Here is a 55888-nt window from a genome sequence, read left to right on the forward strand (position 1 = left end):
CCCACCCCACCGGGCCGGGACACCGTCCGTGGCGGTGACTCCCGTGGCAGAGTGGCGGCCATGAAGATCATCGGTTTGATTGGCGGCATGAGCTGGGAGTCGACCGCCCAGTACTACCGGCTCCTGAACGAGGGTGTCCGGGACCGGCTGGGCGGGCTGCACTCGGCCAGGTGCGTGGTGTACTCGGTCGACTTCGCGGAGATCGAACGGCTCCAGGTGGCCGGCCGCTGGGACGAGGCCGGAGCCGTCCTCGCGGAGGCGGCCCGCTCGCTGGCGGCGGCCGGCGCGGAGATCCTGCTGATCTGCACGAACACCATGCACAAGGTCGCCGACCAGGTGGCCGCGGCCGTGGACGTCCCCCTGCTGCACCTGGCCGACGCGACGGCGTCGGCCGTGCGGGAGGCCGGCCCGCGCCGGGTGGGCCTGCTCGGCACCGCGTTCACCATGGAGCAGGACTTCTACCGCGACCGGCTCGCCGCGCACGGACTCGACGTCCTCGTACCCGACGAGGACGACCGGGCGCTGGTCCACCGGGTGATCTACGACGAACTCTGCCTGGGAGTCATCCGGGAGGAGTCCCGCGCCGCCTACCGCGAGGTCATCGGCCGGCTGGTGGCCTCCGGGGCGCAGGGCGTGATCCTCGGGTGCACCGAGATCGAGCTGCTCATCGGCCCGGAACACAGCCCGGTGCCGGTCTTCGCCACCACCCGCCTGCACGCCGAGGCCGCGGTCGCCGCGGCCCTGGAGCCGGCGGGAGGGTGACGGGCCGACGCCCCCGTCCGGAGCGTAGGGGACGCTCCGGACGGGCAGAGCGTGATCATGACAGAGATGCCGCAGACCACCGCACCGCCCACCACCCGGGGCGGCTCGCCGCCGCGCAACCCCTTACGCCAGCTCCTCGCCGCCTCGGTCGGCAACGCGGTCGAGTGGTACGACTGGTACGCGTACACCTTCCTCGCCACCCACCTCGCCCGACAGGTCTTCCCGCCGGGCGCGGGCAACTCCCTCGTCCCGCTCCTGTCGACCTTCGCCGTCTTCGCCGTCGGCTTCTTCATGCGCCCGGTCGGCGGACTGCTCCTGGGCGCGATCGCCGACCGGCGCGGCCGGCGGACGGCGCTCACGGTGACCATCCTGCTGACGGGCGGCAGCAGCCTGCTCGTGGGCGTCACCCCGACCTACGCCGCCGCCGGTGTCCTGGCCCCGGTGGTCCTCGTCGCCGCCCGCCTCCTCCAAGGCCTCTCGGTGGGAGGGGAGTTCGCCGCCTCCACCACGTTCCTGGTGGAGTCCGCCCGACCCGGTCGGCGCGGCCTCTTCTCCTCCTTCCAGTACGTCTCCACCTCGATCGGCCAGCTCGCCGCCTCCGGCATGGCCGCGCTGCTCGTGGCGCTGCTCGCCGAGGACGACATGAACTCCTGGGGCTGGCGCGTACCGTTCCTGCTCGGCGCGGTTCTCAGTCTCGTCGGCTTCTGGATCCGACGCGGCGCCGAGGAGACCCGGACCGCGCACGCCACCCGGAGCTCCCGCCCCGGCCTCTTCGACGCGCTCCGCCACCACCCGAAGGCGTCCCTCCTGATCTGCGGCATCACGGCCGGCGGCACCCTCGCGTACTACACCTGGACCTCCTACCTGCCGACCTACGCCGAGCTCGAGACCGGCATCGCGAAGGCGGACGCGCTCCTCGCCGGGACCGTCTCCCTGGCGTTCTTCGCCGTGCTGCAGCCGATCGGAGGCGCGCTCTCCGACCGCTTCGGCCGCAAGCCGTCCCTCCTCTTCTTCGGCCTCGGCTTCGCCGTCCTCGTCGTCCCGCTCCTGCACGCGCTGGACGGCTCCTTCCGCTCGCTCCTCCTGGTCCAGTGCGCCGGCATGGTCCTGCTCACCGGCTTCACCTCGATCTCGGCCGCCGTGAACGCGGAGATCTTCCCCGCCCGGGTACGCGCCGCCGGCATCGGCTTCCCGTACTCGCTGACGGTCGCGCTCTTCGGCGGCACCGCCCCCTACCTGGGCACCCTGCTGAAGGACCTGGGGCGGCCGGGGCTGTTCCCCTGGTACGTGGCGGCGCTCTGCCTGGTCTCCTCGGCGGTGTACCTGCGGCTGCCGGAGAGGGCCCACGAACCCCTGGACCGCTGAGGGCGGCCGTCTACGCGGCGACGGGCTCCCCCAGGCGCTCGACGGCGGCCCGCCACGCCGCCGTCACCGCCGAGTGCGCCTGCGCGGTCCCCGTCGGCCCGTCGCCGCTCAGCCGCACCGGCGCCCCCACGTGCACATGGAGCCCGGGCCGCCGCAGGGGCGCGGTGACGATCCCCGCCACCTGCTTCGCCGTACCTCCAGACGAGACGCGTCGCGCCCCCGCCTGACCGATGGGCACGACGGGCGCCCCGGTGCGCCGCGCCAGGCGCGCGATCCCGCTGCGGAACGGTCCCGGCGGTTCCTCACCGGAGTCCTTGCGCCGCGGCAGACCGCCCTCGGCGTAGATGAGCACCAGTCGGCCCGCGGCCAGCGCCTCCGCGGCCCGGTCGAGCGCCTCCGCGGCGCGGGCCGTGCCGCGACGGACCGGGATGTGCCCCTCGGCGGCGAGCGCCCGGCCGAGCCACGGAACGCGCCACAGCCCCGCCGTGGCCGCGACCACCGGCTGCACACCGAGGCGGTGCAACGCGGCCAGCACGACGGCCGGATCGGCGAGCGAGGTGTGGTTGGCGACCATGATGCTGCCCGGGGCGAGCCGGGCCCGGGGGTCCGTGCTCACGGTGAGCCGCCCCACGGCCGGCACCAATGCTGCGGAGACGCTGCTGAGCACGTCGTCCCTCCCCGAAGTCGTCGACATCACGCCCTCCATGCTCGGCACCGCACGCCCCGACGCCCTGAGCGGCGCTACTCAACCTCCGGCTCACGCCGTACTCAGACGGACCGCCGGTCACACCCGCCGGCGGGCGGGAGCGGCCGTGGGCCGTCCGGCTCGGCCGATCGGAGGGATTGCGCACGGGGACCGGTGGTGGCGCCGCCGTACCGGGTAGGGCGGCGGCCATGAGCCGAATCGAACTCACCAGCACCGCGTTCGACGACCACGGTGTGATCCCGCTGCGGTACAGCGGCGAGGGCGAGAACATCTCCCCACCCCTGGCCTGGTCGGGCGTGCCGCAGGACGCCACGGAGCTGGTGCTCCTCTGCGAGGACCCGGACGCGCCGGGGTCGACGTTCGTGCACTGGCTGGTCACCGGGATCGACCCGGGGACCAGCGGGGTGGTGGAGGGGCAGAAGCCCCAGGGCGGCCTGCCGTGGCCCAACGGCTTCGGGCGCGTCGGCTGGGGCGGCCCGATGCCGCCGCCGGGCCACGGACCGCACCGCTACTTCTTCCGCCTGTACGCCCTGACCGCGCCCCTGCGCCTGCACGACCATCCGGGCGCCGAGGACGTGCACCGCGCGCTCAAGGGCCGGGAGCTGGCCTCCGGCGTCCTGGTCGGGACCTACGAGCGCTGATCACGCCGCACCCGGCCGGCGGGTGCTGTCAGGACGGGGTCCCGGCGTCCGCGTACCGCAGCAGCGCGCCCACCCGCTCGGGCAGCCGCAGCTCGCGCTCCGGTACGACGACCAGCTCGGCACCGGTGCCCACGAGCGCCCTGACCAGGGCCTCGTCGGCGGGCTCCTCCCGCGGGGCCCGTACGCCGAAGGAGACCAGCTCCGCCTCGGTCAGGGCGAGCTGGGTGGGCCGCTCGCCCACCCAGAGGCGGCGCGAGGCGTCCGGCGGGTGGTTCAGCAGCAGCGCCGCGACCTGGCCCCGCTGCAGCGCCGCGACGGAGGCGGCCAGGCCCTCCGCCACCGGGCCGCGCACGGCACGCCGGCCGACGAAGAGGTCCACGAGCTCGCGGTCGTGCACGGCCATGCGCCCGCGGAAGACGCCGTCGAGCTGCGGTTCGAGGAGGGCTCGCCCGGTCTCGGTCGGGGTGGGGCCGCCGACGCGTACCACGCTGTCGCGCAGGCCGCGGGGCAGCCGGCGGACCAGGACGTTGCACGCCCACTCGTCCCCGCCCACGACGGCGTCGGCGTGGACGTGCCGCGCCCGTTCGTCCAGGCGGTGGCCGATGCGGACGGCGGCGCGGTGCCAGGTCGCCACCGCGACCCTGCGGCGCAGCCGCTCACCCGGTGTGACGGTGGACGCGGGCCAGGCGCCGGTCTCCGCCTCCAGCGTGACCCAGCCGTGGGTCTCGGCGGTCGGCAGGCCGCCGTAGTGGACGACCACGGCCAGATACGGGATCTCCGGCACGTGCTGGCTGACCAGGGGCATCGCGTCCGGCAGGGTGCCGTAGCGGGCGGAGTCGCGCTCGGGCGGGTGCGGCAGCTCCCCGTCGAGGACGAGCGTGTCGTGCGCGGCGAACACGGCCTGCCCGTGCATCCCCGGCACCGCCGCGTCGGAGCCCACCACCTCTTCCAGCGCGTTCAGGAGCGTCCGGCCCGCGCCCTGCCGCGACAGGCTCGCGCGCAGGCGCCGCCAGCGCAGGTCGATCGCCCGCTCGGGCTGGTCGACGTCCCGGGAGGTGTCCAGATACACGGACACGTACGGCCCCGGCTCCGCGTAGAGGGGCTCAAGGAAGGAAAGCCGCATCGCCACTCCTCGTCGAAGGTCTCCCCACCTTCGATGATGCGCCCCCGGGCGTACGGTCCACCGGCTCGGCCGACGGGTGCGGCCGGCGGGTGCGGCCGGCGGGGTCGGCCGACGGGTGCGGCCGACGGACCGGGTCAGCGCGCTCGGTCAGCCCGCTCGGTCAGCGCGCCGGGGCCGTGCTCCCGCCGATCACCAGTTCCGGCCGCAGGAGGCGGGGCCGCGGGTCGAGGGTGGCGGGGGAGGTGATCGCGCCGAGGGCGACGTCCACCGCCTGGCGGGCCATCTCCCGTTTCGGCAGGACGACTCCGGTGAGCGGGGAGCGGGACAGCAGACCGGCGGGGGTCTCGTCGTGGGCCACCACCGAGAGGCCGTCGGGGACCGAGCGGCCCAGGGCCCGGGCGGCCTCGACGGCGGCGGCCGCGAGCAGGTCGTGGGTGGCGAAGAGGGCCGTCGTGCCGGGTGCCGCGCGGAGGGCTTCCGTGGCGGCGGCGAGCCCGCTCCGGAAGGTGGGTTCCGCGGCGAGGTGGACGGCGCTGTCGGCCACGGTGATGCCGTCCTCGGCGAACGCGCGCCGGAAGCCCGCGACGCGCACACCGTGGGCGGGGCTGGCGAGGACGGCCACGCGTTCGTGGCCGAGCGCGCGCAGGTGGCGGCCGGCGATATGGCCGCCGTACTCGTAATCGACCGTCACCACCGGGAAGCCGCCGGGAAGTTCGGCCTCCCAGGCGCAAAGGACGACGGGGAAGCGGGCGTCCGCGAGGAGCGGTAGATGGCCGGTCAGGCCTTGGTCGCCGGCGATGAGGAGGGCGTCCACGGAACGGCTGGTGAGCCCGGCCAGATGGCGCCGGGCGCGTTCCCCGTCCAGGCGGGTGGTGCACAGCAGCAGGCGGTAGCCGCGCTCTTCCAGCGCGTCCTCGACCTGCTCGACCACGTCCGCGTAGAAGGGCGTGGAGACCGTCGGCACGAAGAGGCCGACGGTCCGGGTGCTGCCGGTGGCGAGCGAACGGGCCACGAGGTTCGGTACGTAACCGAGCTCGGCGATCGCGGCACGCACCCGCGCCTCGGTGGCCGGACGCACCGCCACCCGGCCCGAGATGACGTTGGAGACCGTCTGCTTGGTGACGCCGGCCCGCTCCGCCACATCCTGCATGGTGACCATGGCGCCCCCGTCGTGCCGATCGCGATTGGCTGGCAACGTAACCGTGCTCCCTGGCCAGGTCAAGGCATGTCCCGGCCGATCGGAACGGGGAGGAGGGGAAGGAGGCGAGTCGGCACATCTCCCTTGCGGTGAACGGGATTTGCTTCATCACGGCCCTTGTTTTACCGGTCAAATTGGCCCTAGGGTCCGTGCCACCCCGGCTCTCCCCCCAGCCAAGGAGTCCTCGTGAACGCTTCTCGCGACAGACTGGTCGGCGCGCTCGCCGCGGCGGCCCTGGCCCTGGCGGCAGGCGGCTCCCTGGCCGCCCCCACAGCCACCGCCGCCCCTACCGCCGCCGCCGTCTCGCCGACCGCCACCTACACCGTCACCGTCGGCGCGAAGGGCTCGTGGACGAACCCGGACGACACCCCGGCCAGCCCGTACATCGACAAGGACGGCACCTTCTACTACCAGCAGGCGCACGCGCTCTACGGAGCAAACGACCCGCGCAAGTGGTCCTTCTACACCGGCACGAACTTCGACACCGCCACCCGGTCCGGCGCCATCAGCGACGCGGTCAACCCGAACAACGCCAACGACCGCAACAACGACACCACATGGCGCTGCAACAACAGCCCCACCGGCGTCCGGTCCACCCAGGCCCCCGCCGGCAGCGGGTACGCCCACCGGAACTACTGCGACCTCACCGGGATGTGGGTCGATCCGGACACCGGCGACTGGTACGGACTCGTCCACAACGAGTTCACCCCGCAGCCCTTCGGCGACGGCATCCACTACGACGGCATCGACTACGCGGTCTCCACCGACCAGGGCCGGACGTGGACCATCAAGGACCACGTCATCACGTCCCCGTACAGCACCGTGCGCGGCGACACCACGGCCTTCCCGCAGCAGACCTACCACTACGGCACCGGCGACCCGCGGCTGTTCGTCGACACCGCCTCCGGCTACTTCTACGCCTTCTACGGCTCCCGGATCGTGAACAAGGGCGGCGGCTGGGCCGCGTTCTACGGACACGTCGCCCGCGCCCCCATCTCCGGCAAGATGGCGCCCGGTTCGTGGAAGAAGTGGTACGACGGCACCTGGACCCAGCCCGGGGTCGGCGGCCGTGAGTCCACCATGGTCCCCGTCGGGGCGGCCGGAACCACCGGCTACGTGCCGACGAACAAGGAGTACGACCCCGCCAACCCCGGCACCGTCAGCCAGCAGGTGGCCAACGGTCTGACCCCGCCCACCTCCCCGCTGTTCGTCATGGACATCACGTACAACGCCCACCTCGGGCTCTACATCGGCGAGCCCCAGGCCGTGGACCAGAGCGGCAACGCGCCGCAGGAGCTGTACGCCACCGACGACCTGACCACCCAGAAGTGGTTCAAACTCGGCGACACCGGCAGCTACAAGAACGCCTCCTGGTATCGCTGGTTCCTCGACAGCGGCAACAGGACGGGCTCCGGGATCGTCGGTCGGAACTTCCGCTCGTACTGCTCCTTCGGCTGCTCCGGCAACGCGAGCAGCGAGTACGTCAACCTGACGATCGACACCAGCTCCCCGGCGGCCCCGGTGGCGAGCGGCACGAGCTACCGCATCACCAGCGCCGGCGGCCGGGTCCTCGCGCAGGTCGCGGGCGGCACCGCGACGACGTCCCTGGCCGCCGCGACCGGTTCGGCACTCGAAGCATGGACCTTCACCGCGAAGGGCGACGGCTCCTACCGCATCGCCAACGCCTCCACCGGGAACCTCCTCGGCGTCGACACCTCCGGTCCGGGGACCCGCGCCTGGGGGACCAGGCCCACGGTCACCCCGGCGACCGCCGGCACCGGGCAGGAGTGGTTCGTCATCCGCGGCGCGTCCCCGGCCGACAACAGCCCCACCGGTACCTACAAGCTGGTCAACCGCTACAGCGGCCTGGTCGTCGGACTCTCCGCCGACACCGGCAGGCCCGCCGAGACCACCCCGGTCCGCAGCTGGTCCGACACCACCGGCAACCCCGTCGGCGGGAGCCGCACCGCCGCCGAGCAGACCCTGACCCTGACGCCGACGGCCTCGGCCTCCCTCGACGGAGTCCACACCCTGACCGCGTCCGGCAAGGCCCTCGACAACCCGAACAGCAGCGGCGCCAACGGCACCCAGCTCGTCACCTGGACGCTCAACAGCGGCGCCAACCAGAAGTGGACCTTCACCCGGCAGGCGGACGGCGCCTACGAGCTCAGGAACGTTTCCTCCGGCAAGTGCGCCGACGTCGACGGCGGTTCCACCAGCGCCGGTGCCCGGGTGATCCAGTGGACCTGCCACGGCGGCCCCAACCAGCGCTGGAACGTCGTCCGGCAGGCATCCGGAAACTACGCGATCACCTCGGCGGCCAGTGGGCTGGCGCTGACCACGGCCTCCACCGCCAACGGCGCCCTGGTCACCCAGCAGCCCGACACCGGCTCCACGCTCCAGCGGTGGACCGTGAACTGACCGACGGCGGAAGAACTGACGGAAGGACTGACGGAAGGACTGCCGGAAGGACTGGACGTGCGGGGGTCCGGGCGGCGACGCCCGGGCCCCCGCACGCGGTTGCATGCGACGGGAAAGGGCTGAAACCAGAGGGGCTTGGGCGATCGGACTTCGAATCGGTACTGGAAGAAGTTGTTCGTCTGCTCTACTTTGCCCCCGTGTCCCGACCCCCCTCCCGCCCTCTGGTCAGCGCGCCCGCCGAGACCGCGGTCCTCGCGCCGCTCCTCGCGGAAGGACCGCTCAGCCGGGTGGAGCCGGTCCGGCGCACGAGAGTCTCCTCGACGGTCGTCACCAAGGCGGCCCGCCCGCTCGTCGACGCCGCCACGATCGGCGTCGGCTGACCGCCACCTACCCGGCTGACCGCCACCTACCCGGCCGACCGCCCGCAGCCACCCTCCGAGTGAGCCACGCGAACACCCGCACGGCAGGTGCCCGTCCCTCATCCGCAAGGAGCCCCTGTGACACCCCGTATCACCCTGCTCCGACGCGCGACCGCGGCGCTCGCCGCGACCTGCGCGCTGCTCCTCACCGCCCTCGGCCCCATGCCCGCCGCCGCGGCGGACACGGCGCCGCCGCCCCGGGTCCTCACGGGTGCCGAACTCGCCGCCTCGTGGACCGCCCCCCTGTCCACCCGTGGCCGGTACGTCGTCGACGCCGACGGCGACCGGTTCAAGCTCAAGTCGGGCAACTGGGCCGGCGCCCAGGGCACCTGGCAGGGCAGTGGCGACGTCGGCGACGTGGCGAACCACCAGGCGCGGCAGGACGCGCACAACATCCCGCTCGGGCTGGACCGCAAGCCGGTCGCCCAGATCCTGGCCGACTTCCACGCCATGGGCCTGAACAGCGTCCGGCTGCCCTTCGCCAACGCGCTGATCCACGACACGAGCGTCGTCCCGGACGCGGCGGTCGCCGCCAACCCGCAGCTCAAGGGCAGGACCCCGCTCCAGGTCTTCGACGCCGTCGTCGCGGCCCTGACCGCGGACGGCTTCGCCGTCATCCTCAACAACCACACCACCAGTTACCGCTTCTGCTGCGGTCTGGACGGCAACGAGCGCTGGAACAGCGGCCAGTCGACGCAGGCGTGGATCGACGACTGGGTGTTCCTGGCCAAGCGCTACCAGGACGACAAGCGGGTCGTCGGTGCCGACCTGCGCAACGAGGTCCGCCGCGACACCTGGAACGACCCCAACTGGGGCTGGGGCAACGAGCACGACCTCAACAAGGCCCTGGAAGCGGCCGGCAACAGGATCCTGGAGGCCGACCCCGACCTGCTGGTCATCATGGAGGGCATCAACTGGCAGGGCATACCGACCGACGTGACCAGCCACGGCCGCCCCACGCTCACCCCCGTCGCCACCCTCTCCAACACCCTGATCCGCTCCGACAAACTCGTCTACTCGGCCCACTTCTACGGCTACACCGGCCCGAACCACACCGGCGCCACCGGCACCGGCGAGACCCACGACCCGCGCTACGAGGAGTTCACCCCCGAGCAGCTCGCCCAGGTCGTCGACGACCAGGCCCTGTTCGTCACCCGGTCCGGCCAGCACTTCACCGCGCCCGTGTGGATCAGCGAGTTCGGCGCCGCCGGCCGGGGGGACGTCGACGCCGCGGAACGCGCCTGGTTCACCCACTTCACCGACATCCTCGTGCGCAACGACACCGACTTCGCCATCTGGCCGCTGGTCGGCTGGACGGACGGGAACGGTACGCCGCAGGACAACTGGGCCATGGTCAACTACGCCACGGACGGTACGCGGCTCGGCGTCATGGACGCCGGCGACTGGCGCGCGACCGACTGGAACAAGCTCGTCGACGCGCCCGGCAGGAGCGGACCGGTCGCGCCGACGCCCCGCTGGAACATGCTGAACCTGGACTACGCCGACTACGACGTGTCCGCCACCATGCTCGCCAGGCCGGACTGGTCGCCCGGCAACCGCAAGGGCAACTGCCCCGACACCCAGCGCCTGGTCGGCCTCGGCCGGGGCGACAGCCGCGGCCTGTGCACGGACGCGGGCGGGCCGGCGAAGGGCACCGGGGCCTGGACCGTCGTCACCGACGAGCGGTACGTCACCGGGGGTGACTGGGCGAGCGGATACAACAAGCTCCAGTGCCCCGACCGGACCTTCGCCGTCGGCTACAGCGTGAACGGCAACGCGATGTCCGCCCTCCTCTGCGCCCCCGCGGCGGCCTCACCGCCCGCCTCCGGCCGCGTGCTCTGGTTCGACCACGGCGACAACCGGCCCGCCACCGGAGGGTCGAACGCCAGTGACTGGGCACCCGGCTCCTACAAGGGCCAGTGCGCCGACGACGAGTACCTCGCCGGCGTCGCCTACACCTGGAAATGGCTCCACCACGGCGTTCCGGACGCGCTGCTCTGCCGCCCCCTGACCTGACGGCGACCCGTTCCGCCGCAGCGGCCCGAGCAGGGAGAGCCGACCGGGGGTCCGTCCACCGCGCCCGCCCGTACCGTCGTGGGGCGGGGGCGGGCCGGTGGCCGCGGTCGGCGCCCTGTTCGCCGCCCACGAGCCCCGGCACCCGCCCCGTCAGTGTCCGCGCGCGGGCCCCGGCCGGGGACGACCGGGCCGCGGCCGGCCGGGCGGAGCACCGCGCTTGCCAGCGTGCCGCTCGGCAAGGGCCGTTGACGCCACACGCTGTTCACACGGCTCAGGAATGCCGGCACCGGAGCCGCCGGTTGCGGCGTACATGACTCTCGGAGTAACGCTCAGCTCGACCTCCCGACAGCTCCCCGTCGACACGACCGTCCGGCTCGCCCACGAGGCGCGGGACGCCGGCCTGCACTCCGCGTGGTTCGGACAGTCCTTCGCGTACGACTCGCCCTCGCTGGCGGCGATCGTCGGACGCGAGGTGCCGGGCCTGCACGTGGGGACCGCCGCGATCCCGATCTTCGGGCGCCATCCGCTGCTCGTCTCCAGCCAGGCCCAGACGGCCCAGGCCGCCACCGGAGGCCGCTACCACCTCGGGCTCGCCCTCGGCACCCCGCACCTCACCGAGACCGGCTTCGGTACCGGCGGCCGATCGGTCTGCTCAGGGAGTTCCTCACCGCCCTGCGGCCCCTCCTCGAAACGGGCGAAGCCGACTTCCACGGAGAGCTGCTGACCGCCACGACGCCGTACTCGGCGGCGGTCCCGGGCGCGCGACCCCCGGTGCCCGTGCTGGTCGCCGCCATGGGGCCGCAGGCGCTGCGCGTCAGCGGTGAACTGGCCGACGGCATCCTGCCGTTCCTGGCCGGGCCGCGGGCCCTCGCCGAGCACATCGTCCCGGCCGTGACCGCCGCCGCGGAGGCGGTGGGCCGGCCCGCGCCGCGCGTCGTGGCCCTCGTGCCCGGCGTGGTCACGTCCGACGCCGACGGCGTGCGGCGGCAGGCGGCCGAGGCGCTCGCGCTCTACGAGCGCATTCCCTCCTACCGGCGCGTCATCGAGCTCTCCGGCGTCGACGGGGCCGCCGACCTGGCCGTCCTCGGCGACGAGGAGACCGTCGCCGCCGAGGTACGGCGTTACCGCGACGCGGGAGCGACCGAGGTGGTGTTCACCGCGACGGACCTGAGCGGCGAGGACGACCGGCGCCGCACCTGGAAGCTGCTCGGCGAACTGTCGCGGGGCTGACGGCCCCGCCCGGGACCCCGGCGACGCGCCCAGGACCCCGGCGACGCGCCCAGGACCCCGGCGGCGCGGCCGGGGTCCGGCGACGCCGCCGGGGTCCGGCGACGCCGCCGCGGTCCGGCGGTGCGGCTCGCGCCGCCTCTCCGCCTCAGGACTCCAGCACCTCCACGTGGTCGCCGATCGCGACCACCAGCACCCGCGCGCCGGGTCCGGTGGTGCGCCAGCGGTGCCGGACACCACCGGACAGCAGCAGGGTGTCCCCCCGTCCCAGCCGGTGGATCCGGCCTTCGGCCTCCACCTCCACCGAGCCTTCCGCCACGTACATCAACTCGTCGTTACGGTGCCGGAACTCGCGGTCCGCCTCGTGCTCGCCGACGAACTCCAGCGCGTGCAGCTGATGGCGACCGCGCACCACCGGCCGGACCCGGGCCTCCCGGTCGAGGCCGCTGTCGTCGTCCGCGCGGACCACGTCGACCGTGCGGGACTCGTCCGAGGCCGCGAGCAGCTGGACCGCCGTGGTGCCGAGGGCGTCCGCGATCCGCTGCAGCGAACGCATGCTGGGGCGCGCCCGGTCGTTCTCGATCTGGCTGAGGAAGGGTGCGGAGAGCCCGCTGCGTCCGGCCATCTCGGCGAGCGTCAGATCGAGCGCCCGGCGTCGGCGGCGTACGGCGGCGCCCACCCGCGGGGTGTTCGCGGTGTCCATGGATCGTTCCGTCCTTCCCGCCCCACGGCGCCGTTCTTACTGGTCGGCGGCGCCTGACGGCACCTTACGCGGCCCACGGCGGCAAGTCGGAGCCGGTTTCGTACTCCCGACACACGCCCGTCACACAACGGCCCTAACGTCAAAGTCGCTTGCTCTCATCAAAGAAAGTTTGAAGCGAGGAGTTCCGACATGCCCCCGATCGACCAGAATTCACGCCGCCGTCGCCCCACCGGCCTGATCGCCGTCGACGAGACGGCCGCGTACGACGGCTACACCCTCTACGCCCCGCTCACCGGCACCGGGGAGGTCTACCTCGTCGACCTCCAGGGCCGCACCGCCCACCGGTGGAACCTCCCTTACCGCCCCGGCCGGCACGCACGGCTGCTCGCCGACGGCACCCTGGCCTACAACGGCGTCCTGCCGGGGGAGGAGGCCCTCTTCCCGATGTGGCACAAGTACCGCGGCGGCGTCATGCTCCACGCCGCCCCCGACGGGACCGTGCTCCGGGAGCACCGCGATCCCCTCCAGCACCACGACGCCCACCACCTCGACGACGGCCGCATCCTCTACACCGCCCTCGAAGCCCTGACCGGCGCCGAGGCCGCGGCGGTACGGGGCGGCGTGCCCGGCTCCGAGGCCGCGGACGGCGTCGTCTGGGCCGACACCATCCGCGAGGTGGGCCCGGACGGCGAACTCCTGTGGTCCTGGCGGGCCGCCGAGCACCTCGACCGCGCCTCCTTCCCCCTCCACGAGGCGTACGCCCGCGAGCACTGGCCGCTGATCAACAGCGTCACGCCCCTGCGGGACGGCAACATCCTGGCCAGCCTGCGGAGCGTCTCGGCCGTCGTCGTCATCAGCCGCGACACCGGCGAGATCCTCTGGCGCAGCGACCCGGGCACCGTCAGCCAGCAGCACGCGCCCACCGAACTGGACGACGGGCGCCTGCTGGTCTTCGACAACGGCGTCTTCCGCCCCGGCTGCGACGTCCCGTACTCCCGCGTCATCGAGATCGACCGGCCCTCCGGGGAGCTCGTGTGGGAGTACCACGACCCGGCCCGCGAGTTCTTCTTCGCGCCGTTCATGGGCTCCGCGCAGCGCCTTCCGAACGGCAACACGCTTGTGACGGACTCCCCGTCCGGGCGGCTCTTCGAAGTGACGAAGGACGGCTACCTGTGCTGGGAGTACGTCGTCCCGTACTTCGCCGGCTACGCCGAGAGCGAGGTCCGCGGCCTCTTCCCGTCCCAGCCCAACGCCGTCTTCCGCGCCTACCGCTACGCCGCCGCCGACATCCCGTGGCTGGAGGTGACGGCATGACGCCCACGCCGACCGGCCCCGACCTCGACGACGACGCCGTCGACGCGCCGGTGCCGCTGCGCCGTCTGGCGCCGCTGGCCGCCCAGCACGTGCTGGCGATGCTCGCCGCCCCGGTCTCCACCGTCTTCCTCGTCGCCGGCACCCTCAGGATGCCGCCCGGCGCGACCGCCTCGCTGCTCAGCGCCGTCCTGCTGCTGTGCGGCGCCGGCGCCCTGCTCCAGTCCCTCGGCGTGTGGCGGATCGGCGGCCGCCTGCCGTTCGTGATGCTGCCCGGCGGCGCCGCGACCGCGCTGTTCCTCCAGATCGCCCAGCAGCACGGGGCGCCGACCGCGGTCGGCGCCGTCCTCCTCGCGGCGGCGCTCCTGTTGGCCGTGTTGCCGCTCTACGCCCGGGTCGTGCGCTTCTTCCCGCCCCTCGTCATGGGCGTGACCGTGCTGCTCATCGGGATCGCGATGATCCGGGTCGCCGCCCGGCTCGTCACGGGACCGGACGGCACCGGCGAGCCGCGCGCGGTGCTCCTCGCCGCGCTGACGGTCGCGGTCACGGTCGCCGCGTACGTGCTGCTGCGCGGGGTCTGGCGGCAGACCTCCGTCCTCCTCGGGATGGCCGCGGGAACCGTCATCGCGGTGACCACCGGTCTCGGCTCCTTCACGCCGGTGGCCGGCAGCGGCTTCGCGCTGCCCGCCCTCCTGCCCTTCGGGTCACCTCGGTTCGACCTGGCGGCGGCCCTTCCGCTGCTCGTGTTCAGTCTCACGACCCTCGCCGAGATCACCGGCCAGACCGTGCTCAACAGCGAGACCGCCGGCCGGACCCCCGTCCCCGGGCGGGACGTGCCGCGCGTCGCCCGCGCCGACGCGCTCGTCTCCCTGGCCGGCGCACTGTTCGGCACGTCCCTCATGGTCACCAGCGCCGAGAACATCGGCATCGGCCGGCTCACCGGGGTCCGCAGCCGCTTCGTGACCGCCGGCGCGGGAGTGCTCCTGGTCGCCCTCGGCCTGGCCACTCCGGTGTCCCGGGCGCTGGCCGGTCTGCCCGAAGCCGTCGTGGGCGGCTCGGCCCTCGTCGTCTACGCCGTCATCGCCGTCATGGGCGTCGAGATGCTCCGCCGGGCCGACCTGTCCGGCACGGGGACCGGAAACCTGACGGCCGCACTCGCGCTCACCGCGGGACTGCTGCCGCTGCTCACGCCTGACCTGTACGCGGGATTCCCCGCGTGGGCCCGCACGATCCTGGGAAGCGGCGTCGTCGCCGGCACCCTGACGGCGGTCCTCCTCACCGCGCTCCTCGGGCGGTCGGGTGGCGGACGCTCGGCCCTCGGGCAGTCGGGTCCCGGGCAGTCGGGTCCCGGTCGGCCGGATTCCGGTCAGTCGGGTCCCGGTCAGTCGGGTTCCGTGCGGGCGGATCCCGTGCGGTCGGGTCCCGGGCGGCTCGCGGAGGAGTGAGACCGCCCGGCCGGGCCCCCGGCGGCCGCCTCATCCGGCTGCCGGCAGGACGGCGGGGGATCGGCCCCCGGCACCAGCAGGCGGGGCGTGCCGGAGCCGTCGGCGGGGACCGTCCACACCTGGGTCGCGGTGGGATGAACCGCCGGGGCGGGCCCGGCGTCAACTCGCCGGAGTGCCCCCTGCCCGGGAACGGGACGGGACGCCCGGCCGGGGGTAGACCCTGGACTGCTTCACGCTGCCGAAGGCGAAGCTGGACTCGATCGACGCGATGCCCGGGATGGCGTGGATCCGGGTGCGGACGAGGGCCTCGTAGGCCTCCAGGCTCTCGATGACGACCCTGAGCAGGTAGTCGCTGCTGCCGGCCATCAGATAGCAGTCCTGGATGTGGTCGATGAGCCCGACGTGCTGCTCGAACACGTTGACCGCCTCGGCCGTGTGGCGCTCCAGGCGGATCCGTACGAAGACGGTGATCGGGAGGCCGAAGGCGACCTGGTCGACCGTGGCCGTGTACCCGCCGATCAGGCCCGACTCCTCCAGGCGGCGCACCCGGCGCAGACAGGGCGACGGGGACAGCCTGATCCGGTCGGCGAGGTCCTGGTTCGACAGGCGGCCGTCGGCCTGCAACTCGTGGATGATCTGGAAATCCACGGCGTCCATCGGCTCTCCCCGGCAGTTCTTGGCAGATTCTGCCCCCAGGCTATGCCGGGAGGGCAGAAGTGGCAATCATCTGCCCCACCCAAAGCTCTAGCGTTGCTTCCTGGGGCAATACCGCAGGTCGGTTCCGCCCCATGGCTTCGAGACGGCTTTGAGCGGAGGACTGGGGCGGTGGCCGCAACGCGATCGGCGGGGGTGCGAACGGTGGGGACACCGGTCACGCCCACACCGCCCACGACCGAACACGACTCGGACCCCCTGCCCGCTACCGGGCCGTCCCGCGGAGCTCGCGGCGGTCCCCTCCGCGGGCCCGGGGGCGGTCTGCTGCGGGGGCTCTCGCCGCAGGCCGTGGGCATGGTCGCGCTGGTCCTCACGGTGACCGTCTGGGCCGCCTTCGCGCTCAGCGCCCGCGCCCTGAGCGCTTCCACGCTGCTGCCGGCCGACGCCGCGCTGCTGCGCTTCGGCGTGCCTCTGGTGGTCCTGGCCCCCGCGCTGTGGCGCCGCAGGCGCCCACTGGCCGCGGTCCGGTTCGGCCCCGCGGCGAAGATCATCTGCGGCGCCGGGGTGCCGTTCTTCCTCGCCGCCATGTACGGCGGCTCGCTGACGTCGGCCGCGTTCGTCGGGGCGATCGTGCCCGGCATGGTCCCGCTGTTCGTCTCCGCCCTCGTGGTCGCGGGCGGCAAGAGCGCGCCGCGCGGCACCCAGGCGGTGGGCCTCGCCCTCATCGTGGCCGGCGTCGTGGCCCTGGTGTGGCGCTACACCGCCGCCCTCGACGCGGACGTCCTGCTCGGCACCGGCACCCTGCTCGTCGCCAGCGGCCTCTGGGCCCTCTACACCGTGGGCCTGCGAGAAGTGGACCTCGACCCCGTCGGGTCCATCGGACTGCTCTGCCTGCCCTCCTTCGTGGTCATCGCGCTGCTGGCCCTGACCGGTGTCCTGCCCACCGGCCTCGCCCACGCGGCCGGAGGCGACATCGCGCTCTTCCTCGTCGTCCAGGGCCTGGGCGTCGGCCTGTGCGCGGGACTGCTGTACGCGTTCGCCATCCGGCGGCTCGGCCCGGAGCGCAGCTCCGTCGTCGGCAGCCTCAGTCCGGTCGCCGTCGTCCTGCTCGCCATGCCCCTCCTCGACGAGTCGCCGACCCTGCCCGTCGTCGTCGGGGTCCCCCTCATCACCCTCGGCGTCGCGCTCGCCAACCGACGTTCCCGAAGCAAGGTGCCCGCCGATGCTTGAGCTGCTGCCCGCCCCGCCCGCCGACCCGCTGTGGGACCTCACCGCCGAGTACGCCGCCGACCCGCGCCCGGAGCGCCTCAACCTCGTCCTCGGCGTCTACCGCGACCCCACCGGGGTCACCCCCGTGATGGCGGCGGTCAAGGAGGCCGAGATACGCCTGGCGGAACGCGCCGGCTCCAAGGAGTACCTCGGCCTGTCCGGCAACACCGCCTTCAACCGCGCCATGCTCACCACCGTCCTCGGCACCGAGGCCCTCACCACGCGGGCGACGGCCGTCCAGACCGTGGCCGGCACCGGCGCCCTGCGCCTCCTCGCCGATCTCGTACGGCAGACGCGCCCCGGCACCACGGTGTGGATCAGCGACCCCGCCTACGTCAACCACCGCCCCATCCTCGAAGGCGCGGGCCTCACCGTCCGCACGTACCGGTGGCTCGACCCGAACGGGCCGTCGGACGGCACGGCCCTCCTGGACGACCTCCGCGCGGCCGGGCCCGGTGACGTCGTCCTGCTGCAGGGCTGCTGCCACAACCCCACCGGCGCGGACCCCTCCTTCGAGACCTGGGAAGCGCTGGCCGCGCTCGCCGCGGGCAACGGCTGGGTCCCCTTCGTCGACCTGGCCTACCACGGCCTCGGCGACGGCCTGGACGCCGACCTGCGCCCCACCCGGATGCTCGCCGAACGGCTCCCCGAGGTGCTGATCGCCGTCAGCTGCTCCAAGAACTTCGGGCTCTACAGCGACCGCACCGGCTGCGCCATCGTCCTCGGCTCCTCGACCCGGGCCCTCCGGCACGTCGAGACCGCCCTCCAGAACGCCGCGCGCACCCTCTACTCGATGCCGCCGGACCACGGCGCCGCCGTCGTCGCCACCGTCCTGCAGGACGAGCGGCTGCGGGCCGCCTGGCGCGCCGAGCTCGACGTGATGCGCCATCGGATCACCGCCAACCGGGCGGACCTCGTCGCCCACCTGGGCGCCCTCGGCCACGAGGAGCAGGCGAGGGCCCTCGCCCGGCAGAAGGGCATGTTCTCCATGCTGCCGCTCGGTCCCGACGCGATGCTCCGGATGCGTCGCCGGTCCGGCATCTACGGGACGACGGCCGGCCGCATCAACATCGCGGGCGTCTCCGCCCACCGGATCCCGTTCCTGGCCCAGGGCATCGCGGACGCCCTGCGGACGCCGAGCGGCGCGGGGGCCGTCTGAGGCGTCGGGCGGGGCAAGCGGCCGGGTAGCCCGCGGGGCGGGCGGGGGCGGGGCGACACCGGACCGCCGTGGGGGGTTCGAGGAACGCGGAGGCGCGCGGGCCCTCAGCTGTCCACGGGCCCGCGCAGGAACGCGGGATGCCGGTCCGCCAACTCCCGCTCCACCCAGGCCAGTCGCTGGTCCAGGCCGGGCCGCCGCCGTGGCTCGGCCGCCTCCCCCACCCGGCGCAACAGCTCCCCGGCCCGTGAGAGCACCATCGGAGCGTCCGTGGCCGCGCGGCACAGGTCGTCGAGCCCGACCCGGACGAACTCCTCCCAGGCGGGCAGGCGCATGACCACCCGGACGGCGCCGTCCCGGTCGGTGACCGACACGTCGCCCAGGTCCGCCGGCGCGACGAGCCGGAGCAGGTCCTCGAGGGCGTCGAGGACCTGGACGGCGGTCGCCGGGTCGTGGACCGCGGGGGAGAGGGCGCGCAGCCCGATGTCGGACAGCAGCCGGAAGGCGAGCGTCGGATCCTGGTGGAAGGTGCGCTCCGGCTCGCCGACCACCGCCCCCAGCACCTCGCCGGCGGGCACCGGGGCACGGCCACCGCGTACCTCGGCCAGCACGTCGCCGCGGTAGAGGGGCCGCCCCACCGGCACCTTCAGGACCACCACCGCGTCCGCCCGCGCCGCCGCCCGCACCAAGCGCAGCAGATCCACCTGCGCCACGAGCACCGTGTCGTCGGGCCACACCACGGTCGACGTCACGTCGGGCAGGCGGCGGTTCTCGCCGGTGTCCGGGGCGCGGCCGTCGACGGCGTCCGTCGACGGATAGACGGCCAGCAGGACGTTCCGGCCCCGCCGGCGCAGATCGGTGAGGACGTGCGCGAGCTGGATGGAGCGCAGGGCGGTCAACAGCAGCCGCCGGACCAGGACCAGTGCCGCCCCGGTCAGCACGAGGGCCGCCGCCGGCACGGCCACGGAGACCGTGCGGCGGGAACCGGTCGCCAGCGTCGCCGTGACCGAGAAGACCAGGATGCCGACCACCAGGGCGAAGACCCGCCACACCAGCGGATCGGACCGGAACAGCAGGAGGCGGTGGCTGAAGTTGCCCGCCGCCCACTGCACGACCAGGAACAGCAGCGAGAAGATCAGCGTGCCGACGCTGAGCACCCCCACGCCGACGACCTTCAGCACGTCGACGGCCCGGACCGCGGCCACCTGGTACCCGTCGCCGAGCCGGGGCAGGAGCACGCCCAGCGCGAACCCCACCGCCCCCGCCACGATCTGCGCGGCCCCCGCGCGCAGCGCGCGCCGCGGCCGCACCACGCGCCCGGTCGACCGGGCCGGACCGAGCGTCATCGTCGGCGGGGCGTCCAAGAGCGGGTCTCCGATCAGGTGCACGGGCGCGGCGAGGACACGCTCGGGCCGTGCGGGGCACGAGGCAAGGCGACATGCTGACGACCAGCCGGACGAGTGACCGAATACCTCGGATCGTCTGATTTCGCCCATACCGCCCGTAGGCTGCGGCCCGTACCGTCCGTCACCCCGAAGGGAGCACCCCGTGGCGTCTCGCCTCAACCCCTACATCAGCTTCTCCGGCGACGCCCGGCAGGCGATGGAGTTCTACCAGAGCGTCCTGGGCGGAACGCTGAACCTGAGCGGCTACGGCGACTTCGGCTCGGAGACGCCGCCCGGTTACGAGGACAAGGTCATGCACGGCATGCTCGAGACCCCCAGCGGCTACACGCTCATGGGCGCGGACAACCCGCCCGGCATGGAGCACAGGCCCGGGACCAACTTCTCGGTGAGCCTGAGCGGCGACGACGCGGACGAACTGCGCGGCTACTGGGAGAAGCTGTCCCGGAGCGGCACCGTCGCGGTCCCCCTCGAAAAGCAGATGTGGGGCGATGTGTTCGGCATGTGCGTCGACAAGTTCGGCATCACGTGGATGGTGAACATCACCGAGCAGGGCTGATCCGGTCCGGCGTCGACGGCGGCGTTCTCCTGGCCACCGGCGGCCCGGCGCCCTTCGCCCTCGACGGGAAGGCGCTCGCACCTGGGCCGCCGGACGCCGCCGAGGCGCCGCGCGCCCCGGGCCGCGTTCCGGCCCGGGGCGGGAGTGGCCGGCGGATCAGGCCACGGTGAGGACGATCTTGCCGGTGGTGCGGCCCCGCTCGCCGATCTCGTGCGCCTTCGCCGCCTCGGCGAGGGGCAGCACTGTGTCGACCACCGGCCGCAGCGAGCCCCGGTCCACGAGCGCGGCGATCTCGCGCAGGCCCAGGTGGTCGGGCTCGACCAGCACCCACAGGGCCCGCACCTCGTCGTGCGCCGCGGGGACGTCGTCCGGCCCCGGCAGCGTGACCAGCCGGCCGCCCGCCCGGAGCACCTTCAGGGAGCGCTCGCCCGTCTCGCCGCCGAGCCCGTCGAGCACGACGTCGACGTCGGAGACGACCTCCTCGAACCGCTCCGCGCGGTAGTCGATCACCTCGTCCGCGCCCAGCTCCCGCACCAGGTCGTGCTTGGCGGCGCTGGCGGTGCCGATGACGTACGCCCCGCGGGCCTTCGCGATCTGCACGGCGAAGTGGCCGACCCCGCCGGCCGCCGCGTGCACCAGCACCCGCTCACCGGGGCGTACGTCCGCCGCGTCGACCAAGGCCTGCCAGGCGGTGAGCGCGGCGAGCGGCAGGGCCGCCGCCTCCACGTGCGTCAGGGACGCCGGCTTGCGGGCCAGGTGCCGGGCCGGGGCCACCACGTACTCGGCGTAGCCGCCCGCCTGGCGCGGGAACAGCGGCATGCCGAAGACCTCGTCACCGGGACGGAACACGCCGACACCGGGGCCCACCGCCTCGACCGTGCCGGAGACGTCCCAGCCGACGACCGGCACGTCGCCCCACTCGACGAGCGCGCCGCTGGCCCGGGTCTTCCAGTCCACCGGGTTCACCCCGGCCGCGCGCACCCGCACCAGGACCTCGTTCAGGCCCGCCACCGGCCGCTCCACCTCGCGCTCGACCAGCTGCTCGGGTCCGCCCCACTGCTCCACGACCACCGCGCGCATGTTCTCTCCGCCTCGTTCCTTCTCGATCGGTGTTCCGTCCGCCGGAGTCCTTCCGGCGGCGACACGGAAGACGATCCGGCACCCGGGCCCCTGATGGTGTTGGCCGTTTGGCCATGATGTGACAGGATCTGGCCATGGACGCGATACAGGCCATGGATGCGACGCGGGCCCCGGGGCCGGACAGCGAGCAGGCAGGGGGCGGCCTCCGCGCGCCACGCGAGCCGTACTCCCGGCATCGGGTCGCGGTGCTCGCCCTGCCAGGAGTGCCGCCCTTCGAGCTCGGCATCCCGTCCAGGGTCTTCGGCAGCGTCGAGGACGCCGAGGGCCGCCCCCTGTACGAGGTCGTCGTCTGCACCGCCGACGGCGGGCCCGTCCTCAGCGACGCCGGTTTCGTCGTGCAGCCGGCGGCCGGCCCGGAGGCACTCGCCCTCGCCGACACCGTCATCCTGCCGCCCACGCACGCCATGCCCGAGCTCGCCGAAGGCGGCCCGCTGCCGCCCGAGGTCGATGCCGCGATCGCCGGGATCCGCCCCGGCGCCCGCCTGGTGTCGATCTGCTCGGGGTCGTACATCCTGGCCGCCGCCGGGCTGCTCGACGGGCGGCCGGCCACCACCCACTGGAACCTGGCGCCGGAGTTCCGCCGCGCCTATCCGAAGGTCAGGATCGACGAGGACGTGCTCTTCGTCGACGACGGCGACGTCCTCACCTCCGCGGGGGTGGCCGCCGGCGTCGACCTCTGCCTGCACATGATCCGCCGCGACCACGGGGCCGCGGCCGCCAACCGGGCCGCCCGCATGTGCGTCGTACCGCCGTGGCGCGACGGCGGGCAGGCCCAGTTCATCGACCGTCCGGTCCCCGAGCCCACCCTCGCCAGCACCACCGCCACCCGCGCCTGGGCCCTGGAGCACCTCGGCGAGCCGCTGCCCCTGGGGAAGCTCGCCGAGCACGCCCGGATGAGCCTGCGGTCCTTCACCCGCCGCTTCCGCGACGAGGTCGGCATGACCCCGGGCCAGTGGCTCACCGCCCAACGCCTGGAACTGGCGAAGCAGTTGCTGGAGACCACCGACCTCTCCATCGACCTGGTCGCGCACCGCGCGGGCCTCGGCTCCGGCAACTCCCTGCGCGCGCACATGAAGACGGCCTTCGGCATCTCACCGGCCGCCTACCGCCGCGCGTTCAACCCCGCCGACCCCGGCTAGCGTCTCACCGTGGCGGATGAGCCCGTCGATCCGGTCGATCCGCTCCGGGATCGTGCAGGCGATCCCGCGTCGCCGCAGGTAGGCCCGGAGCTTGCGGGCCGAGTGGCCCTTGTCGGCGACCACGCGAGCCGGGGCCGGGTCCGGGGCCGGGTCCGGGGACGTCCCGGCCACGGCCGCGTCACCCAGCAGCAGCCGGTCGCGTAGGCGGCGCCCGTCCGCCGGGCGGGAGCAGCGACAGCGCTCCCGCCCGGCGGGCGTCGCCGGCCCGGCCGCCGGACCTGTCCGAAACGCGGCGGCGGCCGGGTCCACGCCTTCGAAGGCCGGCTCGTCGGCCTGCCGTTCGACATGCGTTCACACGGCAAACGGACCGATGCCGACCGCCGTTCGGCATCGGCCGGGACCCTCGTCTCGCCCAGCCCCCACCACCCTGGACGGACACCGTGCCCCACGTACGCGCTCCCCGCGGCCGTCGTCGCCTCGCCCTGCTCCGCCGCGCCCTGCTCCGCCTCACCGTCGCCGGCTCCACGACGGCCGCCCTCGCGGCGGTGCTCGCGCCCGTGGCCCACGCGGCCCCGGCGGACGACATCCGCATCAACGAGGTGGTGACGACCGGCGGCGTCAACGACTCGATCGAGCTGTACAACAAGGGCACCGCCGCCGTGGACATCTCCGGCTGGATCCTCAGGGACGACAACAACAGCTCCAGGTTCACCGTGCCGTCCGGCACGACGCTCGCCGCCGGGGCCGTCCGCGCGTTCGACGTCTCCGCCTCGTTCGGACTCGGCTCCGGCGACAAGGCCCGCCTCTACCTGCCCGGCGGCAGCACCCTCGTCGACAGCTTCAGCTGGACCAGCCACTCCGCCCCGTCCTGGTCGCGGTGCCCCGACGGCACCGGCGCCTTCGGCCAGGCGTCCCTGACGCTCGGCGCGCCGAACCGGTGCGGATCCGGAGGCGGTACGGTCCCGCAGCCCTGGCCCGGCGGCAGCACGGTGACGACCGCCGACGGCTCCGACGTCTTCGGCCCGGACCTCAGCGGCCTGTACCAGGAGGGCCCCGTGCTGTGGGGCGCCCAGAACTCCGGCAGGCTGTGGCGGCTGGTCCGGGACGGCTCCGGCGGCTGGCGCCCGGACACCACGAACGGCTGGACCTCCGGCAAGACCCTGCGTTTCCCCGGCGGCACCGGCGCGCCCGACAGCGAGGCGGTCACCCTGACCGGCGCGGGCGCCGCGGGCGGCGCCTATGTCGCGAGCGAGCGCAACGGCGACGCCTCCGGCACCAGCCGCCTGTCCGTCCTCCGCTACGACGTCACCAGCGGCACCGGCACCACCCTGACCGCCGCTAAGGAGTGGAACCTGACCGCCGGGCTGCCGGCCGTGGGCTCCAACGCCGGATTCGAGGCCCTCACGTGGATTCCCGACGCCGCCCTCACCGGCGCGGGCTTCAGGGACGAGTCGACCGGCGCGGCCTACGACCCCGGCCGCTTCGGCGCGCACACCGGAGGCGTCTTCTTCGTCGGTGTCGAGGGCACCGGAGCGGTCCACGGCTACGTGCTCGAGGACGGCGGCGCCGCCACCCGGATCGCCACGATCGTCAGCGGCATGTCCGGGGTGATGGAGCTCCAGTGGGAGCATCAGGCCGCGCGCCTGTGGCTGGTCTGCGACGACACCTGCTCCGGTCAGCACCGGACCATGACGATCGGCTCCGAGGGCCGCTTCACCCTGGCCGCAGTCCACGACCGCCCGGCCGGCATGCCCGACCTGAACAACGAGGGCTTCACCCTCGCCGCGGCCGACGAGTGCGTCGGCGGCACCAAGCCCGTCTACTGGGCCGACGACGGCGACACCGACGGGCACGCGATCCGCAGGGGCACCGTCACCTGCTGAGCCCGGGGAGTCGCGGCGAGGCCGCGACGCGCGGCACCGGGGGCGCCCGAACCGGCCACGGCCGGTGTCGGGCGCCCTCGCGTGGTCCGGGAGGGGACCGCCCCCGCGTGAGCCGAACGAGGTGAGGGCAAGTCACCGGCCTCTCGCCGCGGCGGCGTTGTCAGTGGTGCCCACTAGCGTCGGAGGTGTTGGAAGAGGCTGTTCCTGACAGGGGGCTGTGATGGCTGAGGGCTGCGTGGAGACGACGCTCAGGGTGGTTCTGACGGACGTCAACGAGGACGTGGTGGCGGCGTGGCGGGCGGCGTTCGCCGACACGCCGGGGATCGAGATCCGCCGGGACTCGATCCTCGACGAGAACGTGGACGCGTGGGTCACGCCGACGAACGCGGCCGGCCGGATGGACGGCGGTGTAGACGCCGTGATCAAGCGGCATCTCGGCGCGGGCATCCAGCTGCGGGTGCAGCGGGCGATCCGGGACCGGTTCGCCGGGAGCCTGCCGGTCGGCAGCGCCGTGTGCGTCCCGTCGGGGGCGACGGTCCCGCGCTTCCTCATCTCGACGCCGACGATGGTGGGCTCCTCGCAGAACGTGAGCGAGACGCTGAACGTGGCCATGGCCTGCGCGGCGGCCTTCCAGGCCGTGCACCGGCAGAACCGGCTGGCGCCGGGCAGCATCCGCTCGGTGGCGCTGGTCGGGATGGGGGCGCGGACCGGCCGCGTGCCGGCCCGGGTCTGCGCGAATCTGATGTGGACGGGCTACACGCTCTTCCACGACCACTGGTTCGAGGACGACGACGAGCTGCGCGCCACCATCACCGCCCAGCTCGCCGGCATCGACCAGGCCCCGGCCACCACGAGGGTGCGGATCATGCCGCCGAAAGGGCATTCCTTTCGCCGCTGACCCCGGGCCCGCCGCGCCCGCCGCCGGCCCCCTCCACCCCTCAGGTACGACGACCGGGAGTCCCTCCGCCATGACGGATGCCACCACGACCACCACGCCGCAGCCCGACCCGAACGACCCGCTCGGTCTGACCGAGCTGTTCACGGGCGGCGGGGAGCCCTGGCTGTCGGTCCTGAAGCCCGTCATCGAGGCACGGCCGGACGCCGCCGAGTTCATCGGCCCCGCCCGCAGCCCCCAGGTCGTCCCCGTACGGGAGCTGACCTTCCAGGCGCTCAAGCCCAACCCGCCGCACAAGTGGAAGGTGGTGGCCTTCGGCCAGAACCCCTATCCGCGGCCGGAGAGCGCCACCGGCATCGCGATGTTCGACAACACCTTCAACGACTGGAAGGACAGCCAGTTCGGGCGGGTCGTCAGCATCCGCTGCCTCATCAAGGCGGCGGCGATGTGGAAGTACGGCATCGCCAAGAAGACGCCCGTCGGCGAGGTCCGCGCCCTCCTGAAGGAACGGGACACGGTCCAGCCGCCCGAATGGTTCCAGGCGATGCTCACCCAGGGCGTCCTGCTGCTCAACGCCTCCCTGACCGCCAGCGCCGACGGCGCCATGGCGACCGACCAGCACACCGGGTTCTGGCGGCCGGTGGCCGAGCGGATCGTCGAGGAGATCCTCCGGGCCAAGGAGCAGGCGGAGGACGAGGAGGACCGCGGGGTCGTCTTCGCCTGGTGGGGCGCCCACGCCCGCAGCCTGAAGAGCACCGTCCTGCGCCTGCAGAAGAAGTACCCCGGCGTACGGGTCCGGCACATCGACCACGCCAACCCGGCGGCCCAGGGCGACCTCTTCTGCGAGGGCGACCACTTCGCCACGGTGAACGACGCCCTGCTGTCGCTCGGTGCCGACGCGATCGACTGGCTGCCGAGCAAGGGCTGGAACGCGCCGGCGGCCGGTACCGGCGGAGGCACCGGGGCGGGCGCGGGTACGGGAGGCGCGGACGCCGAGGTCGCCGCGCGCATGGGCGCCTTCATCGCCTCGACCATGGAGCTGCACCAGCTGTACCTGGAGCGGCTCACCAGCGTCCGGGACGAGGGGCACGTCCTGCCGCCGGTCACCGGCGTGTTCGACACCCCGCTGATGCCCTTCGAGGAAGCCGTCGCCCCGGTCGGCGCGGTGCTGTCCGGGCTCGGCCGGCACATCGACCGCTCGCGGGAGTTCGGCAAGCGGAGGGCGGACGAGCAGGCCGGGGGAGGGCTGTCGGCCGACGCCATCGCCGCGCTCTTCCTCTACACCTGCGAGTCGGGCTTCTACCGGAACATCAACGCCGTGCTGCGCTCCGCCGACCGCAGCCGCGTGGTCCCCTATCTGCCGTACCTGCGCCTGCTGTTCTCCGCGGTCTCGGGGCTTCCGGCCCAGAAGCGGCCGCTGTGGCGCGGTGTGGGACTGGACCTGCGCCGGCAGTACCCCGTGGGACGGACCGTGACCTGGTGGGGTGTCTCCTCGTGCACCTCCGAGCTGAGCGTGGCCCGGGCGTTCCTCGGCAGCCGCGGCAAGCGGACGCTGTTCGAGGTGACCCCCGCACGCGCCGTGGGCATCCGCAGCTTCTCCGCCTTCACCGGTGAGGAGGAGTACATCCTCGCGCCGGGCACCCAGTTGGAGGTCACGGACGTGACGGCCGAGCGGGGCGGCCTGTGCACGGTCAAGCTGACCGAGGTGGACGCCCCGCTCGTCTCCTGATCACGCACGGGGCGGGGGTGTCCCCGGTCGCCCGGACCGGGGACACCACCGCATGTCCTCTCACGGCAGGAACGCGTACGACGGGCCGTCAGGCGCGCGGTCGCGCACGCACAACGTCACGTCCCTCCCCTTGAGATACGCCAGCAACCACTCGCCGAACGTCATCTCGTAGCGGGTCCACGCCGGACTGTCCATCTCCTGGACCACGACCCGCCAGGGCGAGGAGGGGCCGTCGGGGACCCGGAGGAAGATCGCCTCACCCGTCGTGGCAGTCGCCACCGGCATCACGTCGCCGGGGTTCGCCCCCGCCGGGCTCGGCAGGAACTCCGCCATGTCCTCCTCGCGCCAGAGCTCGAGATCCCCCCTGATCATCGTCCCCAGATCATGCAGGAGATGGCGGGCGGGATGCTTCAGATACAACTGGTCGTTGATCACGACCGAACCGTAGGCGTCGACGATCTCCCTGAAGTCCGCGGGGAATTCGATGCCGAGTTCCTGTTCCAGATGGATCCAGGGTGCCGGATCCGACCAGTTGAACCGGGGTTCGCCCAGCAGGACCCGTATCTCCGAAAGCGTTGCCACGCCTGTGTCCCTTCCCGCACGTCAGACCTCTGCCGCCAGCATCCCATCCAGGGGCGCCGCTCAGTCGCCGAACGATCCGTGCCTTCCCTCGCCCGCGGTGAAGCGCGCGGCGCCCGAGAGGGTCTCGCCCGCCGACAGCGGCACCATTCCGTGGCGCAGCTCCGCCGCCAGGGCCTCGGGCTCGGGCAGCCCGTGCTGCTCCCGTACGGACAGCCGGTCGTGACGCAGACACAGCTGCGGGAAGGCCGCGATCTCCCGGGCGAGCTCCTCGGCCGCGGCGCGGGCCCGGCCCGGCGGGACGAGGCGGTTGGCGAGCCCCATCGCGTACGCCTCGTCTGCCGGTACGGCCCGGCCGGTGAGGACGAGATCCATGGCGCGGCTCTCACCGATCAGCCGCGGCAGCCGCACCGTGCCGCCGTCGATCAGCGGCACCCCCCAGCGCCGGCAGAACACCCCGAAGACCGCGTCCTCCTCGACCACGCGGAGGTCGCACCACAGGGCCAGCTCGAGCCCGCCGGCCACCGCGTGCCCGGCGACGGCCGCGATGACCGGTTTGGTGAGCCGCAGCCGGGTCGGCCCCATCGGCCCGTCGCCGTCCGGGGCCACCCGGTTGCCCCGCTCGGTCCCGATCGCCTTGAGGTCGGCGCCCGCGCAGAACGTCCCGCCCTCGCCCCACAGCACGGCGACGGAGGCGTCCGGATCGGCCTCGAACGCCCGGAACGCGTCTGCCAGTCGGCGTGCCGTCGGTCCGTCCACGGCGTTGCGGGCGGCGGGCCGGGACAGTACGACGGTCGTCACCGGCCCGGCACGTTCGACGCGGACGGCGGGTGTCGCTGAGTCATCGGTCATGGGCGCATTCTGGCGGGACGGCGATCAGCGGACCAGCTTCGCGTCCATGGGGACCCCGGTCGCCGACGCCCCGCACCCGTATCCCGTCCGTGGGACCCCGGCCGCCGAGCCCCGCAGCCGTATCGCCCGTCCGGAGCGCCGCGGGCTCAGCCGCGCGGCGGGTGGGTGGCCAGCCAGTGCCGGGCGATCCGCTCCCGCGTCGCGAACCACGCCCCGCCGCGCTGGGCGGCGTACCGCAGGAAGCCGTCGAGCGCGCGGATGCGACCGGGCCGGCCGATGATCCGGCCGTGCAGGCCGACGCTCATCATGCGGGGGCGTTCGGCGCCCTCCGCGTGCAGGGTGTCGAAGGTGTCCACGAGGTACGCGAGCATGTCGTCCGCGGTCGTGAACCCGTGGACGAGCAGGAACTTGAAGTCGTTCACGTCGAGGCTGTACGGCAGCACGAGATGCGGCCGTCCGGCCGCCTCGACGTAGAACGGCAGATCGTCCGAGTAGTCGTCGGAGTCGTACAGGAATCCGCCCTCCTCGACGACGAGCCGCCGGGTGGCGGCGCTCGTCCGGCCGGTGTACCAGCCGACCGGCCGGCGCCCCACGAGCCGTTCGATCGTCGCGGTCGTACGGGCGATGTCGGCACGCTCGACGTCCTCGGGCACCTCGCGGTAGTCGATCCAGCGCCACCCGTGCCCGGCCACCTCCCACCCGGCCGCGCCCATCGCGCGCGCAGCGTCCGGATTGCGCTCGAGGGCCTGCCCGACGGCGTGCACGGTGAGGGGCGCGCCGTGCGCCCCGAGCGTGCGGTGGACGCGCCAGAACCCGGCCCGCGAGCCGTACGCGAACATCGACTCCACGTTCAGGTCACGCCCGCCGACCACCGGCGGCGCTCCGACGACCTCGTGCAGAAAGCCCTCCGAGGCAGCGTCACCGTCAAGGACGTTGTGCTCGCCGCCCTCCTCGTAGTTGAGGACGAGGCTGACGGCCACCCGGGCCCCGCCGGGCCAGCCGGCCCGCGGCGGCTCGGCGCCGTAGCCGACGAGGTCGCGCTGCTGCTCGGACACGGCCGCACCCTACCGCCGATCACCCCCCTCCCGAACGAGGCACCACCGCCGGCCGCTCGGGTGCCGGTGCCGGCGGGGGCGGTGGGCCCGCGCTCGCGCCCGAACGGCTCAAGGCGGTCTCGTCGCCGTCACGGGGTGAGCCAGCCGCGCAGGAGCCTGCTGACGGCCGGCATCGACACGTACGTCATGAGCACGTTGAAGACGCAGGCGACGACCGCGCTGCTGAGGAGGACGGGGAGGGCGGTCAGGTGGGGCACCAGGAAGAGGCTGCCGAGCACGGAGATGGGGTAGATCGCCAGGGTCGCGCTGATCGCCATCTTCCACCGGGGCGGAGCGGGCCGGGTCGAGCCCGGCTTGGCGAACCAGGTCTCCATGCCGGTCAGCGTGCGCCGGGCGATCTCGGTGTGGTGGTGCCCGTCGCAGTCGGCGAACCAGGCCGCGCGCTCGGGCGACTCCTGCCAGGCCCGGCACGCCTCGCTGTCCCGGAACCGGTGGACGAGGAACCAGGGGGCGTCGCCTCCTGAGGAGCGGAAGAGTCCGTATCCCAGGTGGCCGGGGAAGGCGGCGGCGCTCTCGAGGATCCCCTTCGCCCAGCGCTCGAAGGCGGCTTCGTGGCCGGGCTCGACCCGGCGGGCTATCAGCAGGGTCACCTCGCCCGTGTCGGCGGGGACGGTGGTGTGTTCAAGGCTGACGGCAGTCAACTCAGACTCCTCGTGATCTCACCGCGCCCGCCCACACTGTACGCGTCGCCCGCCGCGGGCCGGGCGTCAGCGCCCCAGCTGGGCGTCGAGCCACTCCAGGACCTCGGGGGTCACGGGGTCGGTGATGTCGGCGAACTCCTCGTGCTTCTTCAGGAACTTGGCCACGTACGGGCAAACCGGGACAATGCGCATGCCGGAGGCGCGGACGTCGGTAAGGGCCTGCTCGACGAGGATCGAGGCGAGCCCCTGGCCGGCGTAGGCGTCGTCGACCTCGGTGTGGAAGAAGACCCGCCGGTCGTCGCGGTCGCGGTACGCGGTCAGGCCGGCGCGCTGTTCGTCGACGAGGATCTCGTAACGGTGGCGGGCGTCGACGCGACGGACGACGGGGGTGGCGGACTGCTCGCTCATGGTGGTCCTTTCGGGGCGGGGCAGGGTCGGGTCATGTAGTTGCGTGTTCAACAATTATGGATGATCATAGGCCCCCCGACAACAGGTGAAGGAGTGCAGGGTGAGCGAGACGGTACAGGTGACGACCGTCCCGGCGGGCGGGCGGATCTACCTCGACAAGCAGAGCCCGGCGGCCTATCAGGCGCTGGTGGGCACCGCCGACGCCGTGCGCGCGACGGCCGCCGAGGCCGGCGTCGACCGGCGCCTCGTCGAGCTGGTCAACCTCCGCGTGTCCCAGCTCAACGGCTGCGCGTTCTGCCTCGACGTGCACACCCGCGCCGCGCTGCGGGCCGGCGAGACCACCCGGCGCCTGGGCGTGCTGGCGGCCTGGCGCGACACCGAGCTCTTCACCGCCCGCGAGCGCGCGGCCCTCGCCCTCGCCGAGGCGACCACGCACCCCGCCGACGCGCTCGCCCAGGAACGGGCGTACGGAGAGGCCCGCGAGGTGTTCGACGACGCGGAGATCTCCGCCGTGATCTGGGTGGCCGTCACCATCAACGCCTTCAACCGGGTCTCGATCCTGAGCAAGCACCCGGTACGGGAGGCTCCCGCTCGGTGAGCGCAGATTTTGCCCTCCCGTGGTTGCTGCCCCGACGCGTCCGTCGGACTCTTGGTCACCATGCCCTCGGGCAACTGGTACTGCTGGTCACGGGGGGTGCGAGCGGCCCTCCGCCCTGAGCGGGGATAGTTCATGCACCTCGAGTTCCGGCACCTCCGTGTCCTGCTCACCGTCGCCGAGGCCGGCAGCATCCGCAAGGCCGCCGCGCGGCTGCAGCTCTCGCAGCCGGCGACCAGCGCCCAACTGAAGCGGATCGAGCAGGAGCTGGGCGGTCCCCTCTTCATCCGCAGCCCCGACGGGGTGAAACCGAACGAGAACGGACAATACGTCCTCCGCTGCGCCCGGGACCTGGTCGTCGGATTCGACCGGCTGCGCGAGCACGCGCGGTCGGCGGCCGAGGCGGACCGGGGGACCGCGGCACCGCTGCGGGCGGGCGGAACGGCCGGACCCCTGGTGTCCCTGCTGATATCCGCGCTCTTCGAACTCGTCCCGGAACGCCGGCTGACCATCGACGCCCGACGCTCGGTGCACACCCTGATGAAAGCCCTGAGCCAGTCGAAATGCGACATCGCGGTGTTCGGCGAGTTCCCGGGCTTTCCCCTTCCCGTCGGCGAATCGGTGGCGACGCGCACGCTCCTGCGCGAACCGGTCTTCGTCCTGCTCGCCGAGGACCACCCGCTGGCCCGCCAGAAGACGATCGCCCTGTCCGAGCTGAGCGGCGAGGAGTGGGTCATGCCGGAGGCCGACGAGAGCGGGGTGCACGCGTATCTGCACCTCACCTGCCAGGCGGCGGGATTCACGCCGCGCATCGCGCACGTGACCTCGGACCTGTCCGTGGCGCGCCTGCTGGTCGCCGGCCGCCGGGCCGTCTGCGGGGTGTGGCCGACCGCCGACGTCCCCGCCCAGGGCACCGTGCAGCGGCCGCTCGTGGACGTGCCGTTCCACCGGCGGCTGCAACTGGCCTGGAACACGGAGTCGGTTCCGGCCGAGCTCGCCGACGCGGCGGGGGAGCGTCTGCTGGCCGCGTATCTGTCGCTGGTGCGGCAGCGGCCGCGGTATCTGGACTGGTGGGAGGGCGGTGGCGAGGAGTTCGCGCTCGGCGCGGACGGCTGACCGCCCCGGCCGCGGTCAGCCACCCCTATAACCCCGCGGCTATATCCCACCTGGGATCACGTCAGGAACATGTCACCTGGTGAACACTTCGCGTCAACGTCCGAGGACGTCGTCACCCCCACGACGAGCGAAGGAAACACCGCGTCATGCCCCGTCCCCTCCTTGCCCTTTCCACGATGGTCGCCGCCGGTGTCATCACCACGAGCGCGCTGGCCGCACCGGCGTACTCGCAGCCCCACGCGTCGCAGCACGGAACCTCCGTCCGCGACACGGCGATATCCCGGGCCGAGGCGAACGTGACCCGGCACGCCGACACCTTCGGTTTCGGGGCGGGCCAGGCGCTGCAGGCCAAGGACGTCGTGATCGACGCCGACGGCACGCAGCACGTCCGCTTCGAGCGCACCTACCAGGGCCTCCCCGTCGTCGGCGGCGACTTCGTCGTCCACCAGAAGGCCGACGGCTCGCTCAAGGGCTCCAGCCACGCCAAGGCCCACAAGGTGGCGCTCGCGTCCGTCACCCCCGGCGTCGACGCCAAGGGCACCGCGGCCGGCGCCCTGAAGCGCTCGCAGGGACTGGTCAGCAACGGCCGGTCCACCCCCGAGCTGATCGTGTGGGCCGCCGACGGTACCCCCCGCCTGGCCTGGCGCACCACCGTCCAGGGCCTGGGCGACAAGGGCCAGCCGCACGGCGAGGTCTTCGTCACCGACGCCACCACCGGTGCCCCGATCGAGAACTACGACGTCGAGCACGAGGCCACCGGCACGGGCCACTCCGAGTACACCGGCGACGTCACCATCGACACCACGCAGCAGGCCGACGGCACCTTCGCCCTGATCGACCCGCTCCGCAAGCACATCACCAAGGACGCCCGCAACGCCTCGGCCTCCTCCCTGAACAGCTCCTCGGGCACGCTGTTCACCGACGCCGACAACATCTGGGGCGACGGCCGGAAGTTCTCCACCGACCGCTCCACCGCGGCCGTCGACGCGCACGCCAACACCGCGAAGACGTTCGACTACTACAAGAGCGTCTTCGGGCGCAACGGCATCAAGAACGACGGCCGCGGCGCCACCGTCTTCGTCCACGTCGGCACCAACTGGGACAACGCCCAGTGGTCGGACGCCTGCTTCTGCATGATGACCGGCGACGGCAACGGCACGGTCGACCCCGAGCAGGTCGACCTCGACACCATGGGCCACGAGATGACCCACGGCGTCACCTCCGCCACCGCCAACCTGCGCTACAGCGGCGAGTCCGGCGGTCTCAACGAGGCCACCAGCGACATCTTCGGCACGATGGTCGAGTGGTACGCCAACAACTCGATCGACACCCCCGACTACCTCTTCAGCGACCAGTCCACCCCGCCGTGGCTGCGCCGCATGGACAAGCCGTCCCTGGACGGCCGCTCCGCCGACTACTGGTCGAAGTCCGTCGGCCGGCTCGACGTGCACAACTCCTCGGGCGTCGGCAACCACTGGTTCTACCTCGCCAGCGAGGGCAGCGGCACCAAGACGATCAACGGCGTCACCTACAACAGCCCGACGTACAACGGCTCCACGGTGACCGGCATCGGCAACCAGAAGGCCGCGGCCGTCTGGTACCGCGCGCTGACCGTCTACATGACCTCGACCACGGACTACAAGGGTGCCCGCGCCGCGACCCTGAACGCGGCCAAGGACCTCTACGGCGCCACCAGCCCCGAGTACGCCACCGTGGCAGCGGCCTGGGCCGCGGTCAACGTCCTCTGACACTCCGCCACCCCCCTGATCCTGGGCCCCGCCCAGGACCCCCACCTCGGGCCCGGTCATGACGACCGGGCCCGAGGCGTTCACCGAGCCTCGGCGAAGGCGCCGGCCGACAGAGACCTCCCTCTCCGCCGCCTGATCGGGCGCGGGGGACATGAAACGGAGGGGCTGCCCGTTCCCCCGAAACGGGCAGCCCCTCGCGATCGGGGTGACCCCGGTCGCCTACGGCTTCTGGAAGCCGGCGTCCTGGAGGATCTTCTGGCCCTCGGGCGAGGACAGCCAGGCGACGAACGCGGCGGCGGCCGCGGCGTTCTTGGAGTCCTTCAGCGTGGCGGCCGGGTACTTGGCGACGGCGTTCTGCTCGTCGGGGATCTCCACCGCGTCGACCTTGTCCTTGGCGCTCTCGGCGTCGGTCTTGTAGACCAGGCCCGCGTCCGCCTCGCCGAGTTCGACCTTGCTGAGCACGGCGCGCACGTTGGGCTCCTGGGAGACCGGCTTCACCGTGATCTTCTGCTTGTCGAGGATCTGCTTGCTGTACTTGCCGGCCGGCACCTCCGGGGCCGCGAGGACGACCTTCAGCCGGGTGTCCGCGAGGTCCTTCAGCTCGTCGATCTTCTTCGGGTTGCCCTCGCCGGTGGCGATGACGAGCCGGTTCTTCGCGATGATCGTCGGCGCGCCCGCGTCGGCCTTCACCTTGTCCATGCTCTTGGTGTCGGCGGTGACCAGGACGTCGGCGGGCGCACCCTGCGAGACCTGGGCGACGAGCTCCTGCGAGCCGGCGAAGGAGAACGTGATCTTCGTGCCCGGGTGCGCCTTCTCGTAGGCGGCGCCGGCGGTCTTGAAGACGTCGGTGAGGGAGGCGGCGGCGAGGACCGTGAGGTCCGCCTGGGGCGCGCTGCCGGTGGAGCCGCCGGTGTCCTTCTCGGAGTCGTCGTTCGACGAGCAGGCGGCGAGCGGGACGAGCAGGGCCGCGGTGAGGGCGGCAGCGGCGGCGCGACGTCCGGAGATGTTCAGGGACATGGCGGTTGAACTCCTTGAGGACGAACGAGAAGTGCGGGGAGAGCGGCCGGTCGCGCCGACGGCTGAGGTGTCTCGGTACTGCCTGAGGGGGTCAGGTGCGGTCGATGTGCACTCTGGCCGACTTCACGCGGGCGGTGGCCTGCCTGCCGACTTCCGGTCCCCGTTGGTGCAGGACTGCATATGCGACACCGTAGGCCGGTTAAGCTCTCATCTGCAACAAGGTTGTACGACTCTCCATCGCGAATAAGAACCCGTCCGTAGGAAGGTCCGAGGGTCGCGGTCGGTGGTCTCGCTCCTCGGACGGAGAGGATCCGGGTACGGGGCGGAAGCCGATCCGGATGCCGATGGCGCAGGGCGTGGGTGAAGGCGGGAGCGCCGGGATGGAAGGGGCTCTCGCTCATGGGCTCGGCGCCCGCAGGCCGACGGAGTCGGACGCTCCGGCGCGGTCAGGGCACGTCGATGTGCACGCTCGTCGACTTCACGCGGGCGGTCACCGTGACGCCGACGTCGAGCGCCAGCTCCTCGACGGCCTCCCGCGTCACCAGCGACACCAGCCGGTGCGGGCCCGACTGGACCTCCACCTGCGCGGCCACGTCGTCGACCCGTACGGCCGTCACGATCCCCACGAACGCGTTCCGCACCGACGTCGACACGTCGTCCTCGGGCACCGCGTGCAGGCCCGCGCCCCGCTCCCGGGCGAAGCGGGCCAGGGCCACGCCCTCGATCACCCGCTTGCCGGCCCCGTCCCGCTCCATGCCGAGCCTGCCGCCGTCCGCCCACCGGCGAACGGTCTCCGAACTCACTGCGAGCAGCTGCGCGGCCTGCCCAATGCTGTACGACGGCACGCCCTCACTCTAGGCGACGTGCCTGCAGCCGGCGGACCGGTCCGGGCGCCCTTCGACGGCCCCGGAAGTCACGAGCCGGCCTGATCCGAAAGGCACGCCCTAGCCGGTCACGCCCAGGAAGCGCAGGACCGCCAGGACGCGGCGGTGGTCGGCGTCCGTCGGGGGCAGGTCCAGCTTGGCGAGGATGCTGTTGATGTGCTTCGCCACCGCGCTTTCGCCGACCACGAGCTGGGCGGCGATGCCCGCGTTGGAGCGGCCCTCCGCCATCAGGGCGAGGACCTCGCGCTCCCGCGGGGTCAGGCGGTCCAGCGGGTCGCTCGGCCGGCGCACCAGGAGCTGGGCCACGACCTGGGGATCGAGCGCGGTGCCGCCGCCGCTCACCCGGCGCAGCGCCTCGATGAACTCCTCGACGTCCGCGACCCGTTGCTTGAGCAGATAGCCCACGCCACTGGTGTTCGTGGCGAGCAGTTCGGCCGCGTACCGTTCCTCGACGTACTGGGAGAGCAGCAGCACGGCGGTCCCCGGACGGTTCGCGCGGATCGACAGGGCGGCGCGGACCCCCTCGTCGGTGAAGCCAGGGGGCATGCGGACGTCCACCACCGCCAGGTCGGGCCGGTGCTCCTCGACCGCCGCCAGCAGTCCGGGCGCGTCGCCGGTCTCGGCCGCGACCTCGAAGCCCGCCATCTCCAGCACCTTCACCAGCCCGATCCGCAGCAGCACGGAATCCTCGGCGATCACGGCGCGTCTCACGTCGGGCACGGCAGCTCCACATCGATCACGGTCGGTCCCCCTGTGGGACTGCTCATCCGGAAGGTCCCGTCCACGGACCGCACGCGCTGGGCGAGGCCCCTCAGGCCGCTTCCCCCGGACGGATCGGCCCCGCCCACCCCGTCGTCGGCGATCACCACCCGCAGTATGTCGCCCAGCCGGCTGACCGTCACGTCCGCCCGCGTCGCCTCCCGCGCGTGCTTGGCGATGTTCGTCAGGGCCTCGGAGACGACGAAGTACGCCACCGCCTCGACCGCGGGAGTCGCGCGCTGCGGCAGGTGCGGCGGCAGGTCCACCCGTAGTCGCACCGGTAGCGGGGAGCGGGCCGCGAGACCGGACAGGGCCGCGTCGAGGCCCAGTTCGTCGAGTACGGAGGGATGCAGCCCGCGCACGAGGTTGTCGAGCTCCTCGATCGCGTCCTTCGCCTCCCGGTGGGCCGCGTCGATCACGGCGAGCGCCTCGGGCGGCAGGTCGGTCAGCGTCGCCTTGGCGATGCCCAGGTTCAACGCCAGGGAGACCAGGCGCTGCTGGGCGCCGTCGTGCAGGTCCCGTTCGATGCGGCGCCGTTCGGCGTCCGCGGCGTCCACGGCTCCGGCGCGGCTCTCGGTGAGGTCGGCGACCCGCTGCGCCAGGTCCTCGCTCGGGTCGGGCCCGAGCAGAGCCGGACCGAGGTGGCTCTCCGCCCGGACCAGCGCCGCGGCCAGGGCGGGCACCGCGGCGAGCGCGGCGAGGCCCGCCACGGAGACGTACAACGCCTGCGTGGTGTACCCCGGGTGCTCGATCCGCCACCGCCACGGGACCGCCCAGATCCACCCGTACACCGTGGCGGCGGCCAGCCCGGCCGCCAGCAGGGACAGCAGCAGCGCCTCGAGACCGCCGAGCAGCGGTCCGACGGCACAGTGGTAGCCGATCTGGCGGCGCGGCCGCCGCCGTCCCGGGCGGGGGATGTCCACGCCGAGCAGCCGCCGGAAGCGCCGTCGTTGGGCCGCGGTGAGGACCGGGACGCAGCCCGCTCCGAGCGCCACCAGGAACCCCAGCATCACCGGCGCCTGGGCGTCTCGCCCCTCGACGATCTCCCACGTGAGGCCGAAGACCGCGAACAGCACGCAGGCCATGAGGAGATGCAGCGGCACTCCCAGGGCGAGGAAGGACGTGTCCCGCAACACGCGGGTCAGCGCGCGCCGGGCACGGGGTGGGACGTTCATGATCCAACCGTAGGCGCACGGCCTCGCGGGCCGCCATGTACCTGGTGTCCGGGAGGGGGGTGTAGCTGGTACCACCCCAAGCCGGACAAGGGCGTTACTGACTCCGGCCCGGCGGACGCGGAGTGTTGATCACGAGCCCGGGAGCCGGGTTCGTGACCACGAGAGGCAGTTCCCCGATGGCCCTGACCGCCGTTCGCTCCGTCCCTTCCGGCCCGTTCGACCGCGTCACGGGCCGCGCTCCCCGGCACGGCGCAGGCGCCGGACCCCTCGGCCGCGTCCGCCGCCTGCGGGGGCGGGTCCTGGTGGGCGCCGGCCTGGCCCTGCTGCCCTGGCTGGGCTACCTCGCGGGCACGCTGCCGCCCGCCGAAGCGGCCGGCTGGGTCACCCTCGACACCCTGGAGGCGGCCGCGTTGCTGACCGCGGGCACCCGCGTCCTGCGCGGCGATTCCCGCTACCGTGTCCCGGCGGCCGCCGCGGCCGTGCTCCTCGTCGCCGACGCCTGCGTCGACCTCGCCACCGCAAGTCCCGGCCTGGAACAGGCCGTTGCCGTCGCCATGGCCGCGCTGGCGGAACTGCCGCTGGCGGGCCTGTGCGTGACGCTGGCCGTCTCCGGAGGACGTTCCAGGTGACGTCAGGTCAGCGGTTCTGGATCACCTGGTCCGCCCGCCCCGCCTGGTCCGCCCGCCCCGCCTGATCGGCCTGGCCGGACTCCTCCACCTGCTCCGCCTCGTGCGCCTCGTCCGTCCGGTCCACCTCGGCCGCCTGCCCCGACCGGCCGACCGGTTCGGCGTGATCGTCGTCGCTCGGCCCGAGCCGCACGCAGCACTCCCCGGGCTCGGGGGCGAGGACGGCCTGGATGCCCTTGACCTCCAGACCGCCCAGGTAGCCGCCGAGAAAGGCGAGGTTCATCCCGCACACCAGGTCGGGGGCCTTCGCGGCCAGCGGGTGGAAGGGGCAGTTGCGCAGCCGCAGGTGGGTGGGGGTGTCCCGGACGGGCTCGTACCCGTACCCGTCCAGCAGGTGCTCGCACACGGTCAGTCCCCGCTCGGCTCCCAGGCGGCCGGGGCGGGCGTCCTCCCGCGCGGCCTCACCCAGCTGCCGGCCGCGCTCCTCGGCCGTCCGTACCGCCGCCTGCGCCGCGCTCTCGCCCTTTCCCTCCGCCAGGACGGCGTCCAGGAGCAGCTCGGCCAGGAGCTCGTGACGGCGGTCGGGGATGCTCACGGTGATCTGGGCGTCGGTGGGCTCGTACACCTTGGGCTGCCTGCCCACCTTGCGGACCCCGCCGGGCGTTTCGTAGCGCGCGCGGAGCAGGCCGGCGTCGACGAGCTTGTCGAGGTGGAAGGCGGCGAGCTTGCGGGAGATGCCGACGCTCGCGGCGGCCTCGTCGCGGGTGACGGCGCGGCGGGCGCGGCGGATGAAGGCGAACATGCGCCGGCGCGAGTCCTCGCTCAGGACGCTGACGGAGTCGATGGCGCTGCCGGCCGGCGCGCTCGGTTCGGAAGCCACAGGACAACGGTAACTCCCACGGGCGTGGGCACAAGCGTGCTGCACCCGCCATGCGCTGCACGTCTTGACTCCCTCCCGTAATAAGACCAACAATTGTTGGTGAAACTAGGGAGGCGGTTCCGATGACCGACGAGTCACAGCTGCAGGCGAAGCGCCCGGTCAGTGCCGCGCTCGCCGGGCCCTACGGGCACCCGTTCCACCCGATCCTCGTCACCGTGCCGATCGGCGCCTGGGTGACCGGCCTCGTGTTCGACATCGCGTCCCAGGTCGTGGACCGTCCGGGATTCCTGACCCAGGCTTCGGAATGGCTCATCGCGGTCGGGGTGATCGGGGCGCTGTCGGCGGCCATGGCCGGTTTCCTGGACCTGTTCGCGATTCCCGCCAGGACCCCGGCGTTTCGCACCGCCCTGGTCCACATGACCATGAACCTGCTGGTGACCGCGGCCTACGCCGGCAACTTCCTCTGGCGTCTGGACGACCACGCGGACGGCGACAGGGTCGGAACCGGACAGCTCGTCCTCTCCGCCGTCAGCGTGGCGGCGCTGGGTGTCTCGGGCTTCCTGGGCGGCAAGCTCGCGTACCGCTACGGAGTACGGGTCGCCGACGAGCGCACCCAGGCCGAGGGCTACACACCCGCACGCGGCCGCGGGAGCGCCGACGACGCGTGACCCGGGTGCCTGCCCCTCCGCGACAGCCGCTCGCCGACCGGACGCCCGGCTCCCCGCGTCCCTCTCGCCACCACCCGCTCCCCCCCGCTCTCACCTCGGAGTTCCCCATGGACATCGCCGCTCTGATCACCTGGGTGGTCACCGCTCTCGGCGGCTTCTACATGCTCGGCACCTGGATCCGGCGCGGCGGAATCCGGCAACAGGCGACCGGCACCAGCCGCCTGCCCGCCCCCGTCGTCTTCGGCCACTTCGCCCTGGCCGCGATCGGACTGGTGGTGTGGATCGTCTACCTCGTGGCCGACAGGACCGCCCTGGCGTGGACGTCCTTCGGCCTGCTGCTCCCCGTCGCCCTGCTGGGATTCGTGATGCTGGCCCGCTGGATCCCCGTCCACCGTGCCGGGCCCGCGGCGGCGGCGACGGCTCGACCGACCGACGAGACCGTCCCCGCCGAACGCCACTTCCCCGTGGCGGTGGTCCTGGCCCACGGCCTCCTCGCCGTGGCCACCCTCGTCCTCGTCCTGCTCACCGCCCTCGGCATCGGGGGCAGCTGAGATGACCGAGCGCTCCCACCGCGGCACCACCCGCGTCGACGACCCGTACGACGACGAGCCGGCGCCCGTACGGCCCGCCCTGCGCGTCGTCCACGAACCGGAGGAGATCGACCTCGCCGCCGCGGAGGCGGCGGCCGGGCAGTTCCTGAGGGCCCTCGGCATCTCGACGGCCTCCGAGAGTTTGCGCGGCACACCCGGTCGCATGGCCCGCGCCTACGCCGAACTCTTCAGTCCCCGGCCCTTCGACCTGACGACGTTCCCCAACGACGAGGGCTACGACGAGCTCGTCCTGGCGCGGCGCATCCCGGTGCGGACGGTCTGCGAGCACCATCTCCTGCCCGTGGTCGGCACCGCGCACGTCGGCTACCTGCCCGGCGCCCGCATCCTCGGCCTCTCCAAACTGGCCCGGGTCGTCGAGCACTTCGCCTGCCGCCCCCAGGTGCAGGAGCGCCTGACCAAGCAGGTCGCCGACTGGCTCCAGACCCACCTGGAGCCCAAAGGCGTCGGCGTGGTCATCGAAGCCGAACACGCCTGCATGACCCTGCGCGGCGTCCAGGCCGCCGGCTCCAGCACCCTGACCTCGACCCTCCTCGGCCTCCTGCGCTCCGACGCCCGATCCCGCGGCGAGTTCCTCGCCCTGACCGGAACGACCCCCTGACCACCGAGCGCACCTCGGACCCCCGCGGCTCGCCCCGCGGGTGTCCGGAGGCGACGCGCCGCCCCCGCGACGCGGCCTCAGCCCAGGGCCACCGAGGCCCTGTGCACGGCGCCCTGGGTGCCGGGGGTGACCCGCAACTTCAGGGCGGTGCCCGTGGAGAGGACCTCGACGGAGGGGTCGTGGGCGGTCACCGAGGTGACCGGGCGGTTCCAGGTGACGTCGACGAGGTCGCCCGTGCGGAGGGGGCCGGAGACCGAGACGGTGGCGGTGCCGCCGCTCTCGCGGACCAGCACGGCGGCGGGCTGCGAGGCGGTCAGCGGACCCACGGTGCCGGCCAGCCAGAAGTTGACCGCGGTGAGGCCGAGCGAGGCGACCCGGGCGCCCTGCTGTGCGTCGGTGTTGGCCAGGACGGTGAGCCAGGAGGCGTCCGCGGCGCGGGCCGCGGTCTGCTGGGCCGTGGCGCCGGGCATGAGGAGATAGGCGTAGGTCGCCCAGGTCGGGTCCGTACCGTGGTCGAACCACAGTGTCAGGTAGCGGCGGGTGACCGGATCCGTGACGGCCGACCGGTTGATGTCGGACCACGCGCCCGTACGGGCTTCGCGCAGCGCCTTGACGGTCGCGCCCCCGGGGAAGACGTATCCCGCGTGGCCGGCCAGGTGCGCCCAGCGGGCCCCGGTCAGGGTGGCGCTCCAGCCCGGTGCGGTGGACTGGGCGGTGCCGTCGACGGTGAAGGCGTGCGTGCCGGTCGCGCCCAGGTTGCGGTTCTCGACGACGGACTCGACGCCCGTGCCGTCCCGGCCGTGGATGCCGGCGCCCAGGCAGACCACCGCGTCGTCCAGGAACAGCCAGGACTTCTTCGCGAGCAGGGTCGAGGAGAGCCCCTTGAGGTACTGGCCGACGATCCCGTAGGTGCCGTCGCCGGCCCCGCCGACCCAGCGCACGTCCGGGCGTGCCGCGCCCCAGGCGCCGCCCTCGCCGTCCGCGAGCGGCTTGCGGGACGCGGTGGTGCCCGGCAGCCGGTAGGGGTCGACGGTGGGCCAGAAGTCGTCGGTGTACTGCCCGTTGGCGAACGTGCCGCCCCACCAGTAGAGCATTCCGGAGCCGCTGTGCCAGGCCCGGAGGTTCTCGCCGTTGCCGTTCTCGTAGTAGGTGATCCGGTTCGAGGCCATGGCCACGGCGGCCGTCCAGCCCGGCCGGCGGTGCACCGCCCGGTCCATCGAGGGGAACAGCCGGTGTCCGGTCGGCTCGGCGGAGCCGGTGGGGACGCTGTCGTCGACGGTCTTGAGCCGGGCCAGCTGGGCGACGCCGAGAGCGGGACTGGACAGCACGGGGCGGTAGTAGTCGCGGGTGATCCAGCCCTTGATCATCTGGTCCCAGCGGTTCTTCTCCGCCGGGGACGCGCTCACGCCGAGGAGCGCGACGCAGGCGATGATCCCGTGGCCACGCAGATGGTCGTCCTGGTGGGTGGCGGCGGGGTCGGTCTTCTGTATCCCGCGGCTGATGGCGCGCCCGGACACCAGGTCCATGGCGAGGCCGTTGAGGACGAACGGTGCGTAGGCCTTCTCCACGGAGTCCAGGACGACCTGTCGGCCGGGGTCGGTGACCTCCCAGGGAGTGCCCTTGAGCAGGGCGAACAGCAGCGACAGCCCGCCGAGCATGACAGAGCCGTACGACCCCGCGTAGGGGACGTACAGGTGCTGGACGAAGCTGCCGTCCTGGTAGAGGCCGTCGCCCGTCGAGACGTACGGGAAGACGGGGGAGAGGGCGTCACGCGCGAGCGACAGCTTGGCGGCGTTCCCGCCCACGGCTCCCCGCAGGGCGAGGACGCGGCACAGGTCGACCCGGTTGGCGCCGGTGGAGGTGCCGCTGTAGGCGGCGACAGCGCTGTCGGGCACGAAGTGGTCGATCGCGGCGCAGTGGTCGGCGACGCGGCCGGCCCCGAGGTGCTCGTACAGCATCACGTCGATGTCGAGCAGGGCCTGCGGAGCGCCGATCTGCCAGCTGTACCAGTTGCCGTACCGGGTCTGGCCCTGGTGGTACGCCTGGTCGTGCAGGTGGTCCAGGCCGGCGAGGATCTCGTCGCGCAGCGCGCTGTTCCCGGTCAGTCCGGTGCCGGGCTGGCTGTACGCCTCGGCCAGGGTCCGCAGCCGGTTGAAGCTGCTGTTGAGGTTGCCGGAGTACGTGTACGACTCGGCGTCCGTGTCCGGTTCCGGGTCGGCATAGGGCAGATCGGGCCAGAGGGAGCCGGAGGCCGGGGACATGGTGGAGCGCAGGTTCGCGGCGGAGGTTCCCAGGGCGGCGAGCCTGCTCGCGAACGGTTCGGCCGTCGGGGAGAAACCGGTGCCGAGGATCAGGTCGCGCCACACCCCGCGCAGGGCGCCGTAGGCGTCGGCGGCCTCGCCGGCGCCCGCGGTGTCCGCCGCGGACGCGGTGCCCGCCGCGGCGACGGAGGCGGGGGCCAGGGCCGCGGCGGCGATCGCGGCGCGCAGGATTCCGCGTCGGGACGGGCGGCCCGGGTCCGACGGAGACGGTTCCGGATGCATGTGGCCACCTCTCAGGGCGAGTCTCGGGGAGGGGGGATGACGCGCGGGCGGTGGAGGGCCGTCCCAGGGCAGGCAGGGGACTACGGGACAGCAAGCGCTTTCTCCCATGGCCGGAAATGCTCCGTCAAGAGGCGTGCGCGCCCCCGTCGGGCCGCCCGTCCGGTCCCACCTCCCCTTCGTGCCCGGGGAAGAGGGCAGAGCACGCCGCGCCGTCGTCCGGTCGTCCGCCGGGGCACCCCTGCTTAGGCTGGAAAGGCCGGGGACGTCCGGAGGCGAGGTGGGTGAGCGCGTGGCGGGGTCACTCGGCCAGGGAGCGGCCACAGCGGTGGGCACCTTCCGTTACGTGGGACGCCGACGTGAGCTGGACCTGCTCATGGCGGCCGTCCGGCACCCTCCTGCGGTCGTGCTGATCGAGGGCGAGGCCGGGATCGGGAAGTCGCGGCTGGTCGGCGAGGCCGCCGCGATGCTGCGCGCGGAGGGCCTGCCGGTCCTCACCGGCTTCTGCCAGCCGTTGCGCGAGCCCTTCCCGTACGGTCCGGTGTCCGACGCGCTGACCAAGGCCGGCCCCTGGCTGCCGGACGGCGGGCTGGCCGATGCCGTCGGCGCACTGGCCCGGCTGCTTCCGGGCCTGGCGGACCGGCTTCCGCCGCCGCCCGCCGAGACGGGAGGGGAGCAGGCGGAACGGCTGCGGCTGCTCCACGGCGTGCGCGCACTCCTCGGCGCCCTCGGGCCGACCGCGCTGATCATCGAGGACATGCACTGGGTGGACGAGGCCACCCGGGATCTGCTCCTGCTGCTCGCCCGCGACCTGCCGGACCAGCTCAGCCTCGTCCTCACCTACCGCGCCGAGGACCTGCCCCCGGACGCGTCGGTGCTCGGCGCCGCGTACCGCCACCCGTCGGGCGCGAGCGGCGCGGTCATCAGGCTCGGCCCGCTCACGGAGGAGGAGGTCCGGGAGCTGGCCTCCGCCGCGCTGGGCCCGGTCGCCACCCCCGCGCTGGCGGCCGCGCTGTACGAACGGAGCGAGGGCCTGCCGCTGGTCGCCGAGGAGGATCTGCTCACGCTCGCCGAGCAGGGCGGCACGATCGACCAGCGGGAGGCGGTCCGGCGCCTCCAGGACACCGACGTGCCGAAGGGGCTGCGCGAGGCGGTCACCGAGCGGTTGGGAGCCCTGTCCGCGGCGGGCGCGGCGATCGTCGCCGCCGCGGCCGTGCTCGCCGTCCCCTCGGACGAGGCGCTGCTCGCCGCCGTCGCCGGCCTGGACGCCGAGACCGGCACCGAGGGGCTGGTCGAGGCGCTGCGCAGCTCGCTGCTCCACGAGACGGAGGACCATCGGTACGCCTTCCGGCACGTCCTCGCCCAGCAGGTCGCGTACCGGCACGTCCCGGCGCCGCGACGCGCCCGGCTGCACCGGTCGGCCGTGGCGGCGCTCCAGAAGCTGACGCCCGTCCCGCTCGTGCAGATCGCCCATCACACCCTGGCGCTCGGCGACCGCGCCGCGTGGCTGCGCCGGGCCGAGGAGGCCGCCGAGCAGGCCGCCGCCGTCGGCGACCAGGGCACGGCCGCCGCACTGCTCCACCGGATCCTGGACGAGCCCGGCCTCGACACCGACCGGCGCTCCCGGGCCGCCACCGCGCTCGCGCGGATCGCCTACAACGGCGTCGACTTCACCACCGCCGCGCAGCTGCTGCGCCGTCTGGTGGGAGACCCGCACCTGCCCGGAGCGGTCCGCGGCGAGATCCGCCTGGGGCTCGGTCTGCTGCTGCTGAACGAGGCCACCTCCCCGTCCTGGGTGCGCGAACTCGAAGTCGCGGTCGAGGAGCTGTCCGAGCGTCCCGTCACGGCCGGCCGGGGGATGCTCGCCCTCGCACTCGACGAACGGGCCGGGCCCGCGTGGTCGGCACGCTGGATGGAGCGGGCCCGGCAGGTGCTCGACGGCAGCGGGGACGAGGACTTCCAGGCCGCCTTCGACGCGACGCGCCTGACCCTGCTCAGCTGGCGCGGGGAGCGCGCCCTCTGGGACCTCCTCGACCGGCTGCCGCGGGAGGCGGACTCCCCGGCCAGGCTCTGGCAGACCGCCCGGGCGCTCCACAACGTCGCCGAGGCGGCCATCGCGAGCGGACACGACGCCCGCGCCGCCGCGCTCGTCGCGGAGAGCCGGGAGCAGGGCCGCCGGGCCGGCGCGGTGATCGTGGAGTGCTACGGGCGCGTCCTCGAATTGTGCCTGGACACGCTCGCCGGGCGCTGGGACGGTCTCGAGGCCCGCTTCGACGCCCTGATCGCCGCCTATCCGGGCATCAGCGTGCCCCATGCCGAGCGCGTGCTCTCCCTCGGCACCATGGCGTTCGCGCGAGGGCAGCGGGGCCTCGCCCTGGAGCATTTCGAGCGGGCGATGAAGTACGGGGTGCGGCAGATCGCGGTGAGCACCGAGCTGCGCGCCACCGCGGGCCTCATGTCCGTCCGGCTTGCCCAGGGAGCGGAGCAGGAGGCCTGGGCCGCCGCCGAACCCGCTCTGGCCGTGCTGCGCGGCGCCCAGTCCTGGACCAAGGCGACCGGGCTGGTCCCGGTGGCCGTCGAGGCGGCACTCGCCTGCGGCGACCGCCCCTCGGCCCGGAAACTCGTCGAGGAGGTGCGGCGGGGAGTCGAAGGCCTGGACGCACCGGCGGCGGAGGCGGAGGTCCATGTGGCCCGCGGACTCCTCGGCCTCGACGGCGACCCCGCTCGCGCGGGGGAGGAGTTCGGCGCCGCCCGGCGCGGGTGGCTGGACATCGGGCGCCCGTACGAGGCGGCGCGCGCCGCCGAACGCCAGGGCCACGCGCTGGCCACGGCCCGCGCGCCCGACGAGGCCGCGGCGCGGCTGGCGGAGGCCGTCGAGGGCTACTCCGCACTCGGGGCACAGGCCGACGTGTCCCGCTGCCGGCACCTGATGCGGGACCTCGGCCTCACCGGGCCCGGCACCCCCGGCCGCCGGGGCTACGGGGACCGCCTGTCGCCCCGCGAACGGCAGGTGGCGGAACTCCTGGCGGCCGGCGCGACCAACCAGGTCATCGCGGACACCCTGTACCTGTCGCCCCGGACCGTCGAGAACCACGTGGCCAGCGTGCTGCGCAAGCTGCGCACCACGCGCAAGGCCGTGGCGGACGCGCTCGGCGATCCCGGACCGGAGAAGTGAGCTCCGGCAGGGCCTGGCCCGGGCTTGGAGGGTGACCCCGGCCCCTGCTCGGCGGGCGTCCCCGGCCCCGGGCTCGGCGGGCGTCCCCGGCCCCGGGCTCGGCGGGCGTCCCCGGCGCCGGCTCGGAGGGCATCCCCTTTACGGTTCCCGGCGTCGCGTGCGTACCCCTAAAGACGCCGACCCGGATTGTTTCCCTCGGGCCTGGGACGGACCGTGGAGAGCGGGGGAACCGTCCGCAGTCCCGGGAGACCCGATGCCCGCCGTCCCGCACCTCCGTCCGGCCGTCCTCGCCGAGGTCCGGCCCCGCGTCCAGTCGCAGCAGCGGCCGGACCTGTCGTGCGCCCCGTGGCGGACCGCGGGATGCCTGACCGCCGCGACCGCCGCTTCGGTGCCGGTCCTGCGACGGTTCGCCTGGGGTGTGGCCGGCTGCTGGGGCCTGCCGGCCGGAACGGGCGACGCCCTGGGACTCGTGGTGAGCGAGCTCGTCGGCAACGCCGTGCGGCACAGCGGCGGCCAGGACGTCGCGTTGTTGCTCTCCGCCGACCTCTCGACCCTCGCCGTCGAGGTCAGGGACAACGGGCGGTGGCGGTCGCGGGCCGGCCGGCCCCGCCACGAGGACGAGTTCGTCTGCGGCGGACGCGGCCTGGAGATCGTCGAGGCGTACGCGCTGCGCTGCACCGTTCACGCACGGCCCACCGGTACCCATGTCATCGCGGAGCTGTCGCTGCGGGACTGACCCACCGCGCCCGGTCACACGGGCACCAGCGTGGCGGACCGGTGGGGGACGGCCGTCTTCCTCCGGTCGGCCCGGGGGCCCGCTTCCTCCGGTCGGTCCGGGGGGCCCGCCGGATCAGGCGCTCGCCCGACGCGCGCCGCCCGGCGCCCGGCCCTCCGGTCCGTCGAGAGCGGCGACGGTGTCCCGCAGCCAGGCGAGTTCGGCCTGTGAGGTCGCCCTGGCGACGAGCAGGACGCCGCTGCGGAACGGGTCGGTGATCTCCTCGGCGCGCAGCGGTCGGGCGCCCTCGTAGAAGAAGCTGGCCGGCTCGCTGAGGAAGGCCAGCCGGCGACGCAGCACCGCCGCCTGAGCGGCGGGGTCGTCGAGATGACGCAGGAACGCGAGCACGGTGAACCAGCGGTTCTCGTCGCTGATGTCCAGTTCCTCGGGTGCACGGAGCCACGCGAACAGGGCCGCGCGCCCGGCGGGCGTGAGGTGCAGGGTGTGCCGGGGGGCGGCGACGGTGCCGGGCTCCCGCTCCCTCGTGAGGAGGCCCTCGGCCTCCAGCCGCTTGATCGCCGGGTAGAGCGTGCCGTCGCTGATCGGACGGATGTGACCGGTGAGGGCGACCAGGTGGCGGCGCAACTCGTAGCCGTGCAGCGGCTGGTCGTACAGGAACCCGAGGATCGCGAGCTTGAGCATGGGGCCATGCTCCCAGATCTCCGCTCGCCCTATATCGCTTCCGAGATACCTCGATGCCGAGGTATGGTCGGAGCATCCCGCAGCGAGAACGAGGAGTCCGTCATGCGCCATGCCCCCGTGACCCCCAACGGCGACCTGATCCGCTGGATCGAGATGCCCGGCGAGGGACCGGCCCGGCTCTATCTCCACGGCCTCGGGGCCAGCTCGCCGGTGTACTGGTCCGCCGCCGCCGCGCACCCCCTGCTCACCGGCCGCCGGTCGCTGCTGCTCGACCTGCTCGGCTTCGGCATCAGCGACCGTCCGACGGACTTCTCCTACACGCTCGAGGATCACGCCGACGCCGTCGCGGCGGCGCTGACGGCCGCCGGGGTGACGGGCGCCGAGGTCGTCGGGCACAGCATGGGCGGCACGGTGGCGATCCACCTCGCCGCCCGCCACCCGCGGCTCGTCTCGCGACTCGTCCTGGTCGACGCCAACCTGGACCCCGCGCCGCCGGTTCCCGCGCAGGGCAGCAGCGCGATCCACACCGTCAGCGAGGAGGAGTTCCTCACCCACGGCTGGCAGCGCACCCGGGAGCGGGTGGGCCCGGCCTGGTGGTCGACCATGCGCCTGGCGGGGCGTGAGGCCCTGTATCGCAGTGCGGTGCACCTGGCGCGCGGCGGCGCCACCACCCCGCGGGAACTGCTGCTGGAACTGTCCGTACCGCGCACGTACCTCCACCCGGCGACGGACGCGCCGGCCGGCCGTGCGCGGCTCGTGGCGGCGGGCGTGGCCGTCAGGGCGATCCCGGACTGCGGTCACAACATCATGCTCGACAACCCCGAGGCCTTCGCACGAGCGACCGCCGACGCCCTGACCGCGGTTGCGGCGTGACCACGGCAGCCGGACCCGGCACCTGCCGGTGAACGGCCGTACGGCGCAACGCGCGCCAAGGGCCGGACCGTGCGCACTCGCACATACGTGTGCCCCTACGCTGATGCCCGTCAGGCAGCGGATGCCGACGGTTCGACGAAGAGGATGTGACACGTGACGGGGGCGAACGGCGCCGATCTGGTCGGCCAGGTTCTGGGCGGGCGATACCGCGTGACCGCGACGATCGGACGCGGTGGCATGGGCGTGGTCGCCCGGGCGGTGGACCAGCTGCTGAACCGCGAGGTCGCCGTCAAGGTGCTCCGGGCCTACACCGACGCCTCCCCGGCCGAACTCGCCGATCTGCGGGACCGGATGCGGCGGGAGGCGCAGGCCGCCGCCCGCATCCGGCACAGCGGTGTGGTCACCGTCCACGACGTGGTCGAGGAGCAGGGACTGCCGGTCATCGTCATGGAGCTCGTCGACGGGCCCTCCCTCGACGACGTGCTGGCGGAGCGCGGCACGCTGGAGCCGCGCGAAGTCGCGGCCATCGGGGCGCAGTTGATGGACGCGCTCGACGCGGCCCACCGGGCCGGGGTGCTCCACCGGGACGTCAAGCCAGGCAACGTCCTGCTCGAACGCGGGGGTTCCTCGTCCGCCGAAGGCCACGGGGGAGGGCGGGTCGTCCTCACCGACTTCGGGATCGCCAGCATGGAGACCTCCGGCGACGAGGCCGTGGCCAGGCTGACCCAGAGCGGTCAGATCGTCGGCTCCCTCGACTATCTGCCGCCGGAGCGCGCGCAAGGCCAGGTGCCGGGCGCCGCGTCGGACATCTGGGCGCTCGGCATGACGCTGTACGCGGCCGTGGAGGGCGCTTCGCCCTTCCGCCGCACGTCGGTGTGGTCCACGCTGGCCGCGATCGTCAACGAACCGCTGCCGGAGCCCCGGCGCGCCGGGCCGCTCACCCCGGTGCTGCGGGCGCTGATGGCCAAGGACCCGTCGCAACGGCCCGCCGCCGCGCAGGCGCGCGAGATGCTGGAGGCGGTGGCCAAGGGAGGGAGCGCGGACGTCGCGGCGGCACCGGCCCCCTGGCCCGCCACCCCGCCGGCCTTCGGCCCCCCTGCCACGCCGTTCGCCCCGCACGCCGCCGCCCCCTCCGCGCCGGCCGGCGCCCACGCCGCCTTTCCGCCGCCGGGAGCAGCGCAGCCGGGCATGACGTCTGGCGTGGCACCCGGAATGGCGCCTGGCATGTCTCCTGGCGTGGCAGCCGGAATGGCTCCTGGCGTGGCACATGCCATGGCGCCCGGCATGTCTCCTGGCGTGGCGCCTGCCATGGGAACGGCGCCCGGCGTGGCACCCGGTACACCCGCCGGTTCTCCCAGCCGTTCCGAGACCCTCGCCACGACGGTCCGCGCGCGGCGCCGGCGCACCCGTACCGTCGTCGCCGTGGCGGCCGCCACGGTCCTCCTCGGCGGCGGAGTCGCCTACGCCCTGATGGACACGCCGGGCGACGCGGGCGGCGACGGCCCGGACACGGCGCTTCCCACGGCGAGCACCTCCGCCGACGGCGGACTGTCCGACCCGGGCGGCCCGACCGACGGCCCGACCTCCCCGGGGGACCTGACCTCCCTCAGCCCCGGCGAGACGTCCGGCGCCCCCTCGAAGGACGACGAGGAGACGAGCCCCACGCCGACGTCCACCGCAGGAGGCGACAAGCCGGCCGCGCAGCCGTCCGACTCCCCGAAGGCCACGCCCAGTTCCACGGTGAAGGAGCCCACCCCGGTGTCGACGGCATGCACCGGCTGGGCCCACTCGAACCGCAGCGACGGCACCGGCCACGCGTCCCAGAACACCCACCTCTACACCGGGCCGTACGCGGAGTGCTCCTACGTGACCGTGATCAAGACCGGCACGAAGGTCTCCTACGAGTGCTACGTCACCAATGCCCACGCCAACAGGTGGATCTACGCCCGCATCGCCGGCACGGACACCGAAGGCTGGCTGTTCGGCGACAAGTCCACCGTGGACAGCGGCACCCTCGCCCGCTGCTGACGCCGATCCGCACGGCGCGGGAGGAGGGCCCGCCGAGCAGGAGAGGTCACGCGCGACAGTCCGCTCAGGTTCCGGAACGTGAACGAACATCAGGGAATCGCCACAGCAGCATCACACAGGCTGCGCACAGTCTTTCGAAAGCTCCGTTAGCGTTGCAGACCGCTCGAATCCGTTTGCGAACGTGACCGGGCCGCGGGCCCGTCGGGCCGGCGGCGTGTCGACCCCGAAAGACGGAGATGGACTACTGCTCGTCGTGCCGCCGGCATCTCAACGGCGCCCTGGTGTGCCCCGGATGCGGCGCATACGCCCCGGACATCGCCCCGACCACCGCCGGCGGTCGCATCGTCCCCGCCTCGGCGGCCACCACGAGGCCGGACCAGACCGCCCCGCCGGAGACCACGGAGGCAGCCACCTGGCACGACGGGCGGCCGCGCGACGAGTTCGCCGTGGGCGCCGTCCTGGAAGGGGCCTCCGGGAGCGACGCGGCAGCGGAGTTCGCGGGCGCGGCGATGGTGACCGAGGGGCGGGCGGCACGGCGCCGGCAGCGTGCTCGCTGGCGGAAGAACCAGCGCCGGGCGGTGGTCGCGACCGCCGTCGCGCTCGTGGGCGGTGGGCTGACCGTGAGCGCGATGGACCGGCAGGGCGGCGACCGGGCCCAGGCGGCCACGGCGCCGCAGGACCCGGGCGCGGGTACGGCCGGGGACCAGGACACCCCTCCTCCTTCGATACGGCCCGACGCCCAGCGTTCGTCGGCCGCACCGTCCACGTCTCGGGACGACGCGCCCGCGCCCGACCGGTCGCGCCGGCAGGACCCGGCCACGTCCCTCCGTACGACGACACCGCCGAGGACCGAGGCGTACGCCGCCCCCCGGCAGGGCTCGGAGGGGGCGGCCGGGAAGCCGCGAAGCACCTCGCCGGACGCAACCGCTCCGGCCCCCGCCCGCCCGAGCACGCCGGACACGACGGGCACGCCGGACACGCGAACGCCGGTCCCCGCCGACGCGGACGGAACCGGCGCCACCGGTCAGGAGCCGACGACCCGGCCGGACACGACGCCGGCCTCGACCTCCCCGTCGGAGATCTGCCTGCTCGTGCTGTGCCTGCCCGTCTCCTCACCCTGACGCGCCGCGCCGTCCCGAACGGGGCCGGTCGGTCGGGGCGCTCCAGGTGCCCCGGGGCCGCGGCGCCCGACCACGGCGGCCGGCCGGTCCCGTGCGTCCGCCCTGGCCGGGACCGGCCCCGCCCCGTCACGTAGAGTGGTGCCCGGGCCGTGACTGGCGCTTGAGGTGGATCACCACCGGGGAGCGGCCCGGCGGACGCGCGTACCCCGCGCGGCCGTGTCGCAGCCGTGCGCCTGGGCGAACCACCGTTGCTCGACGACGCCCAGGAGTGGCCCATGTCCACCAGCACCGCACGCCTCATGGACGGCACCGCGCTCGCCCGCCGCACGGTCGAGGAGACCGCCGCGCGCGCCGCCGAGATCACCCGCCGCACCGGCGTCACCCCCTGCCTCGCGACCGTCCTCGTCGGTGCCGACCCGGCCTCCGTCACGTACGTCAAGATGAAGCAGAACCGCTGTGCGAAGGCCGGAATCCGCTCCCGGCACGTCGAGCTGCCCGCCGAGACGACCACCGGGGAACTCGTCGCGGCCATCACCGCCCTCTCCGAGGACCCCGAGGTCCACGGCATCCTGCTGCAGCACCCGGTCGGCCCGCACATCGACGAGCGCGCCGCCTTCGAGGCCATCGCCCCGGAGAAGGACGTCGACGGCGTCACCATGGCCTCCTTCGCCGCCATGGGCTTCGGCCTCCCCGGCTTCGAGTCCTGCACTCCCGGCGGCATCATGCGGCTGCTCGACGCGTACGACGTCGAGCTCAGCGGCAAGCGGGCCGTGGTCGTCGGCCGCAGCGCCATCCTCGGCAAGCCGGCCGGCCTGCTGCTCCTGGGCCGCGACGCCACCGTCACCTACTGCCACTCCCGCACCACCGACCTCTCCGCCGCGATCCGCGAGGCCGACATCCTGGTCGCCGCCGTCGGCAAGCCCCGGTTCATCAAGGGTGAGGACATCAAGCCCGGCGCCGTCGTCATCGACGCCGGCTACAACCCCGGCAACGTCGGTGACGTCGACTTCGAGAGCGTCGCCGAGCGCGCCTCGCTCATCACCCCGGTCCCCGGCGGCGTCGGCCCGATGACCATCGCCGTGCTGCTCGAGCAGACCGTCCGGGCGGCCGAGCGCCGGCTGGGTCTGTAGGCAGCCGTGCGCCGGGCTCCGGATCTCGTACCAGCCGCGGGATTGTCACGGTTCTGTACGAGCGGAGCCCAACTCACCGGTATCGCTCGCCACATGGGCGCAGGCGGGTGACCCTGAATCCCATGCTCCGCCCGCCGACGGTATCCCCGTCCCGCGATGCCCGGCCACCGAGACGGCCGGGCGTCGTCGTCCTGCCGGTCGCCGCACTCGCCGCGATCCTCGCCCTGTCCGTCGCCGTCACCGCACGCGGCGGTGACGGTACGGGCGACACCGACGCGCGCGCCACGCCGTCCGTCCCGGCCGTCACCGGATCCGACACGCCGGACGGCTCCGCTGACGGGGCGCCGGGTGACGGGGCCTCGGGCACCCGGGGGCTGCAGCCCTCCGCCCAGGGCGAGAACGCCTCACCACTGCCCACGGACGCCGCCCGCCGCACCACGCGACCCCGCACGGACCGGGGCCGCACGGACGCGCCCTCCGCCGGCTCGTCCACCGCCGGCACCGCCCGGCCGGGCACCACGCGCCCCCAGCCCCGGCCGACGGCGACCCGCCGCGCCCCGGCGACGTACGCCCGCACCCCGTACGACGAGCTGCGCGTCGGCGACTGCTTCGACATCGCCCGCGACGCGCCCGGCACCGTCGTCCGACGCCGCTGCGACACGCCGCACGACGCCGAGCTCGTCGCCCGGCTCCGCCTCGCCGGCGACTTCGCCGACGACGGGGCCGTACGGGACGCGGCGGCCGCCCTGTGCCGGGGGCCGCTGCGTGCGAAGGCCGCGGAACAGCCGCTGGGCACCCGCTGGACGACCTTCGTCCAGTACCCGTACCGCACCAGCTACCTGCTCGGCACGGACACGGTCGCGTGCAGCCTGGCCGTCCCGTCCAACACGACCAGGAAGCTGACCGCGCCGTTGCAGTGACCCCGCGCCGTACACGCCGCGGCCCGCCGCGCCCACGACACCCCGCGCTTCCGCGGCCGCCTGCTCTCCTACGTCGCCGCCGACCGCGCCCGCGGATGAGACGCTACTGCACCTCGTGGCCAGGGCGGCCGACCGGCCGGTCACCCTGGGCGCGACCCACCTGTGGCTGACGGACTCACTGGCCCACTCCGTACGACAAGAGCGCGACGACCGGTGAGGCGCCGCCCCCTCCCGGCCCCGGCCGGAGCGGTCCCACCGGCCCGGCCCGCGAGCGACCGCACAGGGCCGGCGGCGACATGCCGCGAAAAGCGACCCGTCGGGGCCGCGCCGGCGTCGGGCGCGGCCCGGCGTCCCGAGCCGCAGGCGAGCCCGTGCCTTGGCCCGGCGTCCGGAGACGCGCCCGAGCCTGTGCCTTGGCCCGGCGTCCCGAGCCGCACCCGAGCCCGTGCCTTGGCCCGGCGTCCGGAGGCGCGCCCGAGCCCGGTGCCGCGGCCTGGCGGCCCGAGCCGCGCCAGCCCACGTGCCTTGGCCCGGCAACCCGTGCCTTGGCCCGGCGACCCGGGCCGCGCCCGCCCCCGTGTCGCAACCCGGCGACCCGGCCGCGCCCGCCCCCGTGCCGCAACCCGGCCCCTCCTACCGTGCCACCCGCAACGCCCCCGCCAGCGCCGCCGCCGGGTCCTGCTCCGGAGGGCCCGCCGGGGTCCAGCGGTCGTCTTCCCTGCGGTACGGCCACCAGTGACCGTCCTGGCCGAGGCGGAGTTGGGTGTCCGTGCCGACCACCGTCCAGTGGGTGGGGGCGGTCGGGTGGAGGGTGGGGCGGTCGTCCTCCTCCCAGGACTCCGCCAGCCGGGCCTCCGCGCGGCGGAGGGTCTCGGGAGTCGGTGTCCAGTCCTCCTCCAGGACCGCCAGAGCGGGCGGACCGCCCAGGTGCCAGGCCCGTACGGCGAGCTCGAGCCCGGCACGGGTGCGCCCGGAACCCTCGGCGAGGCGGGTCGCGATCCACGGGGCGGGCGCCCCGGCGGCGAGCCGTGCCGCGTCCTGAGCGACCGTCAGCGGCGCCTCGCCCGGGGCGACGGCGCCCGACAGGAGCCGGTGGGCCCGGGCGGCGGCGTCCGCGGCGAGGAACTCCAGGGCCGTCGGGTCGATCCCCGGCTCCGGATCCGTCTCCGTGTCGAGCGACGGCGGCTCGCCCGGGGCCGCGGCCGGGACCGGCGGGGCGGGCAGCGGCGGCAGGATGTCCCGTGCGGC

General features: G+C 73.8%; 50 protein-coding genes, 1 pseudogene and 1 riboswitch (2 of these 52 cut by a window edge). Of the genes and pseudogenes, 31 read left to right on the top strand and 20 right to left on the bottom strand.

Annotated features, from left to right (window positions below; all coding sequences use genetic code 11):
- The 3 genes in view from ACIGXE_RS06925 to ACIGXE_RS06935 are tightly spaced (at most 57 nt apart) and all read left to right on the top strand, a layout consistent with a single transcriptional unit that may run on beyond the window.
- Window positions 1–38, top strand: the end of a protein-coding gene (locus tag ACIGXE_RS06925; RefSeq protein ID WP_399744276.1) for an SMP-30/gluconolactonase/LRE family protein. Its footprint begins 907 nt before the window's first position; the window shows 38 of its 945 coding nt (coding positions 908–945); the start codon falls outside the window, past its left edge; the stop codon is at window positions 36–38.
- 22 nt (window positions 39–60) lie between these two features.
- Window positions 61–762 (top strand): aspartate/glutamate racemase family protein, encoded by a 702-nt coding sequence (locus ACIGXE_RS06930; RefSeq protein ID WP_399744278.1) that lies wholly within the window; start codon window positions 61–63, stop codon window positions 760–762.
- A 57-nt stretch (window positions 763–819) separates the two neighbouring features.
- Window positions 820–2127 (top strand): MFS transporter, encoded by a 1308-nt coding sequence (locus ACIGXE_RS06935; protein ID WP_399744280.1) that lies wholly within the window; start codon window positions 820–822, stop codon window positions 2125–2127.
- A gap of 10 nt (window positions 2128–2137) precedes the next feature.
- Here ACIGXE_RS06935 and ACIGXE_RS06940 read toward each other — a convergent pair whose 3' ends face one another.
- Complete coding sequence (locus ACIGXE_RS06940) at window positions 2138–2821, bottom strand: lysophospholipid acyltransferase family protein (protein WP_399744282.1); 684 nt, start codon at window positions 2819–2821, stop codon at window positions 2138–2140.
- A gap of 200 nt (window positions 2822–3021) precedes the next feature.
- Between ACIGXE_RS06940 and ACIGXE_RS06945 the strand changes: the two genes are divergently transcribed.
- Entirely contained in the window at window positions 3022–3474 is a 453-nt protein-coding gene (locus ACIGXE_RS06945) for a YbhB/YbcL family Raf kinase inhibitor-like protein (protein WP_399744284.1), read from the top strand.
- Between the two features lie 28 nt (window positions 3475–3502).
- Here the strand turns inward: ACIGXE_RS06945 and ACIGXE_RS06950 are convergent, their stop codons facing one another.
- Both ACIGXE_RS06950 and ACIGXE_RS06955 read right to left on the bottom strand, forming a co-directional pair.
- Window positions 3503–4597 carry a hypothetical protein gene (locus tag ACIGXE_RS06950; protein WP_399744286.1) on the bottom strand — a complete coding sequence of 365 codons (1095 nt, stop codon included), beginning with the start codon at window positions 4595–4597 and terminating at the stop codon, window positions 3503–3505.
- 160 nt (window positions 4598–4757) lie between these two features.
- Complete coding sequence (locus ACIGXE_RS06955) at window positions 4758–5756, bottom strand: LacI family DNA-binding transcriptional regulator (RefSeq protein WP_399744288.1); 999 nt, start codon at window positions 5754–5756, stop codon at window positions 4758–4760.
- A gap of 225 nt (window positions 5757–5981) precedes the next feature.
- On the opposite strand from ACIGXE_RS06955, the gene ACIGXE_RS06960 reads away from it, so the two are divergent.
- The 4 genes and pseudogenes from ACIGXE_RS06960 (at window position 5982) to ACIGXE_RS06975 (ending at window position 11881) form a co-directional block, all read left to right on the top strand.
- Window positions 5982–8216 (top strand): RICIN domain-containing protein, encoded by a 2235-nt coding sequence (locus ACIGXE_RS06960; protein ID WP_399744290.1) that lies wholly within the window; start codon window positions 5982–5984, stop codon window positions 8214–8216.
- 197 nt (window positions 8217–8413) lie between these two features.
- Complete coding sequence (locus tag ACIGXE_RS06965) at window positions 8414–8596, top strand: hypothetical protein (RefSeq protein ID WP_399744292.1); 183 nt, start codon at window positions 8414–8416, stop codon at window positions 8594–8596.
- Between the two features lie 201 nt (window positions 8597–8797).
- Complete coding sequence (locus ACIGXE_RS06970; RefSeq protein WP_399745146.1) at window positions 8798–10651, top strand: glycoside hydrolase family 5 protein; 1854 nt, start codon at window positions 8798–8800, stop codon at window positions 10649–10651.
- Window positions 10652–10961: 310 nt separating this feature from the next.
- Window positions 10962–11881: pseudogene (locus ACIGXE_RS06975) on the top strand (LLM class F420-dependent oxidoreductase).
- Between the two features lie 145 nt (window positions 11882–12026).
- Here the strand turns inward: ACIGXE_RS06975 and ACIGXE_RS06980 are convergent.
- Window positions 12027–12581 (bottom strand): helix-turn-helix domain-containing protein, encoded by a 555-nt coding sequence (locus ACIGXE_RS06980; protein WP_399744294.1) that lies wholly within the window; start codon window positions 12579–12581, stop codon window positions 12027–12029.
- Between the two features lie 189 nt (window positions 12582–12770).
- Here ACIGXE_RS06980 and ACIGXE_RS06985 point away from each other — a divergent pair, with 189 nt between their 5' ends.
- Window positions 12771–13895: an aryl-sulfate sulfotransferase gene (locus ACIGXE_RS06985; RefSeq protein ID WP_399744296.1), complete on the top strand. Its 1125-nt coding sequence runs from the start codon at window positions 12771–12773 to the stop codon at window positions 13893–13895.
- Window positions 13892–15337: a uracil-xanthine permease family protein gene (locus ACIGXE_RS06990; protein ID WP_399744298.1), complete on the top strand. Its 1446-nt coding sequence runs from the start codon at window positions 13892–13894 to the stop codon at window positions 15335–15337. Before ACIGXE_RS06985 ends, ACIGXE_RS06990 begins: the two co-directional genes overlap by 4 nt.
- A gap of 159 nt (window positions 15338–15496) precedes the next feature.
- Here the strand turns inward: ACIGXE_RS06990 and ACIGXE_RS06995 are convergent, their stop codons facing one another.
- Window positions 15497–15994: an Lrp/AsnC family transcriptional regulator gene (locus tag ACIGXE_RS06995; protein WP_399744300.1), complete on the bottom strand. Its 498-nt coding sequence runs from the start codon at window positions 15992–15994 to the stop codon at window positions 15497–15499.
- Window positions 15995–16345: 351 nt separating this feature from the next.
- On the opposite strand from ACIGXE_RS06995, the gene ACIGXE_RS07000 reads away from it, so the two are divergent.
- Both ACIGXE_RS07000 and ACIGXE_RS07005 read left to right on the top strand, forming a co-directional pair.
- Window positions 16346–17221: a DMT family transporter gene (locus tag ACIGXE_RS07000; protein WP_399744302.1), complete on the top strand. Its 876-nt coding sequence runs from the start codon at window positions 16346–16348 to the stop codon at window positions 17219–17221.
- A complete protein-coding gene (locus tag ACIGXE_RS07005) occupies window positions 17214–18419 on the top strand; it encodes an aromatic amino acid transaminase (protein ID WP_399744304.1) in 1206 nt (401 codons plus the stop codon). The genes ACIGXE_RS07000 and ACIGXE_RS07005 overlap by 8 nt, the downstream gene beginning before the upstream one ends.
- Window positions 18420–18523: 104 nt before the next feature.
- Here the strand turns inward: ACIGXE_RS07005 and ACIGXE_RS07010 are convergent, their stop codons facing one another.
- Entirely contained in the window at window positions 18524–19780 is a 1257-nt protein-coding gene (locus tag ACIGXE_RS07010; RefSeq protein ID WP_399744306.1) for a DUF2254 family protein, read from the bottom strand.
- 184 nt (window positions 19781–19964) lie between these two features.
- Between ACIGXE_RS07010 and ACIGXE_RS07015 the strand changes: the two genes are divergently transcribed.
- Entirely contained in the window at window positions 19965–20378 is a 414-nt protein-coding gene (locus tag ACIGXE_RS07015) for a VOC family protein (protein ID WP_399744308.1), read from the top strand.
- A gap of 156 nt (window positions 20379–20534) precedes the next feature.
- Here ACIGXE_RS07015 and ACIGXE_RS07020 read toward each other — a convergent pair whose 3' ends face one another.
- Window positions 20535–21458, bottom strand: coding sequence for an NADP-dependent oxidoreductase (locus ACIGXE_RS07020; protein ID WP_399744310.1), 924 nt, complete (start codon window positions 21456–21458; stop codon window positions 20535–20537).
- Between the two features lie 134 nt (window positions 21459–21592).
- On the opposite strand from ACIGXE_RS07020, the gene ACIGXE_RS07025 reads away from it, so the two are divergent.
- The 4 genes from ACIGXE_RS07025 (at window position 21593) to ACIGXE_RS07040 (ending at window position 27164) form a co-directional block, all read left to right on the top strand.
- Window positions 21593–22657 (top strand): GlxA family transcriptional regulator, encoded by a 1065-nt coding sequence (locus ACIGXE_RS07025; protein ID WP_399744312.1) that lies wholly within the window; start codon window positions 21593–21595, stop codon window positions 22655–22657.
- A 440-nt stretch (window positions 22658–23097) separates the two neighbouring features.
- Entirely contained in the window at window positions 23098–24540 is a 1443-nt protein-coding gene (locus tag ACIGXE_RS07030; protein ID WP_399744314.1) for a lamin tail domain-containing protein, read from the top strand.
- A 220-nt stretch (window positions 24541–24760) separates the two neighbouring features.
- The gene (locus ACIGXE_RS07035; RefSeq protein WP_399744316.1) at window positions 24761–25438 is read left to right on the top strand and encodes a macro domain-containing protein; all 678 of its coding nucleotides are present in this window, start codon (window positions 24761–24763) and stop codon (window positions 25436–25438) included.
- Window positions 25439–25508: 70 nt separating this feature from the next.
- Window positions 25509–27164, top strand: coding sequence for an ADP-ribosyltransferase domain-containing protein (locus ACIGXE_RS07040; protein ID WP_399744318.1), 1656 nt, complete (start codon window positions 25509–25511; stop codon window positions 27162–27164).
- Between the two features lie 60 nt (window positions 27165–27224).
- Here ACIGXE_RS07040 and ACIGXE_RS07045 read toward each other — a convergent pair whose 3' ends face one another.
- The 5 genes from ACIGXE_RS07045 to ACIGXE_RS07065 all read right to left on the bottom strand — a co-directional run bounded on the left by ACIGXE_RS07045 (window position 27225) and on the right by ACIGXE_RS07065 (window position 30759).
- Window positions 27225–27746 (bottom strand): SMI1/KNR4 family protein, encoded by a 522-nt coding sequence (locus ACIGXE_RS07045; protein WP_399744320.1) that lies wholly within the window; start codon window positions 27744–27746, stop codon window positions 27225–27227.
- Between the two features lie 60 nt (window positions 27747–27806).
- Complete coding sequence (locus ACIGXE_RS07050; RefSeq protein ID WP_399744322.1) at window positions 27807–28595, bottom strand: crotonase/enoyl-CoA hydratase family protein; 789 nt, start codon at window positions 28593–28595, stop codon at window positions 27807–27809.
- Between the two features lie 146 nt (window positions 28596–28741).
- Window positions 28742–29650: an allantoinase PuuE gene (gene puuE, locus ACIGXE_RS07055; protein ID WP_399744324.1), complete on the bottom strand. Its 909-nt coding sequence runs from the start codon at window positions 29648–29650 to the stop codon at window positions 28742–28744.
- Between the two features lie 128 nt (window positions 29651–29778).
- Entirely contained in the window at window positions 29779–30351 is a 573-nt protein-coding gene (locus ACIGXE_RS07060) for an antibiotic biosynthesis monooxygenase (RefSeq protein ID WP_399744326.1), read from the bottom strand.
- Between the two features lie 66 nt (window positions 30352–30417).
- Window positions 30418–30759: a GNAT family N-acetyltransferase gene (locus tag ACIGXE_RS07065; protein ID WP_399744328.1), complete on the bottom strand. Its 342-nt coding sequence runs from the start codon at window positions 30757–30759 to the stop codon at window positions 30418–30420.
- 100 nt (window positions 30760–30859) lie between these two features.
- Between ACIGXE_RS07065 and ACIGXE_RS07070 the strand changes: the two genes are divergently transcribed.
- The 3 genes from ACIGXE_RS07070 to ACIGXE_RS07080 all read left to right on the top strand — a co-directional run bounded on the left by ACIGXE_RS07070 (window position 30860) and on the right by ACIGXE_RS07080 (window position 34218).
- Window positions 30860–31357: a carboxymuconolactone decarboxylase family protein gene (locus tag ACIGXE_RS07070; RefSeq protein ID WP_399744329.1), complete on the top strand. Its 498-nt coding sequence runs from the start codon at window positions 30860–30862 to the stop codon at window positions 31355–31357.
- 132 nt (window positions 31358–31489) lie between these two features.
- Window positions 31490–32470 (top strand): LysR family transcriptional regulator, encoded by a 981-nt coding sequence (locus ACIGXE_RS07075; RefSeq protein ID WP_399744331.1) that lies wholly within the window; start codon window positions 31490–31492, stop codon window positions 32468–32470.
- A gap of 146 nt (window positions 32471–32616) precedes the next feature.
- Window positions 32617–34218 carry a M4 family metallopeptidase gene (locus ACIGXE_RS07080; protein ID WP_399744333.1) on the top strand — a complete coding sequence of 534 codons (1602 nt, stop codon included), beginning with the start codon at window positions 32617–32619 and terminating at the stop codon, window positions 34216–34218.
- A 219-nt stretch (window positions 34219–34437) separates the two neighbouring features.
- Here ACIGXE_RS07080 and modA read toward each other — a convergent pair whose 3' ends face one another.
- From modA to ACIGXE_RS07100, 4 genes are all read right to left on the bottom strand, one after another.
- On the bottom strand, window positions 34438–35235 hold the full coding sequence (gene modA, locus ACIGXE_RS07085) for a molybdate ABC transporter substrate-binding protein (RefSeq protein WP_399744335.1): 798 nt from the start codon (window positions 35233–35235) through the stop codon (window positions 34438–34440).
- Window positions 35236–35681: 446 nt separating this feature from the next.
- Window positions 35682–36080, bottom strand: coding sequence for a molybdopterin-binding protein (locus tag ACIGXE_RS07090; protein ID WP_399744337.1), 399 nt, complete (start codon window positions 36078–36080; stop codon window positions 35682–35684).
- 99 nt (window positions 36081–36179) lie between these two features.
- A complete protein-coding gene (locus ACIGXE_RS07095) occupies window positions 36180–36818 on the bottom strand; it encodes a response regulator (RefSeq protein ID WP_399745148.1) in 639 nt (212 codons plus the stop codon).
- A gap of 8 nt (window positions 36819–36826) precedes the next feature.
- Window positions 36827–38053 (bottom strand): sensor histidine kinase, encoded by a 1227-nt coding sequence (locus ACIGXE_RS07100; RefSeq protein ID WP_399744339.1) that lies wholly within the window; start codon window positions 38051–38053, stop codon window positions 36827–36829.
- A gap of 152 nt (window positions 38054–38205) precedes the next feature.
- On the opposite strand from ACIGXE_RS07100, the gene ACIGXE_RS07105 reads away from it, so the two are divergent.
- Window positions 38206–38682 carry a hypothetical protein gene (locus ACIGXE_RS07105; protein ID WP_399744341.1) on the top strand — a complete coding sequence of 159 codons (477 nt, stop codon included), beginning with the start codon at window positions 38206–38208 and terminating at the stop codon, window positions 38680–38682.
- A gap of 7 nt (window positions 38683–38689) precedes the next feature.
- Here ACIGXE_RS07105 and ACIGXE_RS07110 read toward each other — a convergent pair whose 3' ends face one another.
- Entirely contained in the window at window positions 38690–39559 is an 870-nt protein-coding gene (locus tag ACIGXE_RS07110) for a helix-turn-helix transcriptional regulator (RefSeq protein WP_399744343.1), read from the bottom strand.
- 122 nt (window positions 39560–39681) lie between these two features.
- Here ACIGXE_RS07110 and ACIGXE_RS07115 point away from each other — a divergent pair, with 122 nt between their 5' ends.
- The 3 genes from ACIGXE_RS07115 to folE all read left to right on the top strand — a co-directional run bounded on the left by ACIGXE_RS07115 (window position 39682) and on the right by folE (window position 41436).
- Complete coding sequence (locus ACIGXE_RS07115) at window positions 39682–40227, top strand: DUF2231 domain-containing protein (RefSeq protein WP_399744345.1); 546 nt, start codon at window positions 39682–39684, stop codon at window positions 40225–40227.
- A gap of 107 nt (window positions 40228–40334) precedes the next feature.
- Window positions 40335–40778 (top strand): hypothetical protein, encoded by a 444-nt coding sequence (locus ACIGXE_RS07120; protein ID WP_399744347.1) that lies wholly within the window; start codon window positions 40335–40337, stop codon window positions 40776–40778.
- A gap of 1 nt (window position 40779) precedes the next feature.
- Entirely contained in the window at window positions 40780–41436 is a 657-nt protein-coding gene (folE, locus tag ACIGXE_RS07125) for a GTP cyclohydrolase I FolE (RefSeq protein WP_399744348.1), read from the top strand.
- Between the two features lie 77 nt (window positions 41437–41513).
- On the opposite strand, the gene ACIGXE_RS07130 is transcribed toward folE, so the two are convergent.
- A complete protein-coding gene (locus tag ACIGXE_RS07130) occupies window positions 41514–43979 on the bottom strand; it encodes a polysaccharide lyase 8 family protein (RefSeq protein WP_399744350.1) in 2466 nt (821 codons plus the stop codon).
- Window positions 43980–44322: 343 nt separating this feature from the next.
- On the opposite strand from ACIGXE_RS07130, the gene ACIGXE_RS07135 reads away from it, so the two are divergent.
- The gene (locus ACIGXE_RS07135; protein WP_399744352.1) at window positions 44323–47151 is read left to right on the top strand and encodes an ATP-binding protein; all 2829 of its coding nucleotides are present in this window, start codon (window positions 44323–44325) and stop codon (window positions 47149–47151) included.
- A gap of 253 nt (window positions 47152–47404) precedes the next feature.
- Window positions 47405–47887 carry an ATP-binding protein gene (locus ACIGXE_RS07140; protein WP_399744354.1) on the top strand — a complete coding sequence of 161 codons (483 nt, stop codon included), beginning with the start codon at window positions 47405–47407 and terminating at the stop codon, window positions 47885–47887.
- 114 nt (window positions 47888–48001) lie between these two features.
- Here the strand turns inward: ACIGXE_RS07140 and ACIGXE_RS07145 are convergent, their stop codons facing one another.
- Window positions 48002–48568, bottom strand: coding sequence for a PadR family transcriptional regulator (locus tag ACIGXE_RS07145; protein ID WP_399744356.1), 567 nt, complete (start codon window positions 48566–48568; stop codon window positions 48002–48004).
- 102 nt (window positions 48569–48670) lie between these two features.
- On the opposite strand from ACIGXE_RS07145, the gene ACIGXE_RS07150 reads away from it, so the two are divergent.
- From ACIGXE_RS07150 to ACIGXE_RS07170, 5 genes are all read left to right on the top strand, one after another.
- The gene (locus tag ACIGXE_RS07150) at window positions 48671–49441 is read left to right on the top strand and encodes an alpha/beta fold hydrolase (protein ID WP_399744358.1); all 771 of its coding nucleotides are present in this window, start codon (window positions 48671–48673) and stop codon (window positions 49439–49441) included.
- Between the two features lie 153 nt (window positions 49442–49594).
- Window positions 49595–51469 carry a protein kinase gene (locus ACIGXE_RS07155; protein WP_399744359.1) on the top strand — a complete coding sequence of 625 codons (1875 nt, stop codon included), beginning with the start codon at window positions 49595–49597 and terminating at the stop codon, window positions 51467–51469.
- Window positions 51470–51705: 236 nt separating this feature from the next.
- Window positions 51706–52590 (top strand): hypothetical protein, encoded by an 885-nt coding sequence (locus ACIGXE_RS07160; RefSeq protein WP_399744360.1) that lies wholly within the window; start codon window positions 51706–51708, stop codon window positions 52588–52590.
- A 139-nt stretch (window positions 52591–52729) separates the two neighbouring features.
- Window positions 52730–52836: riboswitch (ZMP/ZTP riboswitch) on the top strand.
- Between the two features lie 29 nt (window positions 52837–52865).
- Complete coding sequence (locus ACIGXE_RS07165; protein WP_399744361.1) at window positions 52866–53720, top strand: bifunctional 5,10-methylenetetrahydrofolate dehydrogenase/5,10-methenyltetrahydrofolate cyclohydrolase; 855 nt, start codon at window positions 52866–52868, stop codon at window positions 53718–53720.
- A gap of 122 nt (window positions 53721–53842) precedes the next feature.
- Window positions 53843–54640 carry a hypothetical protein gene (locus ACIGXE_RS07170; RefSeq protein WP_399744363.1) on the top strand — a complete coding sequence of 266 codons (798 nt, stop codon included), beginning with the start codon at window positions 53843–53845 and terminating at the stop codon, window positions 54638–54640.
- A 633-nt stretch (window positions 54641–55273) separates the two neighbouring features.
- Here the strand turns inward: ACIGXE_RS07170 and ACIGXE_RS07175 are convergent.
- Window positions 55274–55888, bottom strand: partial view of an SWF or SNF family helicase gene (locus ACIGXE_RS07175; protein WP_399744365.1) — the end only. It continues 717 nt past the right edge of the window; only the last 615 of its 1332 coding nucleotides appear in the window; the start codon falls outside the window, past its right edge; it ends in the stop codon at window positions 55274–55276.

It is taken from the genome of Streptomyces sp. NPDC053431 (assembly GCF_044544925.1).
Classification (GTDB): domain Bacteria; phylum Actinomycetota; class Actinomycetes; order Streptomycetales; family Streptomycetaceae; genus Streptomyces.

What these genes read in the sequence shown, in the direction of transcription:
- modA (WP_399744335.1), bottom strand. Translation starts at nt 35,235, where the DNA reads ATGTCCCTGAACATCTCCGGACGTCGCGCCGCCGCTGCCGCCCTCACC.
- ACIGXE_RS07140 (WP_399744354.1), top strand. Translation starts at nt 47,405, where the DNA reads ATGCCCGCCGTCCCGCACCTCCGTCCGGCCGTCCTCGCCGAGGTCCGG.
- ACIGXE_RS07000 (WP_399744302.1), top strand. Translation starts at nt 16,346, where the DNA reads ATGGTCGCGCTGGTCCTCACGGTGACCGTCTGGGCCGCCTTCGCGCTC.
- ACIGXE_RS07130 (WP_399744350.1), bottom strand. Translation starts at nt 43,979, where the DNA reads ATGCATCCGGAACCGTCTCCGTCGGACCCGGGCCGCCCGTCCCGACGC.
- ACIGXE_RS07050 (WP_399744322.1), bottom strand. Translation starts at nt 28,595, where the DNA reads ATGACCGATGACTCAGCGACACCCGCCGTCCGCGTCGAACGTGCCGGG.
- ACIGXE_RS06955 (WP_399744288.1), bottom strand. Translation starts at nt 5,756, where the DNA reads ATGGTCACCATGCAGGATGTGGCGGAGCGGGCCGGCGTCACCAAGCAG.
- ACIGXE_RS06990 (WP_399744298.1), top strand. Translation starts at nt 13,892, where the DNA reads ATGACGCCCACGCCGACCGGCCCCGACCTCGACGACGACGCCGTCGAC.
- ACIGXE_RS07100 (WP_399744339.1), bottom strand. Translation starts at nt 38,053, where the DNA reads ATGAACGTCCCACCCCGTGCCCGGCGCGCGCTGACCCGCGTGTTGCGG.
- ACIGXE_RS07020 (WP_399744310.1), bottom strand. Translation starts at nt 21,458, where the DNA reads ATGCGCGCGGTGGTCGTGGAGCAGTGGGGCGGACCCGAGCAGCTGGTC.
- ACIGXE_RS06995 (WP_399744300.1), bottom strand. Translation starts at nt 15,994, where the DNA reads ATGGACGCCGTGGATTTCCAGATCATCCACGAGTTGCAGGCCGACGGC.
- ACIGXE_RS07040 (WP_399744318.1), top strand. Translation starts at nt 25,509, where the DNA reads ATGACGGATGCCACCACGACCACCACGCCGCAGCCCGACCCGAACGAC.
- ACIGXE_RS07065 (WP_399744328.1), bottom strand. Translation starts at nt 30,759, where the DNA reads ATGAGCGAGCAGTCCGCCACCCCCGTCGTCCGTCGCGTCGACGCCCGC.
- ACIGXE_RS06935 (WP_399744280.1), top strand. Translation starts at nt 820, where the DNA reads ATGACAGAGATGCCGCAGACCACCGCACCGCCCACCACCCGGGGCGGC.
- ACIGXE_RS07115 (WP_399744345.1), top strand. Translation starts at nt 39,682, where the DNA reads ATGACCGACGAGTCACAGCTGCAGGCGAAGCGCCCGGTCAGTGCCGCG.
- ACIGXE_RS06940 (WP_399744282.1), bottom strand. Translation starts at nt 2,821, where the DNA reads ATGTCGACGACTTCGGGGAGGGACGACGTGCTCAGCAGCGTCTCCGCA.
- ACIGXE_RS07120 (WP_399744347.1), top strand. Translation starts at nt 40,335, where the DNA reads ATGGACATCGCCGCTCTGATCACCTGGGTGGTCACCGCTCTCGGCGGC.
- ACIGXE_RS07170 (WP_399744363.1), top strand. Translation starts at nt 53,843, where the DNA reads ATGCTCCGCCCGCCGACGGTATCCCCGTCCCGCGATGCCCGGCCACCG.
- ACIGXE_RS07025 (WP_399744312.1), top strand. Translation starts at nt 21,593, where the DNA reads ATGGACGCGATACAGGCCATGGATGCGACGCGGGCCCCGGGGCCGGAC.
- folE (WP_399744348.1), top strand. Translation starts at nt 40,780, where the DNA reads ATGACCGAGCGCTCCCACCGCGGCACCACCCGCGTCGACGACCCGTAC.
- ACIGXE_RS06945 (WP_399744284.1), top strand. Translation starts at nt 3,022, where the DNA reads ATGAGCCGAATCGAACTCACCAGCACCGCGTTCGACGACCACGGTGTG.
- ACIGXE_RS06950 (WP_399744286.1), bottom strand. Translation starts at nt 4,597, where the DNA reads ATGCGGCTTTCCTTCCTTGAGCCCCTCTACGCGGAGCCGGGGCCGTAC.
- ACIGXE_RS07150 (WP_399744358.1), top strand. Translation starts at nt 48,671, where the DNA reads ATGCGCCATGCCCCCGTGACCCCCAACGGCGACCTGATCCGCTGGATC.
- ACIGXE_RS06985 (WP_399744296.1), top strand. Translation starts at nt 12,771, where the DNA reads ATGCCCCCGATCGACCAGAATTCACGCCGCCGTCGCCCCACCGGCCTG.
- ACIGXE_RS07005 (WP_399744304.1), top strand. Translation starts at nt 17,214, where the DNA reads ATGCTTGAGCTGCTGCCCGCCCCGCCCGCCGACCCGCTGTGGGACCTC.
- ACIGXE_RS07035 (WP_399744316.1), top strand. Translation starts at nt 24,761, where the DNA reads ATGGCTGAGGGCTGCGTGGAGACGACGCTCAGGGTGGTTCTGACGGAC.
- ACIGXE_RS07080 (WP_399744333.1), top strand. Translation starts at nt 32,617, where the DNA reads ATGCCCCGTCCCCTCCTTGCCCTTTCCACGATGGTCGCCGCCGGTGTC.
- ACIGXE_RS07075 (WP_399744331.1), top strand. Translation starts at nt 31,490, where the DNA reads ATGCACCTCGAGTTCCGGCACCTCCGTGTCCTGCTCACCGTCGCCGAG.
- ACIGXE_RS06980 (WP_399744294.1), bottom strand. Translation starts at nt 12,581, where the DNA reads ATGGACACCGCGAACACCCCGCGGGTGGGCGCCGCCGTACGCCGCCGA.
- ACIGXE_RS07160 (WP_399744360.1), top strand. Translation starts at nt 51,706, where the DNA reads ATGGACTACTGCTCGTCGTGCCGCCGGCATCTCAACGGCGCCCTGGTG.
- ACIGXE_RS06930 (WP_399744278.1), top strand. Translation starts at nt 61, where the DNA reads ATGAAGATCATCGGTTTGATTGGCGGCATGAGCTGGGAGTCGACCGCC.
- ACIGXE_RS07145 (WP_399744356.1), bottom strand. Translation starts at nt 48,568, where the DNA reads ATGCTCAAGCTCGCGATCCTCGGGTTCCTGTACGACCAGCCGCTGCAC.
- ACIGXE_RS06970 (WP_399745146.1), top strand. Translation starts at nt 8,798, where the DNA reads ATGCCCGCCGCCGCGGCGGACACGGCGCCGCCGCCCCGGGTCCTCACG.
- ACIGXE_RS07165 (WP_399744361.1), top strand. Translation starts at nt 52,866, where the DNA reads ATGTCCACCAGCACCGCACGCCTCATGGACGGCACCGCGCTCGCCCGC.